Raw genomic sequence first — 57671 nt, forward strand, 5'->3', positions numbered from 1 at the left:
ATCGCCCAGACCTCGCGCGATGAGCCCGGCCAGCTGCTGGGCAGCATGCAGCGCATGCAGGCGCAGCTGCAGGCGGTGATCGCCGCGCAGCGCGAGATGGAGCGCCAGCACGACGCCGGCATCATCAGCTACCGCATGGACCAGGCCGCGTTCCCCGGCGACTACGGGGTGATGGTCGCCGGCACCAACCAGCTGGTCGGCAACCACATCGGGGTCAAGATGCAGGTGATCGAGCTGGCCCAGCGCTATGCCGTGGGCGACCTGACCCGCGACATGCCGGCGCTGCCCGGCGAGAAGGCCGAGATCACCGAGACCATGGCCACCATCAAGCGCAACCTCACCGCCATCAGCAGCGAAATCCGCCGCCTCAGCGGCGCCGCCGCCGCCGGCGATTTCAGCCAGCGCGGCGACGAGCAGCGCTTCGAGCATGATTTCCGGCAGATGGTGCACAACCTCAACGCGATGATGGAGGCCACCGACCACAGCCTGGCGCAGACCTCCAGCCTGCTGCAGGCCATCGCCCGCGGCGACCTGACCGCGCGCATGCACGGCGAGTTCCAGGGCGTGTTCGCGCGGATGCGCGACGACGCCAACGCCACCGTGGCGCAGCTGACCTCGATCGTCGGCCGCATCCAGCAGGCCGCGGCCAGCATCAACCTGGCCGCCTCGGAGATCGCCACCGGCAACAACGACCTCTCCCGCCGCACCGAGCAGCAGGCCGCCAACCTGGAGGAAACCGCCGCCTCGATGGAGGAACTGACCTCCACCGTGCGCCAGAACGCCGAGCACGCGCGCCAGGCCAACCAGCTCGCCCAGGGCGCGGCCGGGGTCGCCTCGCAGGGCGGCCAGGTGGTCGGCCAGGTGGTCACCACCATGGCCGACATCGAGGCCTCCTCGAAGAAGATCGCCGACATCATCAGCGTGATCGACGGCATCGCCTTCCAGACCAACATCCTGGCGCTCAACGCCGCGGTGGAAGCGGCCCGTGCCGGCGAACAGGGCCGTGGCTTCGCCGTGGTCGCCTCGGAAGTGCGCACCCTGGCGCAGCGTTCGGCCGGCGCCGCCAAGGAGATCAAGGAACTGATCGAGAATTCGGTGGACAAGGTTTCCGAAGGCTCGGCGCTGGTCCACCAGGCCGGCAGCACCATGGGCGAGATCGTGACCTCGGTGCAGCGGGTGACCGACATCATGGCCGAGATCTCGGCCGCCTCGCAGGAACAGAGCGCCGGCATCGAACAGGTCAACCAGACCGTCACCCAGATGGACGAGACCACCCAGCAGAACGCCGCGCTGGTGGAGGAAGCCACCGCCGCCGCGCGCGCGATGGAGGAACAGGCCATGCTGCTGACCGACGCGGTGTCGGCGTTCCGCCTGCAGGCGTCCGCGCGCGCGCCGCACGACCTGGCACTGGCCAGCTGAGGTCGCCCGGTGTCCCTGCCCGCTCCCGCCTCCCGCGATTTCGAGTTCAACGACCGCGACTTCCGCCGTGTCTGCGAGCTGATCCACAAGCGTGCCGGCATCGCGCTGGCGCCGGCCAAGCGCGACATGGTGTACGGCCGCCTGTCGCGGCGGCTGCGCGCCCTGGGCCTGCACTCGTTCCAGGACTACCTGGACCAGCTCGAGCGCGACGGCGGCGATGAGTGGCAGGCGTTCACCAACGCGCTGACCACCAACCTGACCTCGTTCTTCCGCGAGCCGCACCACTTCGAGAAGCTGCGCGAGGAACTGCTGGCGCGCGCGCACCGCGCGCCGCTGCAGATCTGGTCGTGCGCGGCCTCCACCGGCGAGGAGCCGTACTCGCTGGCGATCACCGCCTGCGAAGCGTTCGGCACCCTCACCCCGCCGGTCCGCATCCTCGCCACCGACGTCGATACCCAGGTGCTGGCCACCGGCGCGCAGGGCGTTTACCCGCTCGAGCGCATCGCCGGGCTCGATCCGGCGCTCAAGCGCCGCTACTTCCAGCGTGGCACCGGCCCCAACGAGGGCAAGTGCCGGGTGCTGCCGGCGCTGCGCAGGCTGATCGAGTTCCGCCAGCTCAACCTGCTGGCCCCGCGCTACGACGTCGGCGGGCCCTACGACGCGCTGTTCTGCCGCAACGTGATGATCTATTTCGACAAGCCCACCCAGCGCGGCATCCTGTCGCGGCTGGTGCAGCACATGGGCGACGACGGCCTGCTCTATACCGGCCATTCCGAGAACTACCTGCACGCGGCCGACCTGATCCAGCCGTGCGGGCGCACCCTGTACCGGCGCGTGCCCGGAGCCGGCGCATGAGCCTGCCCGCCCACGCCGACGACGTGATGCGCTACCGCGACACGCGGTTCCAGACCATTGCCGCCAAACTGCTGCCCACCCAGTACCTGGTGGTGGATGACGACACCGCGCTGACCACCACCCTGGGCTCGTGCGTGGCGGCCTGCATCCGCGACCCGGTGCTCAAGATCGGTGGCATGAACCATTTCCTGCTGCCCGACGGCAACGTCGGCGATGGCGCCCCGGCGCGTTATGGCAGCTATGCGATGGAACTGCTGATCAATGACCTGCTCAAGCGCGGCGCCCACCGCAAGCGCCTGGAGGCCAAGGTGTTCGGCGGCGCCAACGTGCTCAAGGGCTTCACCAGCAACCCGGTCGGCACCCGCAACGCCGAGTTCGTGCGCCAGTACCTGCGTGCCGAGCACATCCCGGTGATCGCTGAAGACCTGCTCGGCATCCACCCGCGCAAGGTCTGGTTCTTCCCGCAGACCGGCCGGGTGGTGGTGCAGCGCCTGCCGCATGCGCACGAAGCCGAAGTCGCCGCCGCCGAATCGGCCGTGCGCGCCCGCCTGTCCAAGGCCCCGGTCACCGGTGGCGTGGAGCTGTTCGAATGAGCCTGCAAGCCCCCTGCCGCGTTCTGGTGGTCGACGACTCGGCGCTGGTCCGGCAGATCCTGTCCGATCTGCTGGCGCGCGACCCCGGCATCGAGGTGGTCGGTACCGCGTCCGACCCGTTGATCGCGCGCGAGAAGATCAAGCGCCTGAACCCGGACGTGCTGACCCTGGACGTGGAAATGCCGCGCATGGACGGGCTGGCGTTCCTCGAAAACCTGATGCGCCTGCATCCACTGCCGGTGGTCATGGTGTCGTCGCTGACCGAGCGCGGCGCCGACACCACGCTGCAGGCACTGGCGCTGGGCGCGGTGGATTTCGTGGCCAAGCCCAAGCTCGACGTGGCCCGTGGCCTGGAAAGCTACGCCGCCGAGATCTGCGCCAAGGTCAAGATGGCCGCGCGCTCGCGGGTGCGGGCGCTGGCGGTCCCGGCGCAGGCCAGGCGCACCCTGGACACGATCGCCCCCAGCGCGGCCGGCGCCTCGTCGCTGAAGTTCCGCACCACCGACCGCCTGATCGCCATCGGCGCCTCGGCCGGCGGCACCGAAGCCCTGCGCGTGGTGCTGGAAATGATGCCCGCCGACGCCCCGGCCATCGTCCTCACCCAGCACCTGCCGGCCAGTTTCAGCACCGCCTTCGCCGAGCGCCTGGACCGCCACTCGGCGATGTCGGTGCGCGAGGCCAGCGATGGCGAAGCGATCCTGCCCGGCCATGCCTACCTGCCGGCCGGTGGCCGCCACCTGCGCATCATCCGCGACGGTGCGCGCTGGCGCTGCCGCATCGACGACACCCCGCCGGTGAACCTGCACAAGCCGGCGGTGGACGTGCTGTTCCGTTCGGTGGCGCAGAACGCCGGCGCCAACGCCATCGGCGCCATCCTCACCGGCATGGGCGACGACGGCGCGCGCGGGCTGCTGGAAATGAAGCAGGCCGGCGCCCGTACCCTGGTGCAGGACGAAGCCAGCAGCGTGGTCTGGGGGATGCCCGGCGCGGCGTTCAAACTCGGGGCCGCCGACGAGGTGGTGCCACTGGAGCAGGTCGCCGCGCGCCTGCTGGCCTGGGCGCAACAGGGGTAAGCCATGTCGCGCGCCGACCCGCCCGGGCCACAGGCAGCGGCCACCGCGGCGGCCGCCACCGCCGCCGACACGGCACTGCGCCATTGCCTGCAGGACGCGCCGGACGGCATCGTGCTGCTCGACCGCGACGGGCGGATGGTGTTCGGCAACGGCAAGGCCTGCGAAATGCTCGGCCTCGGCGGCAGCGCCGACACGGCGCCGCTGCCGGACCTGCTGACGCCCGAGGAGCGTGAACGCTGGCTGCAGGCGCCACCCGCGCCGCTGCTGCTGGCCGCGCAGGCACGCCCGGGGCGGCCCGGCGACCTGTGGCTGTGCGCCGGCGAAGGCTGCCTGCGCGGCATGGCGGTGCTGCGCCCCGCCGACGCGCGCATGCACGAGCAGGCGCACATCCACCTGTTGTCGCAGGCGCTGGACAGCAGCGACAACGCGATCTTCCTGTGCGACGGCCAGTCGCGCATCCGTTACGTCAATGCCGGTTTCTCGCGCATGCTCGGCTATGCGCCGGAGGAAGCGCTGGGCAAGCTGCCGCGCGAACTGATCAGCGGCCCGCATACCGACGTGGCCACGCTGGACCGGCTGGGCGAGGAGCACCGCGCCGGCCGCGCCCACCGCGACCACCTGCTGGGCTACTGCAAGGACGGCAGCCCGCTGTGGCTGTCGGTGGTGGCCACGCCGCTGGCCGATGCCAGCGGCAGCCTGGTCAACGTGTTCACCGACATCACCGAGGCCAAGACCCACGAGGTCCTCAACGGCAAGGTGCTGGACGCGCTGGTGCGCGAAGAGCCGCTGGCGATGACCATGGCGCTGATGTGCCAGGAGGTCGAGCGGGTCGCGCCCGACCTGCGCGTGGTGGTGACCCGCAGCGAACCCGACGGGCAGTTGTGCACCCTGGCCGCGCCGGCCCCGCTGATGGCCGCCGGCACCTGCGGCTGGGAGCACCCGGCGTGCATGCAGGCGCTGCGCCGCGGGCGCGCGGTGGTCATCGAGGACATCGCCAGTGCGCCGCTGTTCGACAGCCAGCGCGACGCGCTGCTGGCCCTGGGCCTGCGCGCGTGCTGGTCCAACCCGATCCGTTCCACCGCCGGCCAGGTGCTGGGCACGCTGGCCTTCCATTGCCACCGCCCGGGCCCACCGACGGCCTGGCACCGGCGCCTGGCGGAGCTGTGCCTGCACCTGTGCGCGCTGGCGCTGGAACGCGAACAGGCGCGCTCGCGCATGCACCGGCTGGCGTTCTACGACGTTCTCACCGGGCTGCCCAACCGGCTGATGTTCAACGCGCTCAGCGAGCAGCCGCTGATGCAGGCCGAACAGCAGGACACGCCGATGGCGCTGTTGTTCGTGACCCTGGACCGCTTCAAGCGCATCAACGAAAGCCAGGGCCACGCCGCCGGCGACGGCCTGCTGCGCGACCTGGCGCGGCGCCTGCACGACATCGCCGGCCCGGAATCGGTGGTCGCCCGCCAGGTGGCCGACGAGTTCACCCTGCTGGTGCCGGGCTGCGCGCAGCACCAGGCCGTGGCGCTGTGCGAACGGCTGCTGGCGATGATCGCCGCGCCCACCGTGGTCGGCAGCATGACCCTGCACGCCAGCGCCAGCATCGGCGTGGCGATGTACCCGGACGACGGCCGCGCCCTGGAGACGCTGCTGCGGCATGCCGACCTGGCCATGCGCCGGGCCAAGGACGAGGGCGGCGGGCGCTTCCGCTTCTTCAGCGCGGACATGAACCGCCTGGCGCAGGAACGGCTGCTGCTGGAAGCCACGCTGCGCGACTCGCTGCGCCAGGGCGGCCTGCGCCTGCACTACCAGCCGCAGGTGCATGCCGATGGCCGCGGCCTCTACGGCGTGGAGGCACTGCTGCGCTGGCGCCACCCGCACCTGGGCGACATTCCGCCGTCGCGCTTCGTGCCGCTGGCCGAAGAGTGCGGGCTGATGGCCGAGCTCAGCCACTGGGTGATGGAGGAAGCCTGCCGCCAGCATGCCGACTGGCGTCGCCGCGGGCTGGACATCCCGCGGGTCGCGGTCAACCTCTCGGCCAGCGCCTTCGAGCTGCCCTCGCTGGCCGAGCAGGTGCGGCGGCTGCTCGAGCGCCACCAGCAGCCAGCGGACACCCTGGTGCTGGAGATCACCGAGGGGGTGATGCTCTCGGCGCAGCCGCAGGTGCCCGCCAACCTGCACGCGCTGCACGCGCTCGGGGTGCGGCTGTCGCTGGACGATTTCGGCACCGGCTATTCCAGCCTCAGCCACCTGCACCGGCTTCCGATCAGCGAGATGAAGCTGGACCGCAGCTTCATCAGCGAGATCGGGCACGACCCGGCCGCCGGCGCGTTGATCCTGTCGGTGCTGCGCATCGGCGAGAGCCTGGGCAAGCACGTGGTCGCCGAAGGCGTGGAAACCGAGGACCAGCGCCGGTTCCTGGTGGACAACGGCTCGCCGGTGCTGCAGGGCTACCTGTTCTCGCCGGCCCTGTCCGCCAACGCCCTGGAGCAATGGCTGGGCGAACAGGCGTACGCCCGCCCGCCGCGGGGCTGAGCGCCACGGCCACCGCCGCCGCCTGGTGGCGCGCCACCGGCACCACGGAAGGCCGATAATGCGCCCGCACCGCTGTTGCCCGAGGAACACCCCATGACGGACACCCCCACCCGCCACGACCAGCACGGCCGCTACCCGCGTGCCGAGACCGCCGACGATTTCCGCCACAACCTGGCCGCGGTGCAGGCGCGCATCGCCGCCGCCTGCCAGCGTGCCGGCCGCGACCCGGCCAGCGTGCGCCTGCTGCCGGTGAGCAAGACCATCGACGAGGCGCGGATCCGCCAGGCCTACGCCGCCGGCTGCCGCTTCCTGGGCGAGAACAAGGTGCAGGAGGCGCACCACAAATGGGAGGCGATGCAGGACCTGGGCGACCTGCACTGGTCGGTGATCGGCCACCTGCAGACCAACAAGGCCAAGCTGGTCGCGCGTTTCGCCAGCGAGTTCCAGGCACTGGACAGCCTGCGCCTGGCCCAGACCCTGGACCACCGCCTGCAGTTGGAAGGCCGCCAGCTGGACGTGTTCGTGCAGGTCAACACCTCCGGCGAGGACAGCAAGTACGGGCTGGCGCCGGCCGACGTGGCTGGTTTCATCGCCGCATTGCCGCGGTTCACGCATCTGCGCGTGCGCGGGCTGATGACCCTGGCGCTGTTCTCCGAGGACGCGGCGCGGGTGCGCGCGTGCTTCGTGCGCCTGCGCGAACTGCGCGACCGCCTGCGCCCGCAGGCACCGGAAGGCATCGGCCTGGACGAGCTGTCGATGGGCATGTCCGGCGACTTCGAGATCGCCATCGAGGAAGGCGCCACCGTGGTGCGCGTCGGCCAGGCCATCTTCGGCGCGCGCGCGCTCCCGGACAGCCACTACTGGCCGGCCGGCACCGGCTGAACGGGGGCGGACGGCGTCGCATCGGCTTCGCGCGAAGCGCTATAAACTGCGCGCCTGCACTCACCCTTGCTCACCGGACGCGACGATGTTTTCCTGGATCCTGGCCCTGCTGCTGGCACTGTTCGTCTGGGGCCTGACCTCCGCCTGGTTGTGGATGGTCAAGCGCCGGAAGACCGAAACCCAGCACGGCCTGGCCGCACTGGCGGGCATGCGCTGGCGGGAGTTCTCGCAGATCGTGCGGCGTGCCATGAGCGAACAGCGCGGCCTGCGCGATCTGTCCGGCGAGGATCACGGCGACCGCGGCACCAGCAGCGACTTCCTGATGGAACGCGCCGGCCAGCGTTGGCTGCTGTCGTGCAAGCACGGCCGCGCCTACCGCATCGGCGCGCCGGCGATCACCGAGCTGGGCGCGGCCCTGCGCCTGACCGGCGCGGCCGGCGGCATCCTGATCACCGAAGGGCGGGTTGAACGCGACGGCCTGGCCGCCGCCGAGAAGGAAACCATCGAGGTGCTGGACGGCCGCGTGCTGTGGCAGGTGCTCGCCCCCTGCGTGCCCGACGACATGCGCACGATGGTGGAAGGCATTGCCCGCCGCGAGGCGGTACGCCAGACCGGCATCGCCGCCCTCGGCGCGCTGGCGGTAGGTCTGCTGGCCGGCCTGGGCTACACCACCCTGCAGGTCGACGAGAACCTGACCACGCGTGCCACGGAGACCGCCGCGGCCGCGCCGCCGGCAACGGCTCCCGGCCCGTCCCCGTCCCCGGCGCCCGCCGCACCGGCCGCGGCGCCTGCGCCTGCGCCGGCTCCGGCCAAGACCGCAGCCGCGGCCACCCCCACCACGCGCGCGGCACCCGCCGTGGCGACCACCGCTGCCAGCGCCGGTGTCGGCAAGGCCGCCAGCGACGATCTCCAGGAAGATCCCGACCCCGACACCCTGCTGCGTTACCAGCAGGCCGTTTCCAAGAAACTGGCCGCCACCCCGGGGTGATCAGCGGCATCTGGCTGACCCGCTCCACCCTGTCGGTCGAACGCAGTGCCGATGACGCCACGGTGTGGCCGCTGATCTGCCGCGAGGTCGAGCATTACCCGGCGCTGCGCACCGTGCGCATCCAGCTCAATCCCCGCCCCGGCACCGGCGAGCCGGTGCGCTGGCGGCAGTGCCGGACCTTCTGACCCGTAGGTGCGGGGCTCGCCCCGCATGGGCGGTACGGTGAAATCCGCATGCGGGGCAAGCCCCGCATCTACAACGGCGGCTGGTCAGCGGCCGCCCGGCGCAAACCGCGCCACCAGGTCGTAGGCATCGCCGAGGAATTTCTGCCGCACCCAGGTGATGGGCATCTCGCCGCGCCAGGTCTGGCGGTCGATCACCAGGCAGGCGGTACCCACCGGCACCGCCAGCAGGGCGGCCTCGGCGGCGCTGGCGGCCACCGCGCTGATGCGGTGCTGGCCGCGTGTCCACGACACGTTCTGCAGCAGCCAGCTGCCCGGCGCATGGGTGGAAAAATCCACCGCCAGCGTCTCCGGGACGGCCTCGGGGTTGATCAGGCGCCGCTCCAGCGCCAGCGGGCGGTCGTCGGCCAGGTGCAGGCAGCGCATTGCCAGCAGCTCGCCCTCGCCCACCAGCCGCCCTTCCTCCGGCGCGGCGGCATCGGCGCGCCGCAGTTGCCGCTCCAGCAGCCTGAAACCGTAGCGGTGGCCACGCTCGTTCACCGCCAGCGCGATGTCGGGGATCTCCAGCGCCACCTGCTCCAGGTGCGGCGGTTGCCGCGCGACGAAGGAGCCGGCGCGGCGGCGGCGTTCGATCATGCCACTCTCGGCCAGCGCGGTGAGCACCTTGTTCACCGTCATCCGCGAACAGTCGTACTGCGCCATCAGCTCGTGTTCGTAGGGAATGCGGAAGCCCGGCGCCCACTCACCGCTGAGGATGCGGCTTTCGATGTCGCCGCGGATGCGCTGGTTGAGGCTCGGCGCCTTCCTGTTCTTCACTCGTGATTCCTGCCTGGGGTCAGCCCAGTATCCGCTGCAACGCGACCCGATAGCGCGCGGCGATCGCATCGCGGTGCACATGGCGGCCGTCCCGCACCCACTGCCGGCCGCCGCGCCATACCGAACGCACCGCGCCGCCACGCGCGGCGAACACCCAGCTGTCCAGCAGCGCGTCGCCGGCGCGGCCCTGCAGCGACGCATGCGCGGTGTCGAGCTCGACCAGGTCCGCCGGCGCACCGACCGCCAGGCCGGCAGCCACGCCCAGCGCCTGCGCGGCGCCTTCATGCGCCTGCTGGTACAGCCAGCGGCCACTGGAAAGCGAACCCGGCGAAACCACGTTGCGCCCGCGCAGCGCCAGCCGCTGACCGTACTCGAGCAGGCGCAGTTCCTCGGCCGCGTCGATCAGCACGTTGGAGTCCGAGCCCACGCCGAAGCGGCCGCCGTGGTGCACGAAATCGCGCATCGGGAACAGGCCGTCGCCGAGGTTGGCCTCGGTGACCGGGCACAGCCCGGCCACCGCGCCGCTGGCGGCGATATCACGCACCTCGTCCTGCTCCAGGTGGGTGGCGTGCACCAGGCACCAGCGCGTGTCCACCGGTGCATGCTGCAGCAGCCAGCGCACCGGGCGCTGGCCGCTCCACGCCAGGCAGGCCTCGACCTCGCGCACCTGCTCGGCGATATGGATGTGGATCGGCCCCGGCGCCAGCTCCACCAGCGCCTGCAGCTGCTGCGGGGTGCAGGCGCGCAGGCTGTGCGGCGCCAGCCCCAGCACCGCATCGGGCAGCGGCCGCAGCGCCTGCCGGCAGTCATCCAGCAGCGCCGCGAAGCCCTCGACGTCATGCAGGAACCGGCGCTGCGCCGGCAGTGGTGCGGCACCGCCGAAATCGCTGTGCGCGTAGAACACCGGCAGCAGGGTCAGGCCCAGCCCGGTATCGGACGCGGCCGCGGCGATGCGCGCGGCCATCTCCGCATGCCGGGCATAGCGCTGGCCATCGGGCGCGTGGTGCAGGTAGTGGAACTCGCCGACCCGGGTGAACCCCGATTCCAGCATTTCCATGTAGGCCTGCGCGGCCACCGCCTGGCACTCATCCGGGCCCAGCCGGTCCAGGAAGCGGTACATCAACTCGCGCCAGCTCCAGAAGCTGTCGCCCGCGCGACCACCGACTTCGGTCAGGCCGGCCATGGCGCGCTGGAAGGCGTGGCTGTGCAGGTTGCCCAGCCCCGGCACCACCACGCCCAGCGGCTGCGCGCCCGGCGCGGCCGGCGCATCGGCGGTCACCGACACGATGCGGCCCTGCGCACATTCGATACTCACCGCCTGCGCCCAGCCCTGCGGCAGCAGGGCGTGCGCGGCGTGGAAACGGACCGGACTGGAAACCTCGTTCGCCATCACTGGACACTCTCCGTGGGTGGTGATTATTGTATATACAAATAAACGCGGAAGGGTGCTCATGCACTGCGATACGGTCTGGCACAACGCCCATCTGATGACGCTCGACGAGGCCGCCGGCGGCCTCGGCATCGTGCGCGACGGCGTGGTCGCCGCCCGCGAGGGGCGCATCGTGCATGTCGGCCCCGCCGCCGCCGCGCCGGCCTTCGACGCCGCCCGGCGCATCGACTGCGGCGGCCGCTGGCTGGGCCCCGGCCTGGTCGACTGCCATACCCACCTGGTCTACGCCGGCAACCGCGCCAACGAGTTCGAGCAGCGCCTGCAGGGCGTGAGCTATGCCGACATCGCCCGCGCCGGCGGCGGCATCGTCTCGACCGTGCGCGCCACCCGCGAAGCCGACGACGCCGCGCTGCTGGCGGCCACCCTGCCACGGCTGGATGCGATGCTCGCCGAGGGTGTCACCACCGTCGAGATCAAGTCCGGCTATGGCTTGACCCTGGACGCCGAGCGCAAGCAGCTGCGCGTTGCCCGGCAGCTGCCGCAGCTGCGCCGGGTCGACGTGGTGACCACTTTCCTCGGCGCGCACGCGGTGCCGCTGGGCCGGCAGCCGCAGGCGTACATCGACGAGGTCTGCGAGGTGATGATTCCGGCCATCGCCGGCGACGGCCTGGCCGAAGCGGTGGACGTGTTCTGCGAGAACATCGCGTTCTCGCGCGAACAGGCCGCGCAGGTATTCGAGGCCGCGCACCGCCACGGGCTGGCGGTGAAGATCCACGCCGAACAGCTGAGCAACCAGCATGGCGCCGAGCTGGCAGCACGGCATGGCGCGCTGTCGGCCGACCACATCGAGCACCTGGACGAAGCCGGGATCGCCGCGATGCGCGCGGCCGGCACCGTCGCGGTGCTATTGCCGGGCGCGTTCTACTTCACCCGCGACACCACCGTGCCGCCGATCCAGAAACTGCGCCAGGCCGGCGTGCCGCTGGCGCTGGCCACCGACAGCAACCCCGGCACCTCGCCGCTGACCAGCCCGCTGCTGGCGATGAACATGGGCGCGACCCTGTTCCGCATGACCGTGGACGAATGCATCGCCGGCTTCACCCGCGAAGCGGCGCGCGCGCTCGGCCGCTTCCACCGCATCGGCCGGCTCGCCGCGGGCATGGACTGCGACCTTGCCATCTGGGACATCGACGCACCGGCCGACCTGGTCTACCGCATGGGCTTCAACCCGCTGCACGCGCGCGTGTTCCGCGGCGAACCGGCAGCGTAGGCCCCGGGCCCGCCCGGGGCGGCCATTCCGGCAGCCCCCATGCGCCGCGGCGCCGCACCCGCGGAACCCCAAAACCCGTGCGCGGCAAGCCCCGCACCCACCCTTGAGAACCTGGAGTAACCCGATGAATTCGCCCCTCACGCTTCGTCCCGGCCATGTTCCGCTGGCCCAGTGGCGCCAGATCCACCGCGGCGCCCGCGTGCGCCTGGACGCCGCGGCGCAGGCCGCGGTGCTGCACAGCGCGCAGGCGGTGGACGCCATCGTCGCCCGGGGCGAGCCGGTGTACGGCATCAACACCGGCTTCGGCAAGCTGGCCAGCGTGCGCATCGAGCGCGACGACCTGGAAACCCTGCAGCGCAATATCGTGCTGTCGCACGCCGCCGGCGTCGGCGAGCCGATGCCCGCCGACGTGGTGCGGCTGATGATGGCGCTCAAGCTGACCAGCCTGGCGCAGGGCGCCTCGGGCATCCGCCCGCAGACCCTGGCGCTGCTGGAGGCACTGCTGCAATACGATTTCGTGCCGGTGGTGCCGTGCCAGGGCTCGGTCGGCGCGTCGGGCGACCTGGCGCCGCTGTCGCACCTGGCCGCGGTGATGATCGGCGTCGGCGAGGCCTTCGTCGATGGCGTGCGGATGCCCGCGGTCGATGCGCTGGCACGGATCGGCCAGGCGCCGCTGACGCTTGGCGCCAAGGAAGGCCTGGCGCTGCTCAACGGCACCCAGTACTCCACCGCCTACGCACTGGCCGGACTGTTCGAGATCGAGACCGTGTTCCAGGCCGCGCTGGTCACCGGCGCGCTGTCGGTGGAAGCGGCCAAGGGCTCGGACACGCCGTTCGACCCGCGCATCCACCAGATCCGTGGCCAGCGCGGGCAGATCGCCACCGCCGCCGCGCTGCGCGCGCTGATGGCCGGCTCGGCCATCCGCGAATCGCACCGCGACAACGACGTGCGCGTGCAGGACCCGTACTGCCTGCGCTGCCAGCCGCAGGTGATGGGCGCGGCACTGGACGTGATGCGCCAGGCCGCGACCACGCTGGAGATCGAGGCCAACGGCGTATCCGACAACCCGCTGGTGTTCACCGATACCGGCGAAGCGCTGAGCGGCGGCAACTTCCATGCCGAGCCGGTGGCCTTCGCCGCGGACATGCTGGCGATGGCGGTGTGCGAGATCGGTTCGATCAGCGAACGCCGCACCGCGATGCTGGTCGACCCGGCGCTGAGCGGGTTGCCGGCGTTCCTGACCCCGAAGCCCGGCCTGAACTCGGGCTTCATGATCCCGCAGGTCACCGCCGCGGCGCTGGTGTCGGAGAACAAGCAGCGCGCCTACCCGGCCAGCGTCGATTCGATCCCGACCTCGGCCAACCAGGAGGACCACGTGTCGATGGCCGCGCACGGCGCGCGCCGCCTGCTGGCGATGGCGGAGAACGCCGCCAATGTCGTCGGCATCGAACTGCTGGCCGCCGCGCAGGGCTGCGATTTCCACGCCCCGCTGCGCTCCAGCGACGCGCTGGAAAACGTGCGCGCCAGCGTACGCGCGCAGGTGCCCACCTTGCAGGACGACCGCTACTTCCACCCGGACATGGTGGTCGCCACCGCGCTGGTGCGCGCTGGCGCGCTCGCCCGCGGGCTGGAGGGCGTGCTGCCGCAGGTGGAGACGATGCAGTAAACGCCGGACCCCTCTCCCATCAAGGTAGGAAGGGCTGCTTGCCGACCGCCGGTTCGACGTACTGCCAACGCCGCTGCGCCAGCGCGCCGGCCGCGGCGCGAGGCCGGGGCCGGGGCCGGGGAGCGAACGGAGTGCGGATGGTTCCGACATCGCCCGATCCGCCCGCCCCCATCCGGCGCGTCGCGCCACCTTCTCCCGCGGGAGAAGGCAACCGCCACCTCCCGCCAACGACAACGACATGCCATGAACTCCCATCCCGACTGGCTGCAGATCCACGAAGGCGATGCCCCGCTGATCGTCAGCTTCCCGCATACCGGTACCGGGCTGCCGGATGAACTCGCCGGCCATTTCGTGTCGCCGTGGCTGGCGCGGCGCGATGCCGACTGGTGGGTGCATGAGCTGTATGCCTTCGCCCGCGACCTGGGCGCCACCAGCGTGCGCACCGCGGTCTCGCGCTCGGTGATCGACGTCAACCGCGACCCGTCCGGGGTTTCGCTGTACCCGGGCCAGAACACCACCGGGCTGTGCCCGACCACCACCTTCGACAACCAGCCGCTGTACCGCGCCGGCCACGAACCGGACGATGCGGAGATCGCGCGCCGCCGCGAAGCCTACTTCGCGCCCTATCACGCCGCGCTGGCCGCGCAGATCGCGCGCCTGCGCCAGCGCCACCCCACCGTGGTGGTCTACGACGCGCACTCGATCCGCTCGCGCATCCCGCACCTGTTCGACGGCGAGCTGCCGCAGTTCAACATCGGCAGCGCCGGCCCCACCGGCGAGCCCGACACGTCCTGCGACAACGCGCTGACCGACGTGGTCGAGAACCTGTGCGCGCTCAGCGGCCTGGGCCATGTGCGCAACGGCCGCTTCAAGGGCGGCTGGATCACCCGCCACTACAGCGACATTCCCGGCGGCGTGCACACCCTGCAGATGGAACTGGGCTGCCGCGGCTACATGCACGAGCCAGCGCCCGCCGACGTGGACGAGCACAGCTGGCCCACGCTCTACGACCCCATCCACGCCACCGCGGTGCGCGACACCCTGCAACAGGTACTGCGCGCCTGCCTCGATTTCGCCCGGAGAGATGCATGAACACCCGTCACGACCCTTCCCGCAGCCCCCGCGCGCCGCGCGGCAACACGCTCAACTGCAAGTCCTGGCAGACCGAGGCGCCATTCCGCATGCTGCAGAACAACCTCGACGCCGAGGTGGCCGAAGACCCGGCCTCGCTGGTGGTCTACGGCGGCATCGGCCGCGCCGCGCGCGACTGGGAGAGCTACGACAGGATCCTGGAAACGCTCAAGCGGCTGGACGACAACCAGACCCTGCTGGTGCAGTCGGGCAAGCCGGTCGGCGTGTTCCCCACCCACCCCGATGCGCCGCGCGTGCTGATCGCCAACTCCAACCTGGTGCCGCACTGGGCCAACTGGGAACACTTCAACGCGCTCGATAAGAAAGGCCTGATGATGTACGGCCAGATGACGGCCGGCTCGTGGATCTACATCGGCAGCCAGGGCATCGTGCAGGGCACCTACGAGACCTTCGTCGAGATGGGCCGCCAGCACTACGGCGGCAGCCTCGCCGGCAAGTGGATCCTCACAGCCGGCCTCGGCGGCATGGGCGGCGCGCAGCCGCTGGCCGCCTCGCTGGCCGGCGCCAGCAGCCTGACCATCGAATGCCGCCAGAGCAGCATCGACTTCCGCCTGCGCACCCGCTACGTGGACGAACAGGCCGCCGACATCGACGACGCGCTGGCACGCATCGCCAGGTACACGGCCGCCGGTGAAGCCAGGTCCATCGCCCTGCTCGGCAATGCCGCCGAGATCCTGCCCGAGCTGGTGCGCCGCGGCGTGCGCCCGGACTGCGTCACCGACCAGACCAGCGCCCACGACCCGGTGCACGGCTACCTGCCGATCGGCTGGAGCGTGGAGCAGTGGCTGGCCGAACAGAAGACCCACCCGGAGAAGGTCCGCGACGCCGCCAAGGCAGCCATGCGCGTGCACGTGGAAGCCATGCTCGCCTTCCACGCGCAGGGCATTCCGACCGTCGACTACGGCAACAACATCCGCCAGATGGCGTTCGACGAAGGCCTGGAGAATGCGTTCGACTTCCCGGGCTTCGTGCCCGCCTACGTGCGCCCGCTGTTCTGCCGTGGCGTCGGCCCGTTCCGCTGGGTGGCGCTGTCCGGCGATCCGGAGGACATCTACCGCACCGATGCCAAGGTCAAGGAAATCATCGCCGACGACCCGCACCTGCATCGCTGGCTGGACATGGCGCGCGAGCGCATCAGCTTCCAGGGCCTGCCGGCGCGCATCTGCTGGGTCGGCCTGGGCCTGCGCCACAAGCTCGGCCTGGCCTTCAACGAAATGGTCCGCAACGGCGAACTGAAGGCGCCGGTGGTGATCGGCCGCGATCACCTGGACAGCGGCAGCGTCGCCTCGCCCAACCGCGAGACCGAGGCGATGAAGGATGGCAGCGATGCGGTGTCCGACTGGCCGCTGCTCAACGCCATGCTCAACGTCGCCGGCGGCGCCACCTGGGTGAGCCTGCATCACGGCGGGGGCGTCGGCATGGGCTACAGCCAGCACTCCGGCGTGGTCATCGTCTGCGATGGCAGCGAAGCCGCCGACCGGCGCATCGCCCGCGTGCTGTGGAACGACCCGGGTACCGGGGTCATGCGCCACGCCGATGCCGGCTACGACATCGCCCTCGACTGCGCGAAGGAAAAGGGGCTGGACCTGCCGGGCATCCTCGGCTGATCCATCCGGCCACTGGCGCGCCCCGTTGGCGGGGCGCACCAGTGGCATGCCGACGGCGGCCCGGGGGCGGCGCCGGGATCGACCGCGCACCGGCCACGCCATCCGACCGGCACCCGCCCACTTTCCGCCGCATCCGCAAAGCGGCTGAATCCAAACCGCGCACTTGCTGCATCCAAGCCATGAACCCGCCCGATGGCGGCATGACAGCGAGGACGCATGCACACCCACCGCCCCCTTTCCCGTCGCGCGCGCCTGATCGGCCGGCGACTCGTCGCCGGCTGCCAAGCCGCGGCCCTGCTGGCGTTCGCTGGCCCCGCGCTGGCCGCCACCGATGCCCGCCCGACGCTGCCGGACACCGCCACGGGCCGCGTCGCCCGGCAACTGCTCCAGCAGGTGGACAGCGCCGCGCCGGCACAGCTCGAGCAATGGCTGCCGGGCATCCTGTCCGACACCATCGGCGATCAGGACAAGGCCGCGTTCGTTGCCGGGCTGGTCTCGGCCGCGCGCGACGGCGGCGGACTGGAGGTGTTCGATGTGCGCACCGATGCGCGGCATCCCGGCGTACTTGGCGTCGCCGTCAAGGCACGCCGCGACGGCAGGCCGGCATTGCTGTGGTTGACCGGGGATCCGGACAACCCGGGACGACTGTCCGAGGCGATGGCATTGCCGATGGACGATCCACGATTGTATGCCGGCTGGCCGACGCAGGGCGGCGCCACTGGGGCCGGCCTGACCCGCCTGCTGCGGGGCGCGCTCGACCGCCTCGCGCAGCACGAGGACTTTTCCGGCTGCCTGACCGTGCAGCAGGCCGGCAGCGTGGTGTTCGACGAATGCCGCGGCCTTGCAGAACGCAACTTCGGCGTGCCGGCCGATCACCGCACCCGCTTCCATATCGGCTCGATCAACAAGATGTTCACCGCCGTGGCCATCGCGCAGCTGGTGGAGGCCGGCAAGCTGTCGTGGGACGACACCCTGGCACAGCACCTGCCCGAGTATCCCGACCAGGCCAGTGCGCGCCGTATCACCCTGTGGCAATTGCTGCACCACACCGCAGGGCTCGGGGATTTCCTGGTACCGGAGTACTTCGCCGATTCGCGGCGTTTCGTCGATCCGGGTGACTACCTGGACCTGATCGCGCGGCAACCACGCGTCGCCGAACCCGGTACCCGATGGAACTACAGCAACGCCGGCTACATGCTGCTCGGCCGCATCGTCGAAAAAGCCTCTGCCGAGCCCTACGACCAGTACCTGCAGCGCAACGTCTTCGCCCCTGCGCAGATGCACGACAGTGGTTTCGACACGCTCGATGAAGTGGTGCCGCGGCTGGCGGTCGGCTATTACCGCGCCGCGTTGTTCTCCCGCACCTGGAAGGCTGCGTGGCTCAAGCTCGGCTACAAGGGCGGCCCTGCCGGCGGGGGCTACTCCACGAACGCCGACCTGCTGCGGTTCGCACAGGCGCTGCGTGCCGGCAAACTGGTCACGCCGGCGACCCTGGAACGGATGTTCGCCGACCCGGTGCCTGCCGGGCCCGGCGGCTATGCCGCCGGGTTTGGCGAACGGCTGTCGCACGGGCTGCATGTCCGCGGCCATGCCGGCGGCATCGAGGGCACCACGGCCAACCTGGCCATGGTCTGGGAAACCGGGGCAACCGTGGCACTGACCAGCAACCAGGGCGAGAGCCAGAACTGGATGCTCGCCGAACGCATCGCGGACCTGCTCGCGGCCAGCGCGCAGCCGCGCTGATCAGCCCCCCCGGATCTCCGTTCCGCCCGTTTCCGTCCTTACCCGCACCTGCCACCGCTACAAGGAGCCATACGATGGACTTTCTCCTCATTCCCCTGGTCGTGATGCTCGCGCCCGTGCTGATCGTGCTGATCGTGCTGCGCTACCGCTACCTGCAGACCCAGGCCCGGTACACCGCCCTGCTGGCGCTGGCCGACAAGGGCGTGGACCTGGGCTCGCAGTGGCTGCAGCCATCGGCGGCGGACGTCCAGCGGCGCCACGGGCTGGTCCTGGTCGGCGGCGGGCTCGGGCTGATGGCAATGTTCCTGGCCCTGCCCGGCGGGTTCGACAGCGGCCTGGCGGTCAGCCAGCTGTGGGGCATTGGCCTGCTGCCCCTGGCCACCGGCCTGGGGTACCTGGCCAGCGCCTACCTGGACCGCCGGGACGGCGTGCGTGGCTGACAATGCCGCGGCCGCGCGCGTGGACCAGGCCCTGGCCGCACGCGCCCGGCACGGCGACCGCCAGGCATTCGAGCAGCTGGTGCGACGGCACCAGGGCATGGTGCGCGCGCAGTTGCGGCGGCTGCTGCATGGCGACCATGCCCTGGCCGACGATCTGGCCCAGGACACCTTTCTCCTGGCCTGGCGCAAGCTGGCCCAGTTCCGCGGCGACGCACTGTTCTCGACATGGTTGTACCGCATCGCCTACACCTGCTTCCTGCAGGCACGCCGCCAACCCACACAGCGCGAGCGCACGGAAGCGGAAGGCCTGGCGCTGCTGCAGGCACCGGCAGACGGCGTGGACCTGCAGGTGGACCTGCAGCGCTGTATGGGCCGCCTGTCCACTGCAGAACAGGCCGTGCTGCTGCATTGCGTGCAGATGGGCCTGAGCCATGACCAGGCGGCCTATGTGCTGGCGATGCCGCTGGGCACGGTCAAAACCCACGCCCTGCGCGGCAAGGCCAAACTCAAGGCATGCCTGGCGGCGTGGCGCGCTGACGACAGCGAGGAAACACACCCATGAATGATCCACGACAACGCGACCTGGGCACGCTCCTGCGCCGCGAATTCGAAGGCCCGGTTGCGGACGACGGTTTCAGCGACCGGGTGATGCGACGGTTGCCGCCACGCCGCAGCTTCCGCTGGCCGCTATGGCTGGGGCTTTCCATGGGCGCGGGCGCCGCCGGTTGGGCACTTGCGCAGACGCCCCTGCTCCGCGTCGGCTGGCAGGAGTGGCTCGCGGGCCAGTTCTCGGCTGCCGGTATCGGCATGTGGCTCATGTCGATGGGCATCGCCTGGCTGGTGGCCGCCTGGGCACTGTCGGCAGACGCGTCACGCTGAGCGCTGGCCAGCGGGTGGACACGGAATCGCCGCCACGGCACCCTGCCGCGACGCAAAGCCCTCGCCGACGGTACCCACGCGCATGCCTGCAATGCCCTGCGCAACCGGAAAGACAGCCTGGGCGACTCATTCACCGGACCGCCCCATGAACCCGATCATCCGCGATGAAACGCCCGGCGACGTGGACGCCATCGCCCGCGTCACCGGGGCGGCGTTCGCCAACGCTGCGCATGCCAGCCACACCGAACAGTTCATCGTCGGTGCATTGCGCGAGGCCGGGCAGCTGTGCGTTTCGCTGGTGGCGCTGGAGGGCGACGACCTGGTCGGCCATGTCGCGCTGTCGCCGGTGACGTTGTCCTCGGGCGACACCGGCTGGTATGGGCTGGGTCCGATCTCGGTGCGCCCGGACCGGCAGGGCCACGGCATCGGCGCGGCGCTGATGGCCGCAGCCATCCGGCGGCTGGAAACGATGGGCGGCGCTGGCTGCGTGCTGCTGGGCGATCCACGCTACTACGCGCGCTTCGGGTTCCGGGCATGCCCACAACTGGTACTGCCGTGTGTCCCCGCGGCGTATTTCCAGGCCTTGCCGCTGGCCGGAAAAATACCGGTCGCCGAAGTGAGCTATCACCCGGCCTTCGAAGCTGTTGGCTAATGGCGCCGCGTGCACAGCGCCGGCGCGTGGAGGGTGCTCGTGGCGCGCGACCGGGGCGTCGCCAGCGCTCCAGCGCGCGGCAGTGGCGGCGTCCGCCCGTCCGCGCAAGCCTGGCGCGCCTCAGTGGCTGGCGCGTCCGGCGTCCTTGCCGCCGCCCTGCGCAGCCGTGCGGCTTTGCGCGAACGCCGGGAACGTCTTAGCCAGCGGTTCCTTGTCCGGGAGGATGTAGAACACGCCGCCGCGCTCGAACGTCTGGCGCACGACCTGCTCGTAGAACGCCGGCGAGACGTTGATGCAGCCATGGGTGATGCGGTTGTCGTCCGGTGTCGGCGAGGCCAGCCGTTCCGGGCGTCGTTCGGCGGGCACGCCGGTGGCGGTCGGATGGATCGATACCGCAGAGTCGTAATCCACCCACAACACGCGGCCGGCATCCAGCGAGGGACCGTAGCCGCCGACGAAGCGACCGGCAGGCGTGGTGCGGTCGCGGCCGGGGATCTCGCGCAGTGCCAGCCCGGCGATGCCCGGGGCGATATGGTCGCCGACCGCCGAGCCGAACAGCGCAGGCGCCGCGCCGCGCAGCCGGCCGTCACCCCCAAACACCAGGATCTGCGCCGCGGCCTTGTCCATGATCGCGAACGGATAGCCTTCGGTGTCGCGGGTGGCCACCGCCCAGCCAGCCAGCGCGATCACCGTATCGGACACTTCCTGCCCCGGCGGCAGCTCATCGACGGCGGCCGCGGCCACGCCGGCGGTGTCTTGGGCGCCGGCCGTGTCCTGGGCGCTAGCCGTGGCGACGCCGGCGCAGGCCAGGGCGAGGGCCAGCGCGCTCGCGCGGAAGGCGCGGATTGCAGCGTGTCGGTACATGCGGAAGGGGCTCTCCCTGGATACGTCGAGCGCGTGGGGAAGCGGATCCAGTGGCCGTGGCCGGCCACTGGAACCGGGTACATGGATGCACCACGCGGGGTGCGAAACGATCAACCGCGCGCAGCGCGGCGCGGGGCGGTTTCAAGCTGCTGGACGCGGCCTTCGATCTGGTCCAGGCGCTGGTTGGCGCGCTGCGCGGACTGGTTGGCCGATTCGGCACTCTGCGCCGCACCCTGCACTTTCGCGTCGAGCTGGTCGAGGCGGCTGTTGATGTTGGCGAACTCGTTCTTGTAGGTCGCGCAGGCGCCAAGGCCGAGGGTGGCGACGAGTGCGACACCCAGCATGCCTGCGCTCTTGAGATGTTGTCGGGTCATGAACATTCCACTCCTGCTTCGTCGGGGGAGCCTGGAATATAGCGGCCTTTTTGTGGATGCAATGACCACGCCTTCAGCTGATGTTGGCACACGTGGATGGGCTGTGAAGATGCGAAAACAGGCTGGATTCATGCTTTCAATCCGGCAATTCACCGTGCAATGCGCAGCATCCCGACATTCCATCACGAACCTGTCTGAGGCGATTGCGGCCGGTGAAAGAACCGGTATCCGGTATCGATCGCGCGTGCTTGTGCAGATGCCGGCAGTGCACCGGCAAGGCGGTCGTCCGCACGACACCGGCACGTGATGGCCAACGCGCACATCGCATCCCTTCCGGGTTTGTGCGCCCGGCGACACGACGTTCGATGGCGGCCGGCATCAGAGCGAACGGACGACTGCACGCAGCCGCCCTAATCGTTCGCCGGATGTCGCCCCGCCGGCCAACACCTGCGGGTTGCGGGCCGGCATGGGGCAATCGTTCCGCCATTGCATCGGCCGCCGTTCCGTCCGGAGAGCCTGCACCTGTTGCCGTCATGCCCTCCGCGCGTGCGCCCTGCCCCGCGCTGCTGACGGCATCAACGGAACTCGAACAGTTCGCGGTGCAGGCGGTCTTCCGGCACCCCGGTTTCGCGCATCAGCTGGCGTACCTGCTTCAGCAGTCCGCCCGGACCGCAGAAATGGATGCTCGGCGCCGATGCCCCGCTCTCCTGGACCAACCGGGTGAAGCGACTGCGGAACCCGGCATCGCCCGGGCCGGTGGCGATCTCGACCAGCTCGACCCCGCGCCGCGCGGCCAGGCCCTGCAGGTCCAGCACCTCGGGAAGCTCGCGTCCGGGGGTGTAGAAGTGGAAGAAGGTCACCCGCTCCAGCCCCACCGCATCGGCATCCTGCAGCCAGGAGATGAACGGCGTCACGCCGACACCGCCGGCGATCCAGATTTCCCGGCCATCGTCCGGCGCCCGCAGGAAACGCCCGAACGGCGCATACACCTCGGCCAGCAGGCCCGGCCTGGCCTCGCGCACCAGGCGCTCGGTGTAGTCGCCCAGCGCACGCACCATGAAAGCGATGCCTCCATCGGTGCGTCCGGCGCTGGCAATGGTGAAAGGGTGCGGCTCGCGCAGGCCGTCGTGCTCGAACGACAGGAAGGCGAACTGGCCGGGTTGGAACGGAATCCCCTGCCCTCCGGCCGCAGCTGCAGGTAGACCGCATTGCCGGTCGAGGACACCGCATCCAGCCGGTAGCGCGCGTGCCGCGACCACAGCGGATACAACAGCAGTTTGTAGAACGCCGCCGCCACGCCGAGCAGCGACAGCAGTGCCAGCCACACGCCGGCCGGGCTGCCCAGCACGATGGGCGACTTGAAGCTGAGCCAGTGCGCGATCACGATCAGGAACAGCGGCCCGGACAGCCTGTGCCACCAGCGCCAGCTGCGATACGGGATCTTGCGGTTCAGCGCCAGCAGCACGATCAGCATGATCGCCACGAAGCTGAGCTGGCGGACCAGGCGCGTCACTGGCCCGGGCAGCGCCAGGATCGGCGCCACCTCCCACGCCTGCACACCCGCCTTGAAGACCAGGTGTATCGAGGCGAACACCAGCGCCCACACACCCAGCCACTTGTGCGTCTCGTACACGCGGTCCAGGCCATCGAACAGCGACTCGACGATCTTCCAGCGCGCGCCGAGCACCGCGGCCAGTGCCATCAGCGAAACCGCGGTGACGCCCGAGCCCAGGCTGAGCATGGCCGTTGTCGGCCAGGTGCTGCGCGGAACCGCCAGTGCCGGCAACAGGAATCCGGCCAACACCACCGGAATGATCAGTGAACGCGAACCCAGCCGCATGCCGAACCCCGCCATCGTGAAGGGACGACACGAGTATGAACCGCCGGCCGCTCGATCGAAGTGATCCGAATCAATCAATCGCGGCGAGCAACACTGCGCCGCGCACCGCCGCTGTCGACCACGATGGGACCGCCACGGTGCGCGACCGTGCCCTCGATGCATCCGGCGATGCTGCATTCCCCGGCGGTGCGGACATCCCCCCCATGCCAGGGATTGGCACCCTGGCATGGCGCGCGACCGGCACGTTGTCTGGACGTGCTGATGAAGAAGCCGGCCTTCCCACTGCCCGTCGCCGTCACGGGGCTGCGCACCGGCATGGCGGTGGTCCCCAGTCGCGTCCGGGGCTGCCAGCCCCCCACCCTCCAGCGTGGATACGGGCGGCGGACAGCCAAGGCGACAGTAGGATCTCGAGGTACAGGCCACGCGCGTGGCTGGCGCGGATTCCGGTACGCGGGACGGGAGCCCGCATGCACGGGCTTCCCGTACGGCAGCATCCGCCTGGCAGCTTACTTGTCCGCGGCCGCCTGTGCCGGTGCGTTCTTCACGTAGCGGTCGAACCAGGCCAGCATTTCCGCCACCAGCTGCGCGTTGGATTCCAGCGCGGTGTACCAGTGCGGCTCGTGCGGCAGCATCACCAGGCGGGTGGTACCGCCATTGCCGCGGATCGCCTGGTAGAGCTTGCGCGACTGGAACGGCTCGGTGCCGGGGTTGGCGTCGTCCTCGCCGTGCACCAGCAGCAGCGGCAGCTTGATCCTGTCGGCATAGAAGTACGGCGAGGCCTTCAGGTACACATCCTGCGCCTGCCACACCGAGCGGCGCTCGTTCTGGAAGCCGAACGGGGTGAAGGTCTTGTTGTACGAGCCGCTGGTGGCCACGCCGGCCTTGAACAGGTCGGTGTGGGCGATCAGGTTGGCGGTCATCAGGCCGCCGTGGCTGTGCCCGGTGACGCCGATGCGGTTGCGGTCCACCACGCCCAGCTCGACGGCCTTGTCCACCGCGGCCCTGGCGTCGGCGGTGAGCTGCTCCAGGTAGGTGTCGTAGGCCGTCTTCGGGTCACCGACGATGGGGAACGAGGCATTGTCGATGATCGCGTAGCCGGCCAGCAGCATCAGCCGGTAGGGCGCCAGGCGGGTGAAGGTCTGCTGCGAGCCGGACACCTGCCCGGCCTGCGCGCTGCTGGCGAAATCGGCTGGATAGGCATACAGGATGGCCGGCAGGCGCTGCCCTTCCTTGTAGCCCGGCGGGGTGTACAGGGTGAAGGACAGGTCGACGCCGTCGGCGCGCTTGTAGGTGACCAGCCGCTTCTGGATCTGCCGCACTTCCGGGGTGGGGTCGGCGACCCGGGTCAGCCGGCGGCCTTCGGCGGCGTACTGGGCCTCGCCGTCGCGGGCCGTGGCAGCGCGCGCCCCCAGCTCGCGCAGCCAGGCATTGGGCGGATCGATCACCGACTGGTGCCAGGTGAGGTAGCGGCCCGGTTCGGCGGTGAAGCCGAGGAACTGGTCGTAGGCATCGGCCGCACTGCGGAACAGGCGTTCGCTCTTGAGCGTGGCCAGGTCCAGGCGGTCGAGGAACGGGCGGTCGCCCTGCGGCGAACTGCCCTGCCCGCGCAGGAATACCTTGCCGTCCTCCTCGCGCACCACCACCGCGCCGTTGCCCAGGCGCTGGTAGACGAAGGTGCCGGGGTCGGCATACAGCTCATCGCTGGACAGGTCCCACAGCAGCCGCGCGGCCTGCTTGGGGTCGTCGATGTCGACGATGCGGGTCTGCCGCCAGTGGCGGTTCTCGTCGTACTCGCTGAGGAAACTGCGCTGCGGCTGCGCGGTCCAGTCGAAGCCGGCATAGCGCTGCGTGGTGCGGGCGATCTCGCGCGGCGCGGCGGTGAACGGTGCCGACTGCAGCATCAGCCGGTCGCGCTGCGGCACGCTGACATTCCAGTCGCCCTTGTCCAGCGCCTCGGCCCATACCAGGGTGGCCGGGTCGGTCGCGCGCCAGTCGAAATCACGCGGCCCCTCCGGCACGCCGTGCACCGGCACGCGCTCGGCCAACGGCAGCGAGGCGATGCGGGTGCGCTTGCCGGTGGTCACGTCCAGCACGTCCACGTCGTAGCCGAAGCGCTGGTAGGTGACCGCGTGCGAGAACGGCGGCTTGAGGGTCTGGGTGAGCACATGCACGCCGTCGGGCGCGCCGTTGACGCCGTTGTACAGCTGCGGCGCGCCCACCGCGCGGACCTCGCCGGAGCCGGCCTCGACCACCGCCAGCTGCGACAGGCCGTAGTAGGCGAACAGGCGTTCGTCATGGGCGCTGGCCAGGGTGTCGCGGGTTTCGTAGGTGCTGCTCTCGCCCTTGGCACCGAGCGATTCCTGTACGTCCGGGCCGTACACGTCGTCACCGGCGGGCGCCGGCCCCTGCTCGGCCGGCACCAGCTTGACCAGCAGGCGGCTGCCGCCGTCCAGCCACTGCACGGTACTGCCGAACATGGGGTTCAGGCGCACGCCGGGCACCTGCCGGACCTGGCCGCTGGCGGCATCGCCCACCCACAGCTGCACCGCGTCGGCGACCACGTTCTGGAAGGCGAAGCGGCGGCCATCCGGCGACCACAGCGCCCCGCCGGCACAGGCGTCGCCCGGCAGCGGCACGCGGGTGTGTTCGCCGCTGGCGATATCGACCAGGGTGAAGTCGGCCACGCAGGCGGGGATGCCGTAGCCGCCCGGGGTATCGTGGCGGCTGCGGTTGCCGGGCTCCAGGCGCAGCCCGGCCAGCTTCAGGTACGGCCGGGCGACGCGGCTGATCGACGGATAGGTCTGGCTGGTGGTCAGCAGCAGGCGCCTGCCGGTAGGGTCGACGCTGGGCATCGGCGGTGGCGGCGCCGTCAATACCTTCAACAGTTCGGCCGGCGGCTTGGCGTATTCGGCATGCGCAGGCATGCTGGGCAACACGGCGGCAGCGGCCGCGGCCAGTGCCGCGGACCAGGCGGTGAAACGGATGCTCATGGTGTCCCTCATGCGCTGGAATGGTGCCGGCCGGATGCTGGCGGCAACCGAATCTAGCACCGCCGGGGGAGCGGCCGGATGGGCCGGAAGCAAGGGGTGGGCGCCCCCCCCCCCCCGCTGCTGCCGCGGCGGGCGGCCGAAGATGCGTACTGGGTGAGAGAACGACAGCGCCATACTTGCTATGTTGCCAAGGCCATGAAACCCGCCGCCGGATCGCCGACGCCCTCTTCGCTGCCGCGTGAGCTGCGCAGTGCCCCGCTGCGCACCATTGCCCCGGTCGCCGCCCTGGCGCTGCTGGCGTTCGCCGGCTGGCTGGCGTGGCAGCGGCTGCCGCTGCAGGCACTTGCGGCACTGGCCTGCGCGGTGCCGGCGGTGGTCGCCACCTGGCTGGTGCACAAGCGCGCGGCGCAGCTGTCCAGCGCCGGCCTGCTGCTGTGCCTGGTGAACGTGGCCGGCTGCCTGCTGGCCGCCGGCGAACTGGGCCACCGCGCCCTGCCGTGGTCGCTGCTGACGCTGATGGCCAACTTCTTCCTGGTGCACAACCGCATCGCCACGCCGGCGAACCTGCTGCTGGTGGCCGGGCTGCTGCTGATCCCCGGCGTGCTGCGCAGACCGGCGCTGGACCTGCAGGCGCTGGTGGTGATGGCGCTCATCCTGGGGTTCGGTTTCCGCTTCTCGCGGCGACTGCAGGGCGACCGCACGCGACTGGAACAGCTGGCGTCGCTGGACGAGCTGACCGGGCTGCCGAACCGCCGCGCGCTGGAAAAGACCCTGGTGCAGCAAATCGGCAGCGCCCGCAACGGGCGTTTCCGGCATGCGCTGGTGATCCTGGACATCGACCATTTCAAGGACGTCAACGACCACTACGGGCACACCGCCGGCGACAACGTGCTGGTCGAGCTGGCGGCGATCCTGCGGCTGGAGCTGCGCGAGCAGGACAAGGTGTTCCGCTTCGGCGGCGAGGAGTTCGTGATCCTGGCCGAGGCCGGCAGCCGCGAGTCGCTGGCCAGCTTCACCGAGCGGGTGCGCGAATCCGTGCAGCAGTTGCTGCACGGCCCGGGCGGCGGCATCACCATCTCGCTCGGTGCGGCCATGTATGCCGGCGAGCAGTACTGGCAGGACTGGTTCTCGCGCGCCGACGCGGCGCTGTACCTGGCCAAGGGCAACGGCCGCAACAGCGTGGTGATCGCCGACGACCCGGGCTGAGGCCGGCGGCGCACTGGTCACGACCACAGTGGAATGACCCGGCTCCCGACGTGGCGCTCTCGCGCACGGCCTGCGACGGTGGTGTTGACCGCAGGATGATTCCCGGCGACGGCCGGAAGTGGAACCGGCGGCGCAAACCGCGAAAAGCGGAAGCACCGCATGCGCGGCGCTTCCGGGGGGGTACTACGCGCCGGTCACGAGCGCAGTGGAATGACGCGGATCTCGACGCGGCGGTTCTGCGCGCGGCCGGCATCGGTGTCGTTGCTGGCGATCGGGTAGTTCTTGCCGGCGCCCAGGGTCTCGATGCGCTCGCGCTGCACGCCCTGCGCGGCGAGGTAGGCGGCCACGGCGTCGGCGCGTTCCTTGGAGATGCGGTTGTTGACCGCGTCGCTGCCGATGCTGTCGGTGTGGCCGACCACTTCGATCATGGTCTGGTTGTATTCGGCCAGGGTCGCCGCGACACCGTTGAGGGCGCCGTAGAACTGCGGCTTGAGCGTGGTCTTGTTGAAATCGAAGGTGATGCCGTCGGGCAGGTTCAGGGTGATGTTGTCGCCCTGCCGCTGCACGTCGATGCCGGTGTTGGCGGTGCGCTCGCGCAGGGCGCGCTCCTGGCGGTCCTGGTAGTTGCCGATGGCGGCACCGGACAGCGCGCCGATGCCGGCGCCGACCATGGCGCGCTGGCGGCGCTCGGTGGCGTTGTCGCCGCTGAGCAGGCCCGCGGCCACGCCGATGGCGGTACCGATCAGCGCGCCCTTGCCGGTGCGGTTCTGCTGCTGGGTGGGGTTGCCGTACGGATCACTCTGCACATAGGAGCCGCCGGTGGCGCAGGCCGACAGCACGGCGGCGGTCACCAGGCCGATGGAAAGGTTGCGGATAACGGTGCGGGTGGTCATCGGGGAATCTCCGTCTGGTGCCGGCCGTGCCGGCGTGGATTGCGCGGGCAGCATAAACAGCCAGGCGCGAGTGGCGGATGACGAAACCACCCGGCCACCGGGCTCCATTCAGGTACCTGTCCAGGATTGCAATCGTGGCGACCGGCGCCTTCCCCCGCGTCCATGCACGGGCGTCGCCGGCAGGCGCCGGGCATGCGGGTGCCCCCGCGAGTGCTCCGGCGGCGGACGACGCGGCCGAGCGGCGACGCCCGCCGATGCTAGTCCACCGCCGGCGACCAGCTGGCGCCGTAGAGCTGCCACTGCCCGTCGACCTGCCGCCAGTGGCTGGTGACCTGCTGCAGCTGCCCGCGCTCGGGCAGGAAGCGGCCGTCGCCCCCGGTGAGCAGCACGCTGAAGCGGACGGTCGCGGTAGCCCCCTGCCCCATCTCGACCCGCAGCGGGCCGGTGCGTGCGCCGACCCGGGCGTTGAGCAGCAGTTGCGCGCGCAGCAACCGGTCCAGGCCAGCGCGGTCCAGGGTGTCATTGCCGATGAAGTCGGTGGCGACACCCGCCATGAAATCGCGCGGTTCGCCCTGTTCCACCGCGGCCTGCATCCGCGCCACGGTGTCGCGCAGACGCTGCTCCGGCGCCTGCCGCGTGCAGGCGCACAGCAGCAGCACGATCAGCGCAATACGCACGCAGTTGAAGACCGTTCGGATCATCGCTCCCTTCGCCTTTTCCATTCTGGACGGTATGCTGCGGCAACGGCCACCGTCGGCGCATGGCCGCCATACCAACTAGACCACAACCATTTCCTGGAGGGGAAGATGAATCAGGAACGTCCCTGGCTGCAGAGTTATCCCGCCGGCGTGCCGGCCGAGATCGACGTCGATGAATTCCGCTCCGTGGCCGCGGTGTTCGATGCCTCCGTAGCCAAGTTCCGTGACCGTCCCGCCTACTCCAACTTCGGCAAGGTGCTGACCTACGGGCAGGCCGATGCCCTGGTGACCCAGTTTGCCGCTTACCTGCTGGGCGAGCTGCAGCTGAAGAAGGGCGACCGCGTGGCGGTGATGATGCCCAACTGCCTGCAGTACCCGATCGCCACCTTCGGCATCCTGCGCGCGGGCCTGACGGTGGTGAACGTCAACCCGCTGTACACCCCGCGCGAGCTGAAGCACCAGCTGGTCGATTCCGGCGCCTCGGCGCTGGTGGTGGTGGACAATTTCGGCGACACGGTGCAGCAGGTGATCGCCGACACGCCGGTCAGGCAGGTGATCACCACCGGGCTGGGCGACATGCTCGGCTTCCCCAAGGGCGCGATCGTCAATTTCGTGCTCAAGTACGTCAAGAAGATGGTGCCCGACTACCGCATCAAGGGCACGATCCGCTTCCGCGAGGCGCTGCGCCTGGGTGCGCGCCACCCCATGCCGCCGGTGGAGATCAGCCACGACGACATCGCCTTCCTGCAGTACACCGGCGGCACCACCGGGGTGGCCAAGGGCGCCATGCTGACCCACCGCAACCTGGTGGCGAACATGCAGCAGGCGTCGGCATGGATCTCCGCCTCGGGGGTCAAGCCCGGCGAGGAGGTGATCATCACCGCGCTGCCGCTGTACCACATCTTCGCGCTGACGGCCAACGGCCTGGTCTTCATGAAGCTGGGCGGCCTGAACCACCTGATCACCAACCCGCGCGACATGAAGGGCTTCGTCAAGGAGCTGCGCAACAACCGCTTCACCGCCATCACCGGCGTCAACACGCTGTTCAACGGCCTGCTCAACACGCCCGGCTTCGAGGATGTGGACTTCTCCTCGCTCAAGGTCACCCTGGGCGGCGGCATGGCGGTGCAGCGGGCGGTGGCCGAACGCTGGAAGAAGATCACCGGCACCACCCTGGTGGAGGCCTACGGCCTGACCGAGACCTCGCCGGCGGCCTGCATCAACCCGCTGGACCTGGCCGAGTACAACGGCGCCATCGGCCTGCCGATTCCGTCCACCGACGCCTGCGTGAAGGACGATGACGGCAACATGCTCGCGGTCGGCGAGGTCGGCGAGCTGTGCATCCGCGGCCCGCAGGTGATGAAGGGCTACTGGCACCGCCCTGACGAGACCGCCAAGGCGATGGACGCCGGCGGCTGGCTGCATACCGGCGACATGGCGCGCATGGACGAGAAGGGCTTCTTCTACATCGTCGACCGCAAGAAGGACATGATCCTGGTGTCCGGCTTCAACGTGTACCCGAACGAGGTCGAGGACGTCATCGCGATGATGCCCGGCGTGCTGGAAGTGGCCGCGGTCGGCGTGCCGAACGAGAAATCCGGCGAGGTGGTCAAGGTGGTCATCGTCAAGAAGGACCCGAACCTGACCGAGGAGCAGGTCAAGGAGTTCGCCCGCGCCAACCTGACCGGCTACAAGCACCCGCGCATCGTCGAGTTCCGCAAGGAGCTGCCCAAGACCAACGTCGGCAAGATCCTGCGCCGCGAACTGCGCGACGCCCCGCCGGCCGGCTGAAGCCCGCCTGTCCAGCCGTGCCCCTGAAGGCCCCGCCGGCCCCCGGCGGGGCCTTTGCGCATGCGCCGGACCATGGCGCGTGTAGGATCGCGGAGTGCCAGCGTCCGGCCCGCCGCCCACGCTTCCGATTCTGCGGGCCTCCTGCAAGGACCCAGCCCATGAACGCGATCGAACTGTTGCCCGTCGGCACCCCCGCCACCGACTACGCCACCCCCTACTCCACCATCCGTGTGCACGACGACGCGGTCGGCGACGTGCATTGGCTGCACATGCACGCCGACGCCGGCCCCGGCGTGCGCCCCTGCTTCCGCAAGCCGCTGATGACCGAGATGCACGCCTACCTGGACGGCATCACTGGCGACCCGCAGGCCCGTCCCGGGCGCCTGCGCCACCTGGTGCTGGCGTCGGCGGCCGACGCCTTCAACCTCGGCGGCGACCTGGACGTGTTCTCCGCGCTGATCCGCGCGTGCGACGGCGACGGCCTGCTGCGCTACGCGCGCAGCTGCGTCGACGGCGTGTACCGTTTCCATGCCGGACTGGACGGCAGCTTCCGCACCATCGCCCTGCTGCAGGGCGATGCGCTCGGCGGCGGCCTGGAGATGGCCCTGTCCTGCCACACCATCGTCGCCGAGGAAGGCGTCGGCATGGGCCTGCCCGAAGTGCTGTTCGGCCTGTTCCCGGGCATGGGCGCCTACAACTTCCTGAGCCGGCGAGTGTCGCCGCAGCTGGCCGAGCGCATCATCCTCGAGGGCCGTGTGTACAGCGCCGAGGAAATGCATGCCATGGGCGTGGTCGACATCCTGGTGCCGCGCGGCCACGGCGAACAGGCGGTCAACGACCTGATCCGGCAGCAGCAGCGCATCCCGCAGTCGTACCTGGCGATGAACGCGGTACGCGGCATTTCCAACCGGGTCGACTACCAGGAACTGATGGACATCACCCGGGTCTGGGTGGATGCGGCGCTGGCGCTGGACGAGAAGTCGCTGCGCACCATGGACCGGCTGGTCAAGGCGCAGACCCGCCGCAGCGGCCAGGTGCGGGGTTGAACCGCACCGGGACGGCGATGGAACTCAGCCGGTCACGTCGTCGTGCGATTGCGCGCGCCCCTGGGCGCGCGCGTCCAGCGCCTGGCGTCCCTCCTGCAGCGCGGCACCGATGCGCGCGTGCAGCGGCTTCCATTCGCCCTTGAGTTGCCAGTCGGCCATGCGCATCAACTCTCCCCCCTGCCGGGCGACTTTCAGCAACCCCAGGTTGGCGGCCACGCCCTTGATCGCATGGGCGTGTTCGCGCAGCCGCGTCCAGTCCTCGCCCTGCGCATCGCCGGGCAAGGCGCCGATGCCGCTCTCCAGGTCCTCCAGGCACTGGCGCACGAACTCGCGCTCGAAGCCCTTGCCCATGCCCAGCGCGGTCAGCTCGTCGAGCACGCCGGTATCGAGCACCGCGTCGCCGTCGGCGAAGGTGGGAATCACCGCGGCCATGTCGCGGCTGCCGGCCGCCGCGCCGCTGGCGATGTCGGCCATGGTCTCCAGCAGCCGGGCCGCCACCACCGGCTTGGCCATGAACGCATGCGCCCCGGCCTGGTTGCAGCGCTGGATGGCCTCGGGCGTGACATCGGCACTGAGGATCACCACCGGCGTGCGCGGTCCGCCACCGGCCTGCATCACCCGCAGCTCCCGGAGCAGGTCCAGCCCGCTCATGCCGGGCATGTGCAGGTCGGTGATGGCCACGTCGAACTCGCGCGCGGCCATGGCATCGAGCGCCTCCTCGGCGCCGTGCACGCAGGTGACGCGGTGGCCGGCCTTCTGCAGCAGCCGCTGCAGCACCATGCGGTTGGCCTCGTGGTCGTCGGCCACCAGGATGTCCAGGCTGCGCACGCGCGCGCGGTGGCGGCGGAACGGGTCGGTGAAGGCGATGACGTTGCCGGGGTCCTCGGCGGCCGCGGCCTCGCTGCCCGGCACCGCCCCGCCCTCGGCCACGGGCGTGGCCAGTGCCCGGCCCAGCGGCAGCTCCACCCAGAAGCAGCTGCCGGCCGGCAGGTTCTCGCGGTAGCCGATCTCGCCGCCCATGGCCTGGGCCAGGCCCTTGGCGATGGCCGTGCCCAGTCCGGTGCCCTCGTGGCGCCGGGCCATGGACACGTCGGCCTGCTCGAAAGCGTCGAACAGCCGCGGCCGCAGCGCAGCCGGCACGCCGATGCCGGTATCCAGGATCTCGAAGCGCAGCCGCAGCGGCACGTCCTGCCCCGACTGGCTGACCGACACCCGGATTTCCACCTGGCCATGGTCGGTGAACTTGACCGCGTTGCCGGCCAGGTTGAGCAGGATCTGGCGCAGGTGGCCCACATCGCCATGCAGCCCGTCGGGCACCCCGGACTCGACGAACACGCGGTAGTCCAGGCGCTTGGCGCGCGCCTGCGGGGCCAGGATCAGGCCGATCGAGTGCACCAGCTCGGCCAGCGAGAAATCGCGGGCGTTGATGCGCAGCTTGCCGGCCTCGATCGCGGAAATGTCCAGCACTTCCTCCACCAGCGCCAGCAGGGTCCGCGCCGAGGCCTGGATCGTGCCCAGGCACTCGCGCTGCTCTTCGTCCAGGCGGGTGGTGGCGAGCAGTTCGGTCATGCCGGACAGACCGTTGAGCGGGGTCCGGAATTCGTGGCTCATGTTGGCCAGGAAGCGGCTCTTGGCGTCGCTGGCGCGGCGCGCCTCGGCCATCGCCCGGGTCAACTGCCGCAACAGGCTGGAGAAATACAGCGGGATCGCCGCCAGCCCGACCAGCAGGCCGATACCCAGCGCCAGGTTGCGCTGCCAGTAGTCGCTCAGCGCCAGGGTGATGCCGAAGCTGGTGGTGGCCATGACCACGGCCAGCATCAGGTAGCGGTTGCCGAAGCGCATGCCGTTGCCGACGGTGACCCACATCACCACCACGTAGATGCAGGCCATCGGCTCGCCGATGGTGCTCATCGCCGCGGACATCAGCGCGTAGTCGTCGACCATGCCCAGGATCCGACGCAGGTCCGAGCGTCCCGGCTTCCACAGCAGCCAGCCCATCAGCACCAGCGACAGGCCCTGGGCGATCAGGATCAGGGTGATCACCAGCTGCAGCTGCCCCGGCGGCAGGCTCCAGCGCTTGGCCGACAACAGCACGTAACACAGGATCAGCGCGATCATCACGATGCGCACCAGCGCCTGCGCGTGCTCGCTGTCCCCGCGTTGCCGCAGGCGCTGGCGCAGCCAGGCGAACGCGCTCGTCATGTCAGGCTTCCGGTCTCGGGAACGCCGCCGAGTAGCGGGCGCAGACCTGCTCCAGCCGCTCGCGCGCCTGCAGCAGCGCATCCACGCAGCGCGGGCAGAACAGGCGCCCGCGCTGGGCGTAGAGGTAGGCCAGCGCGGCGTCCATCGACCAGGCCTCCTTGTACGGCCGCGGCGACAGCAGCGCGTCGAACACGTCGGCCACCGCGACGATGCGCGCTTCCAGCGGGATGTCCTCGCCCACCAGGCCGTCGGGGTAGCCGCTGCCGTCGTAGCGCTCGTGGTGGCGCAGGGCGATGGTCGCGCCCATCTGGATGAAGCGGTTGTTGCTGCCGCTGAGCAGCTCGTGGCCGATACGCGGGTGGCGGCGCATGACCGCCAGCTCGTCCTCGTCCAGCTTGCCCGACTTGAGCAGGATCGAATCGGGTATGGCGATCTTGCCCATGTCGTGCAGCGGCGCGGCCATCTCGATGGTGCGCACGTCCTCGCTGGGCAGCCCCAGTTCGTCGGCGATCAGCCCGGCGACATGCGCCATGCGCTCGAGGAAGGCACTGGTGCCGGCGTCGCGGTACTCGATGGCGCGCGCCAGCCGCGACAGGGTCTCGCGCTCGCGCTCCTCGACCTCGTGCATGCTGGCCAGCAGCCGCTGTTCCAGCGACAGTGCCCGCTGGCGCACGCTCTGGCTGTGGCGCCGCAGCTGCAGCAGGTTGTTGCAGCGCGCGCGCAGTTCGCGCGGGCGGATCGGCTTGACCAGGAAATCGATGACCCCGGCCTCGAGCGCGCTCTGCCGCAGCGGCTCGTCGCCGACCACGGTGATCAGCACGATCGGGACGTCGCGGTTGCCGGGCATGCGCCGGAAGCGCTGGGCGAACTCCAGCCCGTCCATGTTGGGCATGCGGTAGTCGAGCAGCAGCAGGTCGGTATCGTGCGACTGGCACCAGACCAGCGCCTCCAGCGGATCGGCGAAGTCGTACACGCCCAGTTCCGGCGAGATGTCTTCCAGCACATGCCGCACCATGCTGCGGGCCGATGTCTGGTCGTCGACGATGACGATTTCCAAGCGCATGTGACTGTCTGTCCGATGAAACCGCTGTTGCCGGGAAGTCAGGCTCCCGGCACGCCGCGCCTCCTCACCGGCCCCTGCGGGCACGGTCCGGCGGACATCGCATCATCAACTGCATGCGCCGGCCCTGCAATACGCCCGTGCCCGGGCGGGCCCGCAAGCCGGTGCGCGGCGCCCGGCGGAGCGGGCGCGCGCTCAGTTCTCCGGGCGCATGTACGGGAACAGCAGCACGTCGCGGATCGAGGCGCGGCCGGTCAGCATCATCACCAGGCGGTCGATGCCGATGCCCAAGCCGCCGGTCGGGGCCATGCCGTATTCCAGGGCGCGGATGTAGTCCGAATCGTAGTGCATGGCCTCGTCGTCACCGCCCTGCTTGGCCTCCACCTGCGCCTGGAAGCGCGCGGCCTGGTCCTCCGGGTCGTTCAGCTCGGAGAAGCCGTTGGCGATCTCCTTGCCGTTGATGAACAGCTCGAAGCGGTCGGTGTAGCCCGGCTCGGTGTCGCTGGCGCGGGCCAGCGGCGACACCTCCACCGGGTGGTCGGTGATGAAGGTCGGCTGCACCAGGGTGTGCTCCACCGTGGCTTCGAAGATTTCCAGCAGCAGCTTGCCCCAGCCCCAGGACGGCTTGACCTTGATCTTCAGCCGCTCGCAATGGCGCAGCAGGGCGTCGCGGTCGGTGCAGTCGGCGACGCTGATTTCCGGGTTGTGGTGGCGGACCGCCTCGTCCATGCGCCAGCGGCGGAAGGCCGGGGCCAGGTCGATGCTGGCGCCGTCCCACTCCACCGTGGTGGTGCCCAGCACCTGCCGGGCCACGTCGCGGATCACGCCCTCGGTCAGGTCCATCACTTCGTTGTACGTGGCGTAGGCCTCGTACAGCTCCATCATGGTGAATTCCGGGTTGTGGCGGGTGCTCACGCCCTCGTTGCGGAAATTGCGGTTGATCTCGTAGACCCGCTCCAGACCGCCGACCACCAGGCGCTTGAGGTACAGCTCCGGGGCCACGCGCAGGTACAGGTCCAGGTCCAGCGCGTTGTGGTGGGTGGTGAACGGCTTGGCGGTGGCGCCGCCGGGGATGTAATGCATCATCGGCGTCTCGACTTCGAGGAAGTCGCGCGCGTCCAGCCAGGCGCGCATGGCGCGGATGATCTTGGAGCGCTTGACGAACACCTCGCGCGACTCCGGGGTCACGATCAGGTCCACGTAGCGCTGGCGGTAGCGCTGCTCGACGTCGGCCAGGCCATGCCACTTGTCCGGCAGCGGGCGCAGCGACTTGGTCAGCAGCCGCAGCGCGGTGGCCTTGACCGACAGCTCGCCGGTCTTGGTGCGGGTCAGGCCGCCTTCCACGGCGATGATGTCGCCCACGTCCCAGCCCTTGAACGCGGCATAGGCCTCGTCCAGCGCGGTCGCCTGCAGGAACAGCTGGATGCGGCCGGACTCGTCCTGGATCTGGGCGAAGCTGGCCTTGCCCATGATCCGCTTGGCCATCAGCCGGCCGGCCATCTTCACGGTGCGGCCGGAGGCTTCCAGCGCCTCGGCGGTCCAGGTACCGGCGTCGGCGAACTCGGCCTGCAGCGCGCCGGCGAAGTGTTCGCGGCGGAAGTCGTTCGGGTAGGCGATCCCCTGCCCGCGCAACGCCGTGAGTTTCGCGCGGCGCTCGGCGATGAGGCTGTTCTCGTCGACGGGGGTCTGCGGCGCGGGGGTCTGGTCGTTCATGGCGTTGGCTTGGTGGTGGCGGGGGAGGAAACAGGCCCGGCCATCATGCCGATGGACGGGCGGTGGAGCGGACGCGCGGCCGCCGGGGCCGCCGCGCGCCGGTTACGCGTCGATGCGCTTGGAACCGGCTTCCAGGCCGGACTTGAGGCTGGCCTCGACGAATTCGTCCAGGTCGCCGTCGAGCACCTTCTGGGTATCGCTGCGCTCGATGCCGGTCCGCAGGTCCTTGATGCGGCTCTGGTCCAGCACGTAATTGCGGATCTGGCTGCCCCAGCCGATGTCGGACTTGGTGGCTTCCACCGCATCCTTCTCGGCGTTGCGCTTCTGGATCTCCAGCTCGTACAGCTTGGCGGCCAGCATCTTCATCGCGCGGTCGCGGTTGGCGTGCTGGCTGCGCTCGGTCTGGCAGGCCACCACCACCCCGCTGGGGACGTGGGTGATGCGCACGGCCGATTCGGTCTTGTTGACGTGCTGGCCACCGGCACCGGAAGACCGGTACACGTCGGTCTTCAGGTCGGCCGGGTTGATCTGGATGTCGATGTTGTCATCCACTTCCGGCGACACGAATACCGAGGTGAAGCTGGTGTGACGGCGGTTGTCCGAGTCGAACGGGCTCTTGCGCACCAGGCGGTGCACGCCGATCTCGGTCTTCAGCCAGCCGTAGGCGAAATCGCCCTCCACGCGGAACGTCGCCGACTTGATGCCGGCCACTTCGCCGCCGGAGACTTCCAGCAGCTCGGTCTTCCAGCCGCGGCTCTCGGCCCAGCGCAGGTACATGCGCAGCAGGATTTCGGCCCAGTCCTGGGCCTCGGTGCCACCGGCGCCGGCCTGGATGTCGACGAAGGCGTTGGCCGAGTCCATCTGCCCGGAGAACATGCGCTGGAACTCCAGCTTCTCGATCTGCGCCTGGTACTTGTCCAGGTCCGCGACCACCGCCAGCGCGGTGTCCTCGTCCTGTTCGCTCTCGGCCAGGTCCAGCAGCTCGCCGCATTCGGCCATGCCGTCGAGCACGCCGGCGATGCCCAGCACGGTCTTCTCCAGGCTGGCGCGCTCGCGCCCCAGGTTCTGCGCGTACTCGGCGTTGTTCCAGACATCGGGGCTTTCCAGCTCCCGGGTTACTTCCTCAAGACGCTCTTTCTTGGCGTCGTAGTCAAAGATACCCCCTGAGCGAGACCACGCGATCGGTCAGATCGGTGATTCGCTGGCGGATCGGATTCAGTTCGATCATGGTCGGTCCATGCAGGTGCAGACAAGCCGGCAATTCTAGCATCGCCCATCCACGCCGGCGGTGATCGCGCGCGCCCTGCCGGTTCCCGCGGGAACCGCCGGCGCTTGCCGGTAGAATCGCGGCCAGCCGCGTCGCGGCGCGGCCCTTTCAACCGATCAAGGACTCTCGCTTGAATACACGCCCCACCCGCCTGTTCGCCGCCCTTTCCCTGGCCCTGGCCCTGGCCGCCTGCCAGAAGCTGGGCGGCGGTGAAGCCGACACCGCCCCCAGCTTCGCCGTCGGCGACAGCGTCTCCGGCGAGATCACCTCTTCCAGCCGCCTGAACTACAACGACGGCAGCCGCCACCAGGGCTACCGGATGGCGCTGAAGAGCGGCCAGGCCGTGGCCCTGGAACTGGGCGGCGCGCTCGATGGCCAGCTGTCGGTGTTCGACGGCCAGAACCTGCTGGCCACCGCCTCGGCGGGTGGCTACGAGGGCGAGGCCGGCGACCGCGGGCTCAGCCTGGCGTTCAAGGCGCCCAAGGACGGCACCTACCTGGTGGCGGTGAACAGCGCCAGCGCGGATGCGTTCGGCCCGTTCAAGCTCAAGAGCAGCCAGGTCACGCCCTATGACGGCAAGCCGCTGGGGGCCGGCAGCGAGGCCATCGACTGGCTGGTGGACGAAAAACAGGACTACACGCTCAAGGTCGACAAGGCCGGCATCTACGCCGTCACCATGGAATCGGGCGCGCTCGATGCCTACCTGCGCCTGAGCGGTCGTGGCGTCGATATCGAGGACGACGATGGCGGCGGCAACCTCAACGCCCGCATCCGCGCGTACCTGGAGCCGGGCGAGTACACCCTCGCCGCGTCGTCGCTCAGCGGCGGCACCGGCGCGTTCACGCTGAAGGTCGCGCTGACCCCGGTCGACAAGGACCTGATCATCCGCGACGGCAGCGCGCTGGCCGTCGGCCAGACCGCGCAGGGCATGGTCGACTCGCGCGGGCGCCGCAGCTTCGTGCTCGAGCTGGACAGCGCGCGCCACCTGCAGTTCGATGCCATCGCCGACAACTTCGATTCGGTGCTGCGGGTCAGCGGCCCCGGCATCGAGGCCGAGGACGACGACGGCGGCAACGGCACCAACGCGCGGCTGGCGCTGCGCATGGGCCCCGGCCGCTACACGGTGACCGTTTCCAGCTTCGGCAGCCAGCAGGGCGTATTCGAGCTGGAGACCACCGACCTGGGCGGCGACGCCGCCGCGCCCGCCAACAGCAACCGCAAGGACGCCGCCACCGCCACCGACGCGGCGGCCGAGGCGGCCGTCGCGAACTGAAGCACCGGGGCGGCGGGTCCCTGCCCGCCGTCCCGGCGCTTTCCCCCTGGCCAGCGGCGCCAGCAGTCCACCTGCGTCGCGCCGGGCACTGGCCGTCCCCTGCAACACACCAAGGAACCCCTACGTGAAGCGACTCGCAGCTGGAGTGCTGACCCTCGCCATCGCCGCCGGCCTGAACGCCCCCGTTCACGCCGCCCCCGCCGCCCGTCCCCTCGCCAGCAACGGCGAGACCTCGGGTGAAATCACCTCCGCCACCGCGCTGAACTACAGCGACGGCAGCCGCAGCCAGCTGTTCAGCCTGCAGCTGGCGGCCGGCCAGGCGGTATCGCTGAAACTGGACGGCCCGCTCAACGGCACGCTGGCGGTATTCCACCGCGACATGCTGGTCGGCCGCACCGAATGCGGCTGCGGCGAAGGTGCCCAGCTCAGCGTGCGCGCCGACAAGGGCGGCCAGTACCTGGTCGCGGTCAGCGGCGCCGACGCCCGCGCCTTCGGCCCGTTCCACCTCACCGCCACGCCGATCGTCGCCTATGACGGCAAGCCGCTGGCGGCCGGCCAGCGCATCACCGACTGGCTGGTCGGCGACCGCCAGACCTATACCCTGCAGGTCGACACCCCCGGGCTGTACACCGTCTCGCTGGAATCGGACGCGTTCGACACCCGGCTGGAGCTCAGTGGCAACGGCGTGGCGCTGGAAGACGACGACGGCGGCAACGGCACCAACTCGCGGCTGGTGGCACCGCTGCAGCCGGGAACCTACACCCTCACCGCCAACGCCTTCTCGCGCAACGGCGGCGCGTTCTACCTGGGCGTGGAGCGGGCCGATTTCCCGGAAGGGCTGGTGTTCGAGGACGGCGGCGCGCTGCCGCTGGAAGGCCTGGCCAGCAGCTTCGTCGGCGCCGACCAGACCCGCAGCTTCGTGTTCTCGCTGGCGGACCGCCGCCGCGTGCAGTTCGACGCCAGCAGCCGCGACATCGACACCTTCCTGACCCTGCAGGGCCCCGACTTCACGCTCAGCGACGACGATGGCGGCGGCGGCGTGAACTCGCGCCTGTCGCAGGTACTGGACCCGGGCGAGTACAACGTTTCGGTGCGCTCGGTGAACGGCCGCGGCGGCATCTTCCAGATCACCACCAGCACCGCGCCGGCACCGGATGGCCCGACCCGCCCGGTGCTCGTCCCCGGCCGCGAGACCAGCGGCCAGCTGATCGCCGGTTCGCGCAGCCTGTACACGCTGGAGGTCCCGCGCAAGGGCCACTACGTGATCAGCATGACCGGCAGCAACGGCCTGGACGGCATGATCACCCTGATGCGCGACGGCGAGGAAGTCGCCTCGCAGGACGACAGCGACACCAGCCTGGATCCGCAGCTGGAGATCGAGCTGGACGCCGGCCAGTACGTGCTGATGGCGCACAGCTTCGACCCGTCCGCGACGGGCGCCTACCGGCTGCTGGTCCGGCGCCGGTAAACCCGCGGCATCGCGCAGGCCGTCGCTGGGCGGCCTGCGCACCCGGCCGCGCGGGGGGCCAGCGGCCGCGCGCGCGGCCGGCTATTCCATCGCGCCGCGCGCACGCAGCGCGGCCCGGTAGCGGCGGCTGCACGGCAGCACGCTGCCGTCGCGCAGGTGCACGCGGGCATCGCCGCTATCCAGCGGTTCGAGCGACACCACCTGCGCCAGGTGCACGATGTAGCTGCGGTGGATGCGCACGAAGCTGTCCGGGTCCAGCCGCGCCTCGATCCCGGCGATGGTGCTGCGCAGCGGATAGTCGTGGCCGCGTACCCGCAGGTTGACGTAGTTGCCGGCGGCCTGCAGCCATTCGATGTCGCCGGCGGCGACCAGGAACTCCCGGCCGAGCTTGCGCACCAGGAAACGTTCCGGGCGCTCCACCGGCTCCAGCGGGGGACCTTCGTCCGGCTCGGACAGCAGGCTGGCCTCGCCCTGCCAGCGCCGCAACAGGGCGCGGTAGGCCTCCATCGTCAATACGATGTACGCGAAGCTGCGGATGTCCTTCAGGTACTCGTAGAACAGGCCCCGCGGCCACGGCCCGAAGTCGTAGTCCATGCCCACGCTGGCGTATGCGGTCGCGCGCAGCGCCACCATGCCCAGCACGTGCACCCCGCAGACCCCCAGGCTCGCGGCGAAATAGCGCAGCGCCTGCCGCCCCCACCCGCTCCACTGGAATGGATGGCGGCGGGTGAACCAGGCCATGCCCGGCAGGATCAACAGCAGCCAGACCAGCGCACTGCTGGCCTCCCACAGCGCCGGCTCCCAGGCGGCGATATCCGAGCCGCGGCGACGCAGGTCCATCAGCGTGACCACGCTGTTGGCGACGCAGTTGCCACCGATCATCACCAGCCAGAAGCCGACCTCGACCCAGCGCCTCCATGGCAGATAGCGTTCGTACGGCAGCGGTTCGGCGTCGCGCATCGGCCGCATTCTAGCCGCTGGCGTGGTTCCGGCGGTCCCCGCGGGTCCACCGTTCGTCCCTGCACGCCCCCCGCCCGTCCCCTGGCACTGGCCGGGCGGGCCGGGCGCGGCAAGGCTGGCGGCCTTTCCAACATCACCGGATGCCACCACGATGCAACGCCGCCACGACCTGGACCGGGTCCGCGTCTTCGCCTTCTGCCTGCTGGTGCTCTACCACGTGGGCATGTACTACGTGAGCTGGGGCTGGCACGTGAAAAGCCCGGCGGCCAGCACCGCGCCGGAACCGTTCATGCTGCTCACCAGCCCCTGGCGGATGTCGCTGCTGTTCCTGATCTCCGGTGTCGCCACCGCGTTCATGCTGCGCGGCCGCGGCGAGGGCTTCGTGCGCCGGCGCTCGCGCCAGCTGCTGCTGCCGCTGCTGTTCGGGATGCTGGTGATCGTGCCGCCGCAGGCCTACCTGCAGGTGGTCGAGCAGCTGCCCGGCGGCTATGCCGGCAGCGGGCTGGACTTCTATGGCAAGTACCTGGCTGCCTACCAGGGCTTCTGCGGCAGCGACGGCAAGTGCCTGGTCCTGCCGACCTGGAACCACCTGTGGTTCCTGCCCTACCTGTGGTGCTACACGCTGCTTGCATGGCTGCTGTGGCGGCTGCCGGCACCGGCGCTGGCGGCGCTGCGCGACGCCAGCGCCCGCCTGCTGCAGGGCTGGGGCGCGCTGCTGCTGCCGGCGCTGCTGCTGGCGCTGGCACGGCTGCTGCTGGTGGCGCGTTTCGAGCAGACCCATGCGCTGGTGGACGACTGGTACAACCACGCGCAGTACGCGAGCGTGTACCTGATCGGCTTCCTGGTGGCCTTCAACGAGGGCTTCTGGCGCTCGCTGCAGCGCCTGCGCTGGCCGGCGCTGCTGCTGGCCGCCGCCAGCTACGCGCTGCTGGTCCATACCTGGTACTTCGCCGGCCATGACGATGCCCACCCGGTACCGGAACCGCTGCGCCAGTGGCTGCGCGTGGCCTGGGCGCTGGACCAGTGGTGCGCCATCGCCGCGCTGCTCGGCTTCGCCTACCGCTGGCGCGACTTCGACAGCCCGCTGCTGCGCTACCTGAGCCTGGCGGTGTTCCCGCTGTACATCCTCCACCAGACGGTGATCGTGGTGCTGGCCCACGCGCTCAAGCCGCTGCACATTCCGGCCATGGCCGAGGCCGTGCTGCTGGTGGTGGCGACCTTCGCACTGTGCCTGGGGGCTTACGCCGTGATCCGGCGCGTCGGCTGGCTGCGTCCGCTGTTCGGGCTCAGGCCCGCGGCCGCCGCCGCGCCGGCGCCGAGGGTGGCCGACAGCCGTCCATGAGCGCCGGCGGCAGCGCCATGCCTAGGCCGCCTGGCAGTGCTCCACGATCAACTGGATCGCGCCGCCACCGCGGTAATCGTCACCGACCAGGCGGTAGGCCAGGTGCACGTGGCGGCCCGGGGCGGTGCCGCTCCAGCCGCCGAAGTGGATCGCATTGAGCGGCGCGGCCAGGCCGGGCAGGCGCAGCTCCAGTTTCAGGTGGCGCTCCTTGAGCACGCGCCAGTTGGCCACCTCGAAGTGGCCGTCGAACAGGGGCTCCGGGAACCCCTGCCCCCACGGCCCGGCCAGGCGCAGCGCCTCGGCGTGGCGGAAATCCAGCTCGGCCGCGGACAGTTCGCCGTCGCTGAGCAGTTGCTGCTGCAGCAACGCCGGGTCCAGCGTCGCCAGCACCTGCTGCTCGAACGCGGTACGGAACGCCTCCAGCCGCGACAACGGCAGGCTCAGGCCGGCGGCCATGGCATGTCCGCCGAAACGCTCGATCAGCCCGGGATGGCGCGCATCCACCGCGGCCAGCGCATCGCGGATGTGGAAGCCGGGAATCGAGCGCGCCGAGCCGCGCAGCGCCTGCGCGCCCGGCTCGGCCGGGGCGAAGGCGATCACCGGGCGGTGCAGGCGGTCCTTCATCTTCGAGGCGACCAGCCCGACCACGCCGGGATGCCACTGCGCATCGAACAGGCAGGCCGCCACCGGACGCCCGCCGCTGCCGTCCAGCAGTACCCGCGACACCGCCAGCTCGGCGTCGTCGGTCATCGACTGCTGCACCGCCCGGCGCTCGGCGTTGATCTCTTCCAGCAACGCGGCGATCTCGCGTGCCTGCGCCGGGTCTTCGGTCAGCAGCAGCTCGATGCCCAGGGCCATGTCCTCGAGCCGGCCGGCGGCGTTCAGCCGTGGGCCCAGGGCGAAGCCGATATCGCTGGCGGTGAGCCGCCGCGGGTCGCGGCCGCTGGCCTCGATCAGCGCGCGCAGGCCGACGCAGCCCTGGCCGGCGCGCAACCGGCGCAGGCCGGCCGCGACCAGCGCGCGGTTGTTGTCGTCCAGCGCCACCAGGTCGGCAACGGTGCCCACCGCCACCAGGTCCAGCAGGGGGGTCAGGTCCGGGCCCTTGCCATCGGCGAACGCGCCGGCCTCGCGCAGGTGCCGGCGCAACGCCATCAGCACGTAGAAGATCACCCCGACGCCGGCCAGCGCCTTGCTCGGGAACGCGTCGCCATCCAGGTTCGGATCGACGATGGCATCGGCCGCCGGCAGCTGTTCGCCGGGCAGGTGGTGGTCGGTCACCAGCACCTGCCAGCCCAGCGCCTTGGCCGCGGCGACGCCGGCATGGCAGGCGATGCCGTGGTCCACCGTCACCAGCAGCGCCGGCTGCAGCGCCGCCAGCTCGGCCACCAGCGACGGCGACAGGCCGTAGCCATGCAGCATGCGGTTGGGCACCGCATGCACCACGTCACGGGCACCGAGCAGACGCAGGCCGCGCACGCCGACCGCGCACGCGGTGGCGCCGTCGCAGTCGAAGTCGCCGACGATCAGGATGCGCCGGTCGGCGGCGATCGCCGCGGCCAGCATTTGCACCGCCGCGTGCATGCCGCCGAGCAGGTCCGGCGGGTGCAGTTGCGCCAGTTTCGGCTGCGCCTGCTCGGTGCAGCGCACGCCGCGCGCGGCGTAGATGCGGCGCAGCAGCGGCAGCATGCCCTCGTCCCACTGCCCGGCGTCGCCGGGCGGGCGGCGGACGATCTTCAGGCCATCATTCATCGCGCAGTGCCGCCAGCGGCTTCTTCCAGAAGTGCCAGCGCTGGCCACGGTGGATGCGGAAACAGGCGCCATCCTCGAAATCCAGCCGCAGCTCGCGCAGTTCACCGCGGGCCATGGCATCGAGCAGCGGCGTGATGGCGTCGCCGGTGAGCTGTTCCAGCGAGCGCAGCTGGCGCAGGTCCACCAGCGCATCCACCGCCTGGTCGCCATCGATGCGCACTCCGGCCATGGCCGCCAGCCCCTGCAGCAGCGCATCGCGGCTGCGCACCTGGGCATGCCCGGTGCGCACCGATTGCGGCAACCGGCCGGCGCCCCAGAACCACAGCGAGTTGACCGCACGCCTGCCCTGCGCGGTGCGCTGCTGGTTCCACGGGTGCTGGTGCAGGACCACCTGGGCCTCGGTCAGCAGCGCCCGCCACTGGCGCCCGTTGTCGCCCTCGGGCAGGTGTTCGAACAGGTCGTCGCCCAGCGCGGCATCGGGCGCGGTGAATGCCGGCAGCGGCGTGTCGTCGGGCAGGCGCAGGTACCAGCGCGACGGCGACGGCGCGTCGAGCTGGAAACCGAACCCGGCGAACAGCGGCTGCAGCGCGGGCAGCAGCGCGGCCGCGTCGGCCGGCTCCAGGCGCAGGCTCTCGGCCGATGCCATCAACCGCGCGCCCTGCATGTCCGGCATCACGTTGGCCGGGTCGGCGCGCAGCCACAGGCTGCCGCTGGCATCGCCGGCATCGACCTGGCGGGTGAGCGCGGCGGCCGACCAGTCATCGGGCTGCACCTGGAAATGCCGGCGCAACTGCGCCGATTCGCCGGCGTCGCCGGTACTGCGGTCGGCGCGTCCCAGCGCGCTGGCCACCCGTGCCGGCAGGGTGCCGCCCGGGAAACGGCTGCGGGCGGGGAGCAGCAAGGTGGCTTTGGCGTGGGTCATGGAGGGCTCTGCTGTGCGCTTGCCGGCGGGAAACGCCCCGGCAGGACTGCCGGGTTGTCTCGGATCCGGCGGGTGTCGCCGGGGCATGAGCGAGGGTACGGGCGAAACCGGTGGCCGCCAAACCGCGCCTGGCCGCGGCCGCCCCTGCGATCACGGCGCCTGTGCCGCGACCCAGGGAAGCCAGGCCCTGCCCCCGCGCCTGGCGGAAGCGGGGACGGCCATGCATGCCTGGCGTCATCGCCGGCGCGTCGCGCGGGAAAAGCCCGCGCCGCCGGGCTCAATCGAGGTATTCGACGCTGACGATCTCGTACTCGCGCTGGCCGGCCGGCGCGGCGATGGCGACGGTATCGCCCTCGTTCTTGCCGATCAGTGCGCGCGCCACCGGCGAGGAGATGGCGATCAGGCCGAGTTTGATGTCCGCTTCCAGGTCGCCGACGATCTGGTAACGCTTCTCCTCGTCGCTCTCCACGTCGGCCAGCGTCACGGTCGCGCCGAACACCACCCGGCTGCCGGCGTTGAGCTTGCTGATGTCGATGATCTCGGCATGCGACAACTCGCCTTCCAGCTGCTTGATGCGGCCTTCGATGAAGCCCTGCTCCTCGCGCGCGGCATGGTACTCGGCGTTCTCCTTGAGGTCGCCGTGCTCGCGCGCCTCGGCGATCGCGGCGATCACCTTCGGACGCTTTTCGGTCTTCAGGTGGTCCAGCTCGTCGCGCAGCCGCTGCGCGCCCTTGAGGGTGATGGGGGCTCTCATGCGTTCAACTCCTTGTGCAGTTCCTGCAGCGACCAGACCGGGCCGGTGCCGCGGAATTCCAGCGATTGCACCAGCGCCTTGGCGCCGGCCACCGTGGTCGAATAGGTGACGCGCTGCTGCAGCGCCTCACGACGGATCGAGAACGAGTCGTTGATCGCGGCACGGCCTTCGGTCGTGTTGACGATGTAGACGATCTCGCCGTTCTTGATGCTGTCGACGATGTGCGGGCGGCCTTCGACCACCTTGTTGACCACCTCGCAGGCAATGCCCTGCTGTTGCAGCCACGCCGCGGTGCCGCGGGTGGCCACCACCGAATAGCCGCGCTCGACCAGGCCCTGCACCGCCGGCAGCACGCGCGGCTTGTCGGCATCGCGCACCGAGATGAACGCCTTGCCCGGCGGCGGGGTCTTGATGCCGCCGGCCTCCTGCGCGCGCGCGAACGCGGCGCTGAAGCTGCGGCCCACGCCCATCACCTCGCCGGTGGAACGCATTTCCGGCCCGAGGATCGGGTCCACGCCCTGGAACTTGGCGAACGGGAAGATCGCCTCCTTCACCGAGTAGTAGTCCGGCACCACTTCGCTGGTCGCGCCCTGCTCGGCCAGGCTCATGCCGGCCATGCAGCGGGCGGCGATCTTGGCCAGCGGCACGCCGGTGGCCTTGGACACGAACGGCACGGTGCGCGAGGCACGCGGGTTGACTTCCAGCAGGAAGATCACGTCGTTGCCATCGGCGTCGGGCTGGATCGCGAACTGGGTGTTCATCAGCCCGACCACGTTCAGCGCCTTGGCCAGTTCGCGCACCTGGCGGCGCAGCTCGTCCTGGGTGGCCGGCGACAGCGAGTACGGCGGCAGCGAGCAGGAGGAGTCGCCCGAATGCACGCCGGCTTCCTCGATGTGCTCCATCACCCCGCCGATCAGGACGTTGCCGTCCTTGTCGCAGATGATGTCCACGTCCGCTTCCACCGCGGCGTCGAGGAAGTGGTCCAGCAGCACCGGCGAGTCGTTGGAGACCTTGACCGCGTCGCGCACGTAGCGGGCCAGGTCCGATTCGCCGTAGACGATCTCCATGGCGCGTCCACCAAGCACGTAGCTCGGGCGCACCACCAGCGGGTAGCCGATCTCGCGGGCCAGCACCAGCGCCTCGTCGGCGGTGCGCGCGGTGCGGTTCGGCGGCTGCTTCAGGCCCAGTTCCTGCACCAGCTTCTGGAACCGCTCGCGGTCCTCGGCCAGGTCGATGGAATCGGGCGAGGTGCCGATCACCGGCACGCCGTTGGCTTCCAGCGCGCGCGCCAGCTTGAGCGGGGTCTGGCCGCCGTACTGCACGATCACGCCCTTGGGCTGCTCCAGCTCGACGATCTCCAGCACGTCCTCCAGCGTCAGCGGCTCGAAGTACAGGCGGTCGGAGGTGTCGTAGTCGGTGGAGACGGTTTCCGGGTTGCAGTTGACCATGATGGTTTCATAGCCGTCCTCGCGCAGGGCGAGCGCGGCATGCACGCAGCAGTAGTCGAACTCGATGCCCTGGCCGATGCGGTTGGGGCCGCCGCCGAGGATCATGATCTTGTCGCGGTTGCTCGGGTTGGCCTCGCACTCGTCCTCGTAGGTCGAGTACAGGTAGGCGGTGCTGGTGGCGAACTCGGCGGCGCACGAATCCACCCGCTTGTACACCGGGCGCACCTTGTGCGCGCGGCGCAGGGCGCGGATCGCCGCCTCGTTGGTGCCGGTCAGCTGCGCCAGCCGCGCGTCGGAGAAACCGGCGCGCTTGAGCGCGCGCAGGCGCTTGCCGTCGAGCGCGTCGATGCCTTCGGCGCGCACCTGCTTCTCGTCGGCGATGATGTCCTCGATCTGGTCCAGGAACCACGGGTCGATCCAGGACAGGCCGTAGACGTCGTCCACGCCCATGCCGGCGCGGAACGCGTCGCCCACGTAGAACAGGCGCTCGGGGCCCGGCGCCTTGAGCTCGCGCTTGAGCGTGGCGATGTCATCCTCGTTGCCCAGGTCCAGGCCGGTCGGGTCCAGCCCGATCTTGCCGGTCTCCAGGCCGCGCAGGGCCTTCTGCAGCGATTCCTTGAAGGTGCGGCCCATCGCCATCACCTCGCCCACCGACTTCATCTGGGTGGTCAGGCGCGCGTCGGCGGCCGGGAACTTCTCGAAGGCGAAGCGCGGGATCTTGGTGACCACGTAGTCGATCGACGGCTCGAACGAGGCCGGGGTCAGGCCACCGGTGATCTCGTTCTTCAGTTCGTCCAGGGTGTAGCCCACCGCCAGCTTGGCGGCGACCTTGGCGATCGGGAAGCCGGTGGCCTTGGAGGCCAGCGCCGAGGAACGCGATACGCGCGGGTTCATCTCGATCACCACCACCCGGCCGGTGGTCGGGCTGATGCCGAACTGCACGTTGGAACCACCGGTGTCCACGCCGATCTTGCGCAGCACGGCGATCGAGGCGTCGCGCAGGCGCTGGTATTCCTTGTCGGTCAGGGTCTGCGCCGGGGCCACGGTGATCGAGTCACCGGTGTGCACGCCCATCGGGTCCAGGTTCTCGATCGAGCAGACGATGATGCAGTTGTCCGCGGTATCGCGGACCACTTCCATCTCGAACTCCTTCCAGCCCAGCACCGACTCCTCGACCAGCACTTCGGTGGTCGGCGACAGTTCCAGGCCGCGGTTGACGATCTCGATCAGCTCTTCGCGGTTGTAGGCGATGCCGCCACCGCTGCCGCCCAGGGTGAAGGACGGGCGGATGATGGTCGGGTAACCGACCCGGGTCTGGATCTCCAGCGCCTCTTCCAGCGTATGGGCGACGGCGGCCTTCGGGCACTCCAGGCCGATCTCCTGCATCGCCACGCGGAACAGCTCGCGGTCCTCGGCCATGCGGATCGCCTCGCGCTTGGCGCCGATCAGCTCGACGTTGTACTTCTCCAGCACGCCGTGGTCGGCCAGGTCCAGCGCGCAGTTCAGCGCGGTCTGCCCGCCCATGGTCGGCAGCAGCGCGTCCGGGCGCTCCTTGTCGATGATCTTCTCGACGGTCTGCCAGTTGATCGGTTCGATGTAGACCGCATCGGCCATCTCCGGATCGGTCATGATCGTGGCCGGGTTGGAGTTGACCAGCACCACCCGGTAACCCTCGTCGCGCAGCGCCTTGCACGCCTGCGCGCCGGAGTAGTCGAACTCGCAGGCCTGGCCGATGACGATCGGGCCGGCGCCGATGATCAGGATGGTTTTTAGATCGGTGCGCTTTGGCATTTCAGTACTCGCATGGGGGCTGCGGCGGGCCGCAGTGAGTGAAGACGTGCGCTGGAGGGCCGCATCCGTCGCGGCCGTGCCGGAACGGGAGGCCGGTCCGGCGGCGGGATTACCTGGCCTGGGCCATCATCGCGATGAAACGGTCGAACAGCGGCGCCACGTCGTGCGGCCCGGGCGACGCTTCCGGATGGCCCTGGAAGGAGAACGCCGGCGCGTCGGTGCGCTCCACGCCCTGGATGGTCTGGTCGAACAGCGAGCGCTGGGTAACCCGCAGGTTCGCCGGCAGCGTGCTTTCATCGATGGCGAAGCCATGGTTCTGCGAGGTGATCATGACCCGGCCGCTGTCCAGGTCCTGCACCGGGTGGTTGGCGCCGTGGTGGCCGTGGCCCATCTTCATGGTGTTCGCGCCCGAGGCCAGGCCGAGCAGCTGGTGGCCCAGGCAGATGCCGAAGGTCGGGATCCGGCGATCCACGAACTCCCTGATCGCGGCGATGGCGTAGTCGCACGGCTCCGGGTCGCCCGGGCCGTTGGACAGGAACACGCCGTCGGGATTCATCGCCAGCACCTCGGCGGCCGGGGTCTGCGCCGGCACCACGGTGAGGTCGCAGCCGCGCTCGGCGAGCATGCGCAGGATGTTGGCCTTGACCCCGAAATCGTAGGCCACGACCTTGAACTTCGGCTCGGCCTGGACGAACCGGCCCTGGTCCAGGTCCAGCTGGCCTTCGCGCCAGGCATAGGGCTTGTCGGTGCTGACCACCTTGGCCAGGTCCATGCCCTTCAGGCCGGGGAACTTGCGCGCCGCTTCCAGCGCCTTGTCCACGTCGATGTCCGGGCCGGCCATCAGCGCGCCGTTCTGGGCACCGCGCTCGCGCAGGATGCGGGTCAGCTTGCGGGTATCGATGCCGGCGATGGCGACCACGCCGCGCTGCTGCAGCCAGTCCGGCAGCGAGCGCTGGTTGCGCCAGCTGCTCGGGCGGCGCGGCACGTCGCGCACGATCAGGCCCGCGGCCCAGACCTGCGACGCCTCGTTGTCCTGCTCGGTGGTGCCGGTGTTGCCGATGTGCGGATACGTCAGGGTGATCATCTGCCTGGCGTAGGACGGATCGGTCAGCATTTCCTGGTAACCGGTCATCGCGGTGTTGAACACCACCTCACCCACGGACAGGCCGGGCGCGCCTACGGATTCGCCCTCGAATACGGTGCCGTCTTCGAGCACGAGGATTGCGGCTTGGGTCACGGGAATCTCACTTTGGCTACCGAGGGGGCTCCGAAGCCACGCCTGCGCTCACGGCAAAAACCGGTTGCAAAAAAGCGCGGACGGCGGTGTTAAACCGGTCCGGCTGACGTGATTCGGCGAGCGGGAATTGTAAAGGCATGGGCGCCATCGGCGCCAGCGCCGCGTGCGTGCGCCGCCGGCCCGCCGGCTGCCGTGCCCGGCGCCTGTTCAGCTGCTGGCGGGCGCCACCAGCTCGCGCACCGAATAGCGCCCGGGCGCCCGCCCGTGCAGCTGCCGTGCCACATGCAGGGCACCCCGGGCGAAAATGTCGCGGTTGGTGGCGCGGTGCACCAGTTCCAGCCGTTCGCCCATCCCGGTGAACTGGACCAGGTGCTCGCCGATGATGTCGCCGGCGCGCAGGCTGGCGTAACGCGGCTCGGCGCCCCGTGCCGGGCCGACTCCCCGAGCGTGAGCGCGGTACCGGACGGGGCATCCTTCTTGTGCACGTGGTGCGATTCGACGATGTCGCAGTCCCAGCCCGGCAGGCTCGCCGCCGCCCGCTCCACCAGCTCGGCCAGCACCGCCACGCCCAGGCTGAAATTGGTCGCCCAGGTCAGCGGGATCCGCTGCGCGGCGGCCGCCAGCGCCGCCTGCTGCGACGCATCGATGCCGGTGGTGCCGGAAACGAACGCCACGCCGCGCGCCACGCACAGTGCCAGCACCGGGTCGAAGCCACCCGGCAGGCTGAAATCGATGGCCACGTCGAACTCGGGCGCACCCGGCATTTCACTGGCGGCGAAGTGCGGCACGCCATCGATCACGCGCTGTGCCGGCGCCTTGCGCAGCACCGCGGCGACCACCTGCAGCGCGGGATCGTCCGCCGCCAGCCGCAGCAGGGCCTGGCCCATGCGCCCGGAAGCACCGTGAATGAGCAATCGCAGGGGAGTCTGGTTCATGCCCGCAGGCTAGCGGCAGCATGCCCGCCCGGGCAAGCGCCGGCGCCGCCACGCTGAACGCTCCTTCATGCACGGGATAACCATCGCCCGATGCGTGGCGGCGCGCCGGAACCACCCGAGGTCAGCGCCGACCCGGCGTCTGGCGGCCCGCGCCGCCGCTGTCGTGGCCGGCCGGGCCCACCGCCACCGGCGCGCGTTTCAGTGCTGCCGCGGTGGATTCGGCCCGCAGCCGCCACAGCCACCACAACCGTCATCGCCGCCAGCCGCCGGCGGCGCCAGCCGACGCCCCAGCGCCTGCAGCCGCGCCGGGCGCTGGGGCTTCAGCAGCCACAGCACCAGCGCCCCGCGCAGCCGGCGCACGGTACCGGGGAACTGCTTCTTCAGCACCACCCACGCGCTGGCCACCACGGCCAGGGCGATGATCGCGTACTGCAGCAGCAGGCCCCGGTCCATCAGCCCGCCCCCAGCGCCACGGCGACCTGGTAGGTGACCAGCGAAGCCAGCCACGCCGCGGCGAACAGGTAGCCAGCGGCGAACGCCATCTGCTTCCACGAGTTGGTCTCGCGCTTGATCGTGGCCAGCGTGGAGATGCACATCGGCGCGTAGATGTACCAGACCAGCAGCGACAGCGCGGTGGCCAGCGACCAGCCATCGCTGATCAGCGGGGTCAGCGCCTGCGCCGCGGCATCGTCGTCGGCCGCCGACAGCGCGTACACCGTGGCCAGCGAGGCCACCGCCACCTCGCGCGCGGCCAGCCCCGGGATCAGCGCGATGCAGATCTGCCAGTTGAAGCCCAGCGGCGCGAAGAACACCGCCATCGCGTGGCCGATGCGGCCGGCGAAGCTGTAATCGATGGCCGGCAGGGTGGCGTCGGCCGGTGCCGCCGGGAACGACAGCAGGAACCACAGCAGGATGGTCAGCGCCAGGATGATGCCGCCCACGCGCTTGAGGAAGATCATGCCGCGCTCGTACAGCCCGACCGCCAGGTCGCGCAGGTGCGGCAGGCGGTAGGACGGCAGCTCCAGCAGCAGCGGGTGCTCGGCCTTGTCGCGGCGGAACTTCTTCATCGTCCAGGACATCGCCAGCGCGCTGAGGATGCCGGCCACGTACAGGCCGAACAGCACCAGCCCCTGCTGGTTGAACACGCCCCACACGGTCTTCTGCGGGATGAACGCGCCGATCAGCAGCGCGTACACCGGCAACCGCGCCGAGCAGGTCATCAGCGGCGCGACCAGGATCGTCGCCAGCCGGTCGCGCGGGTCCTGGATGCTGCGCGTGGACATGATGCCCGGCACCGCGCAGGCGAAGCTGGACAGCAGCGGGATGAACGAGCGTCCGGACAGGCCGGCCGCGGCCATCATCCGGTCCAGCAGGAACGCCGCGCGCGGCAGGTAACCGGATTCCTCCAGCGCGAGGATGAAGAAGAACAGGATCAGGATCTGCGGCAGGAATACCAGCACGCCGCCGACACCGGCGATGATGCCGTCCACCAGCAGGCTGCTCAGCGGCCCCTCGGGCAGGGTCGAGCCGACCAGGGCGCCGAGCCAGGCGAAACCGGCCTCGATGCCGTCCATCAGCGGCGTGGCCCAGGCATAGACCGCCTGGAAGATCAGGAACATCACCGCCGCCAGGGTCAGCAGCCCGAACACCGGGTGCAGCAGCCAGCGGTCCAGCGCATCGTCGATCTTCGCGGTGCGCGTGGGCATGCGCACCGCGGCGGCGAGGATGTCGCGCACCTGGGCATGGTGGTCGGCGGCGGCCACCACCGGCGGCGGCGCCATCGACGCCACCTGCGGCATCATCGCGTCGATCCGCGCGACCAGTTCGCTGGCGCCGTTGCGGCGCACCGCGACGGTCTCCACCACCGGCACGCCCAGCGCCCGTTCCAGCGCCGCCACGTCGATGGCGATGCCGCGCCGGCGCGCGGCGTCCACCATGTTCAGCGCCACGATCATCGGCTTGCCCAGCTCGCGCACTTCCAGCGCGAAGCGCAGGTGCAGGCGCAGGTTGGTGGCGTCGACCACGCACACCAGCGCATCGGGCGCGGGCTCGCCGGGGTAGAAACCGCGGCACAGGTCGCGGGTGATGGCCTCGTCCAGGCTCGCCGGCTGCAGGCTGTAGGCGCCAGGCAGGTCCAGCACCGCGTATTCGCGCCCGGACGGCGCGCGCATGCGCCCTTCCTTGCGCTCGACGGTGACGCCGGCGTAGTTGGCAACCTTCTGGCGGCTGCCGGTGAGCTGGTTGAACAACGCGGTCTTGCCACTGTTCGGATTGCCCACTAGGGCCAGCCGCGACACGCTTGCCGCTGCGTTCATGCCGCGTCCTCCTGCCTGATCCGGATGCGGGCGGCCTCGCTGCGCCGCAGCGCGAAGCGGGTGAAGCCGACCTGCACCAGCAGCGGCTCGCCGCCCACCGGCCCGCGCGCGACCACGCGCACGTCTTCGCCGTCGACGAACCCCAGCTCCCTCAACCGCCGCGCAATCGCATCATTGGGATGCAGGTCCCGCACCGCCTCCACCTGCGCGGGTGCATGCAGCGGCAAATCTGACAACGTCACTGAATGGCGCCTTTGAATAGGTTGATAAGAATGGTTATCAATTGTAGCACCGTCGCGCGGGGTCTTGCTGCCCCGGGCGCTCCGCTATGATCCGTGCACCAAACGCACGCATGGACCCCAATGAGCGAGGCACTGCTCGTCAGCCGCGACAACGCCGTGGCGACGCTCCACCTGAACCGCCCCGAGCTGCACAACGCGTTCGACGCCGGGCTGATCGCCAGCCTCACCGCCGCGCTGGAAGCGGCCGCCGCCGATCCGGCGGTGCGCGCCGTGGTCCTGGCCGGGCATGGCCCCTCGTTCTCGGCCGGCGCCGACCTGCAGTGGATGCGCGCCATGGCCGGCGCCTCGCAGGAAGAGAACCGCCAGGACGCGCTGGCGCTGGCGCGGCTGATGCGCACCCTGGACGAGCTGCCCAAGCCGACCATCGCCCGCGTGCATGGCGCCAGCTTCGGCGGCGGCGTCGGCCTGGTGGCCTGCTGCGACATCGCCATCGCCGCCGAAGGCGCCCGTTTCGGTCTGACCGAGAGCCGCCTGGGCCTGCTGCCGGCGGTGATCTCACCGTATGTCATCGCTGCCATCGGCCCGCGCCAGGCGCGGCGCTGGTTCGCCACGGGCGAGCACTTCGACGCCGCCGACGCATTGCGCATGGGGCTGGTGCACCAGGTGGTCGCCGCCGACGCGCTCGACGCCGCGGTGCAGCGGCAACTGCAGCTGATCGGCAAGGCCGGCCCGGTCGCCGCGGCCGCGGCCAAGGTGCTGGTGCGCGAGGTGCACGCCGCCACGGCCGACCGCGATGCGCTCGACCGCGCCAACGCCGGGCTGATCGCCGCGCTGCGCGCCTCCGACGAAGGCCGCGAGGGCCTGACCGCGTTCCTCGAAAAGCGCCCGCCGCGCTGGGCCGCGCAGGAGCCGCGATGAGCGATTTCGTCCGCATCGTCGAGGTCGGCCCGCGCGACGGCCTGCAGAACGAGAAGCAGCAGATCGCCACCGCCGACAAGATCGCGCTGATCGACCGGCTGTCGGCCACCGGCCTGCGCAGCATCGAGGCCACCAGCTTCGTCAGCCCGAAATGGGTACCGCAGCTGGCCGACGCCGCCGAGGTGATGGCCGGCATCGCCCGCCGCCCCGGCGTCGCCTACCCGGTGCTGGTGCCGAACGAACAGGGCTATGACCGCGCCCGCGCGGCCGGGGCGCGGGAAGTGGCGGTGTTCACCGCTGCCTCCGAGCAGTTCAACCGCACCAACACCAATGCCGGCATCGACGAATCGCTGCAGCGCTTCGCGCCGGTGCTGGAACGGGCCAGGGCCGACGGCATCCCGGTGCGCGGCTACGTGTCCACCGTGCTCGGCTGCCCTTACCAGGGCGAGGTGCCGCTGGCCGACGTGGTGCGGGTGGCGCGCGCGCTGTACGCCATGGGCTGCCACGAGATCTCGCTGGGCGACACCATCGGCGTCGGCACCCCGCGCAAGGCGCGCGCGATGCTGCGCGCGGTCGCCGCGGAGGTGCCGATGGCCGCGCTGGCGGTGCACTTCCACGACACCTACGGCCAGGCGCTGGCCAACATCGCCGCGTGCCTGGAGGACGGGGTGCGCGTGGTCGATTCGGCGGTGGCCGGCACCGGCGGCTGCCCCTACGCGCGCGGCGCCAGCGGCAATGTCGCCAGCGAGGACGTGGTCTACATGCTGCACGGCATGGGCATGGACACCGGCATCGACCTGCCGGCCCTGGCCGACACCGGGCGCTGGCTGGCCGGCGTGCTCGGCCGCGGCAACGGCAGCAAGGCCGGCCAGGCCATGTCGCCCCCCTGATGAACGCAACGAAAGGACGCTCGCGCATGCTCCGCACCACCCTGCTCATCGCCGCCCTGCTGCCCGCAGGCAGCGTCATGGCCGCCTCGGCCGTGGTCTTCTCCGATTCCGGCGCCTACGGTTTCGCCTACAACCAGCCCTCGGCAAGCCTCGCCCTGCAGACCGCCATCGGCCACTGCGCGCGGCGCTCGGGCAATTGCACCGAAGTGGTCAGCACGTCGGCCGACAGCGGATACTCGGCCATCGCCAGTGGCAGCGCCGCGTTCGGCCATGCGCTGGGCGAACGCGATGAGCGCGCCGCGATCGACAAGGCCCTGGCCATGTGCCGGCGCGCGGCGGACGACTGCCAGCTTGAGTTCCTGTGGCGGGAACGGCCGGTACCCGCGCCCCTGCGCCTGCCTGCGCACCCGCCGATGCCCGTCCCCGCCCCCCGTCAATACTGATCCGGTCGCCGTCCTGCTGTAGGGAAGGCGGCATCGGCTAGAATCGGCGACTCTTCACCGCAGGATCGTCCCGATGCAGCTGTCCTCCGTCCGCGCCGTCGTCACCGGCGGCGTCTCCGGCCTCGGCCTGGCCGTGGCCCGGCACCTGGTCGCCAACGGCGGCAAGGTCGCCCTGTTCGACCTCAACGAGGAAAAAGGCACCGCCGCGGTCGCCGAACTGGGCACGGACAATGCCCGCTACTTCACCACCAACGTCACCGACGAAGCCGGCGTGGCCGCCAATCTGGCCGCCGCGCGCGAATTCCTGGGCGGGCTGAACGTGGTGATAAACTGCGCCGGCATCCTCGGCGCCGGCCGCGTGCTCGGCCGCGAGGCGCCGATGCCGCTGTCCAACTTCCAGGCCACGGTGATGGTCAACCTGGTCGGCAGCTTCAACGTGGCCAAGGCCGCCGCCGACCTGATGCAGCACAACGAAGCCGGCGTCGACGGCGAGCGCGGCGTGATCATCAACACCGCCTCGGTCGCCGCCTACGAAGGCCAGATCGGCCAGGCCGCCTACTCCGCCTCCAAGGGTGGCGTGGTCGGCATGACCCTGCCGATGGCGCGCGAGCTGTCGCGCTTCGGCATCCGCGTGATGACCATCGCGCCGGGCGTGTTCTGGACGCCGATGGTGGACGGCATGCCGGCCAACGTGCAGGAGTCGCTCGCCGCGTCGATCCCGTTCCCCTCGCGCCTGGGCCAGCCGGACGATTTCGCCGCCCTGGTCGGCCACATCATCGGCAACACCTACCTCAATGGCGAGACCATCCGCCTGGATGGCGCCGTGCGCCTGGCACCCAAGTGATCCACCCCGCGGGCGCCCACAAGGCGCCCGCTTCGATTTCCCCTTACCCCAACCGACTTT

Annotated in this window: 45 protein-coding genes and 4 pseudogenes (1 of these 49 only partly in view); 27 read left to right on the plus strand and 22 right to left on the minus strand. The window is 70.4% G+C overall.

Features of this window, described 5'->3' with window-relative positions:
• The 8 genes and pseudogenes from B1L07_08635 to B1L07_08670 all read left to right on the plus strand — a co-directional run.
• Positions 1-1419: the 3' portion of a chemotaxis protein gene (locus B1L07_08635; protein AUZ55140.1), read on the plus strand. 732 nt of this gene lie to the left of the window's left edge; the window shows 1419 of its 2151 coding nt (coding positions 733-2151); its start codon lies off the left edge, out of view; its stop codon occupies positions 1417-1419.
• Positions 1420-1428: 9 nt separating this feature from the next.
• Positions 1429-2274, plus strand: a complete 846-nt coding sequence (locus tag B1L07_08640; GenBank protein ID AUZ55141.1) for a chemotaxis protein CheR — start codon at positions 1429-1431, stop codon at positions 2272-2274.
• Positions 2271-2867, plus strand: coding sequence for a chemotaxis protein CheD (locus B1L07_08645; protein AUZ55142.1), 597 nt, complete (start codon positions 2271-2273; stop codon positions 2865-2867). The genes B1L07_08640 and B1L07_08645 overlap by 4 nt, the downstream gene beginning before the upstream one ends.
• Positions 2864-3940 (plus strand): chemotaxis response regulator protein-glutamate methylesterase, encoded by a 1077-nt coding sequence (locus tag B1L07_08650; GenBank protein AUZ55143.1) that lies wholly within the window; start codon positions 2864-2866, stop codon positions 3938-3940. The genes B1L07_08645 and B1L07_08650 overlap by 4 nt, the downstream gene beginning before the upstream one ends.
• Before the next feature lie 75 nt (positions 3941-4015).
• Positions 4016-4186 (plus strand): annotated as a pseudogene (locus B1L07_08655) (hypothetical protein).
• A gap of 123 nt (positions 4187-4309) precedes the next feature.
• A complete protein-coding gene (locus B1L07_08660) occupies positions 4310-6469 on the plus strand; it encodes a bifunctional diguanylate cyclase/phosphodiesterase (GenBank protein ID AUZ56526.1) in 2160 nt (719 codons plus the stop codon).
• Positions 6470-6562: 93 nt separating this feature from the next.
• Entirely contained in the window at positions 6563-7351 is a 789-nt protein-coding gene (locus B1L07_08665; protein AUZ55144.1) for a YggS family pyridoxal phosphate enzyme, read from the plus strand.
• 85 nt (positions 7352-7436) lie between these two features.
• Positions 7437-8524, plus strand: a pseudogene (locus B1L07_08670) (hypothetical protein).
• An 84-nt stretch (positions 8525-8608) separates the two neighbouring features.
• Here the strand turns inward: B1L07_08670 and B1L07_08675 are convergent.
• Together B1L07_08675 and B1L07_08680 are read right to left on the minus strand one after the other, a co-directional pair.
• Positions 8609-9337, minus strand: coding sequence for a histidine utilization repressor (locus tag B1L07_08675; GenBank protein AUZ55145.1), 729 nt, complete (start codon positions 9335-9337; stop codon positions 8609-8611).
• Between the two features lie 19 nt (positions 9338-9356).
• A complete protein-coding gene (locus B1L07_08680) occupies positions 9357-10727 on the minus strand; it encodes a formimidoylglutamate deiminase (protein ID AUZ55146.1) in 1371 nt (456 codons plus the stop codon).
• Between the two features lie 61 nt (positions 10728-10788).
• On the opposite strand from B1L07_08680, the gene B1L07_08685 reads away from it, so the two are divergent.
• The 9 genes from B1L07_08685 to B1L07_08725 all read left to right on the plus strand — a co-directional run bounded on the left by B1L07_08685 (position 10789) and on the right by B1L07_08725 (position 20136).
• A complete protein-coding gene (locus B1L07_08685) occupies positions 10789-11997 on the plus strand; it encodes an imidazolonepropionase (protein ID AUZ55147.1) in 1209 nt (402 codons plus the stop codon).
• Positions 11998-12121: 124 nt separating this feature from the next.
• Entirely contained in the window at positions 12122-13663 is a 1542-nt protein-coding gene (locus B1L07_08690; protein AUZ55148.1) for a histidine ammonia-lyase, read from the plus strand.
• A gap of 243 nt (positions 13664-13906) precedes the next feature.
• Positions 13907-14755 (plus strand): N-formylglutamate deformylase, encoded by an 849-nt coding sequence (locus tag B1L07_08695; protein AUZ55149.1) that lies wholly within the window; start codon positions 13907-13909, stop codon positions 14753-14755.
• Positions 14752-16422, plus strand: a complete 1671-nt coding sequence (locus B1L07_08700; GenBank protein ID AUZ55150.1) for a urocanate hydratase — start codon at positions 14752-14754, stop codon at positions 16420-16422. Before B1L07_08695 ends, B1L07_08700 begins: the two co-directional genes overlap by 4 nt.
• Before the next feature lie 318 nt (positions 16423-16740).
• On the plus strand, positions 16741-18165 hold the full coding sequence (locus B1L07_08705; GenBank protein ID AUZ56527.1) for a serine hydrolase: 1425 nt from the start codon (positions 16741-16743) through the stop codon (positions 18163-18165).
• A gap of 74 nt (positions 18166-18239) precedes the next feature.
• Complete coding sequence (locus B1L07_08710; GenBank protein AUZ55151.1) at positions 18240-18605, plus strand: hypothetical protein; 366 nt, start codon at positions 18240-18242, stop codon at positions 18603-18605.
• Positions 18606-18624: 19 nt separating this feature from the next.
• Positions 18625-19167 (plus strand): hypothetical protein, encoded by a 543-nt coding sequence (locus B1L07_08715; protein AUZ55152.1) that lies wholly within the window; start codon positions 18625-18627, stop codon positions 19165-19167.
• Complete coding sequence (locus B1L07_08720) at positions 19164-19484, plus strand: hypothetical protein (GenBank protein ID AUZ55153.1); 321 nt, start codon at positions 19164-19166, stop codon at positions 19482-19484. The genes B1L07_08715 and B1L07_08720 overlap by 4 nt, the downstream gene beginning before the upstream one ends.
• Positions 19485-19629: 145 nt before the next feature.
• Positions 19630-20136 carry a GNAT family N-acetyltransferase gene (locus B1L07_08725; GenBank protein ID AUZ55154.1) on the plus strand — a complete coding sequence of 169 codons (507 nt, stop codon included), beginning with the start codon at positions 19630-19632 and terminating at the stop codon, positions 20134-20136.
• A gap of 120 nt (positions 20137-20256) precedes the next feature.
• Here B1L07_08725 and B1L07_08730 read toward each other — a convergent pair whose 3' ends face one another.
• The 4 genes and pseudogenes from B1L07_08730 to B1L07_08745 all read right to left on the minus strand — a co-directional run bounded on the left by B1L07_08730 (position 20257) and on the right by B1L07_08745 (position 26204).
• A complete protein-coding gene (locus B1L07_08730; protein AUZ56528.1) occupies positions 20257-20958 on the minus strand; it encodes a hypothetical protein in 702 nt (233 codons plus the stop codon).
• Between the two features lie 152 nt (positions 20959-21110).
• Positions 21111-21380, minus strand: a complete 270-nt coding sequence (locus B1L07_08735; protein AUZ55155.1) for a hypothetical protein — start codon at positions 21378-21380, stop codon at positions 21111-21113.
• A gap of 569 nt (positions 21381-21949) precedes the next feature.
• A pseudogene (locus B1L07_08740) lies at positions 21950-23214 on the minus strand (oxidoreductase).
• Between the two features lie 506 nt (positions 23215-23720).
• Complete coding sequence (locus B1L07_08745) at positions 23721-26204, minus strand: peptidase (GenBank protein AUZ55156.1); 2484 nt, start codon at positions 26202-26204, stop codon at positions 23721-23723.
• Positions 26205-26399: 195 nt separating this feature from the next.
• On the opposite strand from B1L07_08745, the gene B1L07_08750 reads away from it, so the two are divergent.
• A complete protein-coding gene (locus B1L07_08750; GenBank protein AUZ55157.1) occupies positions 26400-27410 on the plus strand; it encodes a hypothetical protein in 1011 nt (336 codons plus the stop codon).
• 194 nt (positions 27411-27604) lie between these two features.
• Here the strand turns inward: B1L07_08750 and B1L07_08755 are convergent, their stop codons facing one another.
• Together B1L07_08755 and B1L07_08760 are read right to left on the minus strand one after the other, a co-directional pair.
• Positions 27605-28303 carry a cell envelope biogenesis protein OmpA gene (locus B1L07_08755; GenBank protein ID AUZ55158.1) on the minus strand — a complete coding sequence of 233 codons (699 nt, stop codon included), beginning with the start codon at positions 28301-28303 and terminating at the stop codon, positions 27605-27607.
• A 257-nt stretch (positions 28304-28560) separates the two neighbouring features.
• Positions 28561-29004, minus strand: coding sequence for a hypothetical protein (locus B1L07_08760; GenBank protein ID AUZ55159.1), 444 nt, complete (start codon positions 29002-29004; stop codon positions 28561-28563).
• Positions 29005-29109: 105 nt separating this feature from the next.
• Between B1L07_08760 and B1L07_08765 the strand changes: the two genes are divergently transcribed.
• Together B1L07_08765 and B1L07_08770 are read left to right on the plus strand one after the other, a co-directional pair.
• The gene (locus B1L07_08765) at positions 29110-30792 is read left to right on the plus strand and encodes a long-chain-fatty-acid--CoA ligase (protein AUZ55160.1); all 1683 of its coding nucleotides are present in this window, start codon (positions 29110-29112) and stop codon (positions 30790-30792) included.
• Positions 30793-30950: 158 nt separating this feature from the next.
• Positions 30951-31838, plus strand: a complete 888-nt coding sequence (locus tag B1L07_08770) for an enoyl-CoA hydratase (GenBank protein AUZ55161.1) — start codon at positions 30951-30953, stop codon at positions 31836-31838.
• 24 nt (positions 31839-31862) lie between these two features.
• On the opposite strand, the gene B1L07_08775 is transcribed toward B1L07_08770, so the two are convergent.
• The 4 genes from B1L07_08775 to B1L07_08790 all read right to left on the minus strand — a co-directional run bounded on the left by B1L07_08775 (position 31863) and on the right by B1L07_08790 (position 37971).
• A complete protein-coding gene (locus B1L07_08775) occupies positions 31863-34040 on the minus strand; it encodes a hybrid sensor histidine kinase/response regulator (GenBank protein AUZ55162.1) in 2178 nt (725 codons plus the stop codon).
• A gap of 1 nt (position 34041) precedes the next feature.
• Positions 34042-35145 (minus strand): two-component system response regulator, encoded by a 1104-nt coding sequence (locus B1L07_08780; GenBank protein ID AUZ56529.1) that lies wholly within the window; start codon positions 35143-35145, stop codon positions 34042-34044.
• 150 nt (positions 35146-35295) lie between these two features.
• Positions 35296-36813 (minus strand): lysine--tRNA ligase, encoded by a 1518-nt coding sequence (locus tag B1L07_08785; protein ID AUZ55163.1) that lies wholly within the window; start codon positions 36811-36813, stop codon positions 35296-35298.
• A gap of 102 nt (positions 36814-36915) precedes the next feature.
• On the minus strand, positions 36916-37971 hold the full coding sequence (locus tag B1L07_08790; protein AUZ55164.1) for a peptide chain release factor 2: 1056 nt from the start codon (positions 37969-37971) through the stop codon (positions 36916-36918).
• Positions 37972-38231: 260 nt separating this feature from the next.
• Between B1L07_08790 and B1L07_08795 the strand changes: the two genes are divergently transcribed.
• Both B1L07_08795 and B1L07_08800 read left to right on the plus strand, forming a co-directional pair.
• Complete coding sequence (locus B1L07_08795) at positions 38232-39353, plus strand: hypothetical protein (protein ID AUZ56530.1); 1122 nt, start codon at positions 38232-38234, stop codon at positions 39351-39353.
• Positions 39354-39498: 145 nt separating this feature from the next.
• Positions 39499-40821, plus strand: a complete 1323-nt coding sequence (locus tag B1L07_08800; protein ID AUZ55165.1) for a hypothetical protein — start codon at positions 39499-39501, stop codon at positions 40819-40821.
• 81 nt (positions 40822-40902) lie between these two features.
• On the opposite strand, the gene B1L07_08805 is transcribed toward B1L07_08800, so the two are convergent.
• The gene (locus B1L07_08805) at positions 40903-41781 is read right to left on the minus strand and encodes a LytTR family transcriptional regulator (protein ID AUZ56531.1); all 879 of its coding nucleotides are present in this window, start codon (positions 41779-41781) and stop codon (positions 40903-40905) included.
• A gap of 151 nt (positions 41782-41932) precedes the next feature.
• On the opposite strand from B1L07_08805, the gene B1L07_08810 reads away from it, so the two are divergent.
• Positions 41933-43123, plus strand: coding sequence for an acetyltransferase (locus tag B1L07_08810; GenBank protein ID AUZ55166.1), 1191 nt, complete (start codon positions 41933-41935; stop codon positions 43121-43123).
• Between the two features lie 21 nt (positions 43124-43144).
• On the opposite strand, the gene B1L07_08815 is transcribed toward B1L07_08810, so the two are convergent.
• The 9 genes and pseudogenes from B1L07_08815 to B1L07_08855 form a co-directional block, all read right to left on the minus strand.
• Positions 43145-44872, minus strand: a complete 1728-nt coding sequence (locus B1L07_08815) for a single-stranded-DNA-specific exonuclease RecJ (GenBank protein ID AUZ55167.1) — start codon at positions 44870-44872, stop codon at positions 43145-43147.
• The gene (locus tag B1L07_08820; protein ID AUZ55168.1) at positions 44865-45794 is read right to left on the minus strand and encodes a phosphoglycerate mutase; all 930 of its coding nucleotides are present in this window, start codon (positions 45792-45794) and stop codon (positions 44865-44867) included. Before B1L07_08820 ends, B1L07_08815 begins: the two co-directional genes overlap by 8 nt.
• 277 nt (positions 45795-46071) lie before the next feature.
• A complete protein-coding gene (locus B1L07_08825; GenBank protein ID AUZ55169.1) occupies positions 46072-46548 on the minus strand; it encodes a transcription elongation factor GreA in 477 nt (158 codons plus the stop codon).
• A complete protein-coding gene (carB, locus tag B1L07_08830) occupies positions 46545-49787 on the minus strand; it encodes a carbamoyl phosphate synthase large subunit (GenBank protein AUZ55170.1) in 3243 nt (1080 codons plus the stop codon). The genes B1L07_08825 and carB overlap by 4 nt, the downstream gene beginning before the upstream one ends.
• A 109-nt stretch (positions 49788-49896) precedes the next feature.
• Entirely contained in the window at positions 49897-51024 is a 1128-nt protein-coding gene (locus B1L07_08835) for a carbamoyl-phosphate synthase small subunit (GenBank protein AUZ55171.1), read from the minus strand.
• Positions 51025-51231: 207 nt separating this feature from the next.
• Positions 51232-51959 (minus strand): annotated as a pseudogene (locus B1L07_08840) (4-hydroxy-tetrahydrodipicolinate reductase).
• A gap of 198 nt (positions 51960-52157) precedes the next feature.
• Complete coding sequence (locus B1L07_08845; protein ID AUZ55172.1) at positions 52158-52412, minus strand: hypothetical protein; 255 nt, start codon at positions 52410-52412, stop codon at positions 52158-52160.
• Entirely contained in the window at positions 52412-54274 is a 1863-nt protein-coding gene (locus B1L07_08850) for a ferrous iron transporter B (GenBank protein ID AUZ55173.1), read from the minus strand. The genes B1L07_08845 and B1L07_08850 overlap by 1 nt, the downstream gene beginning before the upstream one ends.
• Entirely contained in the window at positions 54271-54516 is a 246-nt protein-coding gene (locus B1L07_08855) for a ferrous iron transport protein A (protein AUZ55174.1), read from the minus strand. Before B1L07_08855 ends, B1L07_08850 begins: the two co-directional genes overlap by 4 nt.
• Positions 54517-54636: 120 nt before the next feature.
• On the opposite strand from B1L07_08855, the gene B1L07_08860 reads away from it, so the two are divergent.
• The 4 genes from B1L07_08860 (at position 54637) to B1L07_08875 (ending at position 57611) form a co-directional block, all read left to right on the plus strand.
• Positions 54637-55434 (plus strand): enoyl-CoA hydratase, encoded by a 798-nt coding sequence (locus B1L07_08860; protein AUZ55175.1) that lies wholly within the window; start codon positions 54637-54639, stop codon positions 55432-55434.
• Positions 55431-56324 (plus strand): hydroxymethylglutaryl-CoA lyase, encoded by an 894-nt coding sequence (locus tag B1L07_08865; protein ID AUZ55176.1) that lies wholly within the window; start codon positions 55431-55433, stop codon positions 56322-56324. Before B1L07_08860 ends, B1L07_08865 begins: the two co-directional genes overlap by 4 nt.
• Positions 56325-56350: 26 nt before the next feature.
• Positions 56351-56767, plus strand: a complete 417-nt coding sequence (locus tag B1L07_08870) for a hypothetical protein (GenBank protein ID AUZ55177.1) — start codon at positions 56351-56353, stop codon at positions 56765-56767.
• A gap of 73 nt (positions 56768-56840) precedes the next feature.
• Positions 56841-57611 (plus strand): 3-hydroxyacyl-CoA dehydrogenase, encoded by a 771-nt coding sequence (locus B1L07_08875; GenBank protein ID AUZ55178.1) that lies wholly within the window; start codon positions 56841-56843, stop codon positions 57609-57611.
• The last annotated feature ends 60 nt before the right edge of the window (positions 57612-57671 follow it).

This window comes from Stenotrophomonas acidaminiphila (genome assembly GCA_002951995.1).
Classification (GTDB): Bacteria; Pseudomonadota; Gammaproteobacteria; order Xanthomonadales; family Xanthomonadaceae; genus Stenotrophomonas; species Stenotrophomonas acidaminiphila_A.

Excerpts from the sequence above, each read along its gene's own strand:
- B1L07_08650 (AUZ55143.1), top strand. The coding sequence starts at position 2,864 with ATGAGCCTGCAAGCCCCCTGCCGCGTTCTGGTGGTCGACGACTCGGCG.
- B1L07_08725 (AUZ55154.1), top strand. The coding sequence starts at position 19,630 with ATGAACCCGATCATCCGCGATGAAACGCCCGGCGACGTGGACGCCATC.
- B1L07_08690 (AUZ55148.1), top strand. The coding sequence starts at position 12,122 with ATGAATTCGCCCCTCACGCTTCGTCCCGGCCATGTTCCGCTGGCCCAG.
- B1L07_08735 (AUZ55155.1), bottom strand. The coding sequence starts at position 21,380 with ATGTTCATGACCCGACAACATCTCAAGAGCGCAGGCATGCTGGGTGTC.
- B1L07_08775 (AUZ55162.1), bottom strand. The coding sequence starts at position 34,040 with ATGACGAGCGCGTTCGCCTGGCTGCGCCAGCGCCTGCGGCAACGCGGG.
- B1L07_08850 (AUZ55173.1), bottom strand. The coding sequence starts at position 54,274 with ATGAACGCAGCGGCAAGCGTGTCGCGGCTGGCCCTAGTGGGCAATCCG.
- B1L07_08660 (AUZ56526.1), top strand. The coding sequence starts at position 4,310 with ATGCACGAGCAGGCGCACATCCACCTGTTGTCGCAGGCGCTGGACAGC.
- B1L07_08720 (AUZ55153.1), top strand. The coding sequence starts at position 19,164 with ATGAATGATCCACGACAACGCGACCTGGGCACGCTCCTGCGCCGCGAA.
- B1L07_08685 (AUZ55147.1), top strand. The coding sequence starts at position 10,789 with ATGCACTGCGATACGGTCTGGCACAACGCCCATCTGATGACGCTCGAC.
- B1L07_08785 (AUZ55163.1), bottom strand. The coding sequence starts at position 36,813 with ATGAACGACCAGACCCCCGCGCCGCAGACCCCCGTCGACGAGAACAGC.
- B1L07_08770 (AUZ55161.1), top strand. The coding sequence starts at position 30,951 with ATGAACGCGATCGAACTGTTGCCCGTCGGCACCCCCGCCACCGACTAC.
- B1L07_08875 (AUZ55178.1), top strand. The coding sequence starts at position 56,841 with ATGCAGCTGTCCTCCGTCCGCGCCGTCGTCACCGGCGGCGTCTCCGGC.
- B1L07_08765 (AUZ55160.1), top strand. The coding sequence starts at position 29,110 with ATGAATCAGGAACGTCCCTGGCTGCAGAGTTATCCCGCCGGCGTGCCG.
- B1L07_08760 (AUZ55159.1), bottom strand. The coding sequence starts at position 29,004 with ATGATCCGAACGGTCTTCAACTGCGTGCGTATTGCGCTGATCGTGCTG.
- B1L07_08845 (AUZ55172.1), bottom strand. The coding sequence starts at position 52,412 with ATGGACCGGGGCCTGCTGCTGCAGTACGCGATCATCGCCCTGGCCGTG.
- B1L07_08750 (AUZ55157.1), top strand. The coding sequence starts at position 26,400 with ATGAAACCCGCCGCCGGATCGCCGACGCCCTCTTCGCTGCCGCGTGAG.
- B1L07_08865 (AUZ55176.1), top strand. The coding sequence starts at position 55,431 with ATGAGCGATTTCGTCCGCATCGTCGAGGTCGGCCCGCGCGACGGCCTG.
- B1L07_08645 (AUZ55142.1), top strand. The coding sequence starts at position 2,271 with ATGAGCCTGCCCGCCCACGCCGACGACGTGATGCGCTACCGCGACACG.
- B1L07_08695 (AUZ55149.1), top strand. The coding sequence starts at position 13,907 with ATGAACTCCCATCCCGACTGGCTGCAGATCCACGAAGGCGATGCCCCG.
- B1L07_08825 (AUZ55169.1), bottom strand. The coding sequence starts at position 46,548 with ATGAGAGCCCCCATCACCCTCAAGGGCGCGCAGCGGCTGCGCGACGAG.
- carB (AUZ55170.1), bottom strand. The coding sequence starts at position 49,787 with ATGCCAAAGCGCACCGATCTAAAAACCATCCTGATCATCGGCGCCGGC.
- B1L07_08710 (AUZ55151.1), top strand. The coding sequence starts at position 18,240 with ATGGACTTTCTCCTCATTCCCCTGGTCGTGATGCTCGCGCCCGTGCTG.
- B1L07_08870 (AUZ55177.1), top strand. The coding sequence starts at position 56,351 with ATGCTCCGCACCACCCTGCTCATCGCCGCCCTGCTGCCCGCAGGCAGC.
- B1L07_08755 (AUZ55158.1), bottom strand. The coding sequence starts at position 28,303 with ATGACCACCCGCACCGTTATCCGCAACCTTTCCATCGGCCTGGTGACC.
- B1L07_08820 (AUZ55168.1), bottom strand. The coding sequence starts at position 45,794 with ATGACCCACGCCAAAGCCACCTTGCTGCTCCCCGCCCGCAGCCGTTTC.
- B1L07_08700 (AUZ55150.1), top strand. The coding sequence starts at position 14,752 with ATGAACACCCGTCACGACCCTTCCCGCAGCCCCCGCGCGCCGCGCGGC.
- B1L07_08805 (AUZ56531.1), bottom strand. The coding sequence starts at position 41,781 with ATGCGCGACGCCGAACCGCTGCCGTACGAACGCTATCTGCCATGGAGG.
- B1L07_08815 (AUZ55167.1), bottom strand. The coding sequence starts at position 44,872 with ATGAATGATGGCCTGAAGATCGTCCGCCGCCCGCCCGGCGACGCCGGG.
- B1L07_08745 (AUZ55156.1), bottom strand. The coding sequence starts at position 26,204 with ATGAGCATCCGTTTCACCGCCTGGTCCGCGGCACTGGCCGCGGCCGCT.
- B1L07_08680 (AUZ55146.1), bottom strand. The coding sequence starts at position 10,727 with ATGGCGAACGAGGTTTCCAGTCCGGTCCGTTTCCACGCCGCGCACGCC.
- B1L07_08665 (AUZ55144.1), top strand. The coding sequence starts at position 6,563 with ATGACGGACACCCCCACCCGCCACGACCAGCACGGCCGCTACCCGCGT.
- B1L07_08810 (AUZ55166.1), top strand. The coding sequence starts at position 41,933 with ATGCAACGCCGCCACGACCTGGACCGGGTCCGCGTCTTCGCCTTCTGC.
- B1L07_08860 (AUZ55175.1), top strand. The coding sequence starts at position 54,637 with ATGAGCGAGGCACTGCTCGTCAGCCGCGACAACGCCGTGGCGACGCTC.